This is a genomic window from Mucilaginibacter pineti (assembly GCF_900101875.1).
Lineage (GTDB): Bacteria > Bacteroidota > Bacteroidia > Sphingobacteriales > Sphingobacteriaceae > Mucilaginibacter > Mucilaginibacter pineti.
Genome location: NZ_FNAI01000017.1, coordinates 57,672 through 115,342 on the forward strand (window position 1 = coordinate 57,672; position 57,671 = coordinate 115,342).

A 57,671-nucleotide genomic window follows, 5' to 3' on the forward strand; every position below is an offset into this window, starting at 1 on the left:
GTACAATTATGCCGTTCTTGATGGCGTTGGCCTCAAACTGCGTTAAATATTCGCTAAGGTTAGAGAGTACGTTATTCTTGATCTGCGATGCTGTTTCGCGCAGCAATTCCCATTCGGGCAGCTTTTGCGCCGCGATATCCCGTTTGGCCCTAACCCACCAAAGCGTTTCGTCGTGCCAGTCAACCCGGGGTTCGTCCCGGTTAAATATTTCGGCTAATTCTGCGTGATCCTTTGTTACTGCGCTGCTCATTGGATGCTATGGTTTAAAATTTCGGCAACGTGTATCACCTTAACATTGCTGTTTTGCCTGCGTAAAATACCCTCCATGTGCATCAGACACGATAGATCGGCCGAGGTAATGTATTCGGCGCCATGCTCAATATGATCGTCCACCCGGTCTTTACCCATTTTTGATGATACCGCTTCTTCGGCCACGCAAAACGTACCCCCAAAGCCACAGCAATCATCCTGACGGCCTAATTGTACCAGCTGCAAACCTTGCACCATATCTAATAATTTGGCTGGTTTGCTAAAAGCCGGGGCCACCAGTTCGCTCATTTGGGCAATGTGCAATCCGCGTAAACCGTGGCAGCTTTGGTGCAAGCCCACTTTATGGGGGAAGCTGGCTTCCAGGTGTTCAACATGTAATATATCTACCAAAAACTCCGTAAGCTCGTAAACCCTTTTACGGATCTCGGTGGCTTTGTCCTCACTTTGGGGTGAGTGCAGGTGTTCTTTTATATGCAGGGTACAGCTGCCCGATGGGCATACGATGTAATCGTAACCGCTAAAATTATCAATGAACAGGTTATTACAGCCCGTGGTAAGGTGCTCATAGCCAGAGTTGGCCATAGGCTGCCCGCAGCAGGTTTGATTTTTAGGATAATGAACCTCAACCCCAAGTTTTTCCAGTAACTCCAGTGTGGCAATAGCAGCCTTTGGGTAAAACTGGTCAACGTAGCAAGGCACAAATAAAGCTACCTTCATTGTATTTGTTTACTTCAATTGGTTTAAAGCAATAATAGCGGTTATAATTTGCAAAACCGTCCTTATGTATCTTTAACGTTAAGGGGGAGTTTGCTTTTATTCGGCCTTATGCTTATTAACGAAAGTACAGCAATCGCATGCAATTGTTATCAGCTTTTTTTGCAAATGATTAATGTTTATTAGCGTAGATGATAATTTTTGATAATTGAATAATCCATTAAGGGGTGGGAATTGTGAAGGGTTCGTTGTTGGATTTGCTGTATATTGATCAGTGCGCGTGAGGGATGTAAGTGCTTTTTCCAAGCCAGTGGATGTCACGTTTTTCGTGATTATTGTTTTTTAAAGGAACTCAAGATGGCTTCGCCGTACTTTTTCCGCAAAAGAAATTAACCAAAGAAACTTAGCGTAGCGCCCTCATGAACACCTAAAAAATAAACAACCGTGAATAAACTCCCGGCTGCACCAGCTTCTGTGAAAGTTTCTGCTTAGGCTGGGCCTGTGCTTCCGAAGCTGCTGATGCCGGATTTTTAGGTTAACGGAGATACAGTGCTTTTGGATTAACGGATGTTTTATAGATGTACAGATAAAAATCCTGGCAATCCTTTAATCCTAAAAATCAAGGTTCAGACAATTTCGTCAGCAGATAAGCTCAAACTCCCGCGAGGTTAGCGTAGCGTAACTCGTGGGTAGCAAGGTTAAAGCCTCCGGCTTTATTCAGCTGAAAGCTGAACCCATGTTAACCACGAGCTGCAAGCTCGCGGTAGTGAAATAGTAGAAAAATAAAGTTGTATAGCGTCAATTCACAATATAACCCAGCTTCACATTTTTATAAGCGGGTTTTTGCAATTGAACTTTAAGCTTTTTAAAACTTTCGGTAGGGCCCTGGGTAATGAACATATTTAGCAGCCATGCGGGTACGCTGCCGCCTGCGTCAACGTGCAGGGTATATTCAACTTTAACTTGTCCGTTTTCCTGCGGATAAATGATCCATTTACCTACCGATTCCTGGATGCGTACAATGCCGTCCTTTTCGGGGATCATATCTGCAATACAGGGGGCATCTACGGTAACTATTTTTGTTGTGGGGTCTTGCGTTACTTTTATGTGGGCTATAAAGTCGCGGTTGTGAACGGGCCAGGGAACGGATACTTCGGAGTAATAATACAATTCTGACGGTGAAACTTTTTTGATCAGACTAACCGATTTTGTATGATAAACCCAATCAACACTACCATTGATATCTAAAAGCACCGATATCAGTTGCGAGGCGGTGGCATCTAAATAACATTCAACCTTAATGGCCTTAACTTTTGAATTGGCTACGTGGCGAGTGTAAACCTTAATGCCTTCTTTATTGGTATTTAAAGCCCAGGGGTCTTCGGCATGTGCAAAGGCAACGTTTAGCAGCAGCAGGAGTAATAAGGTGTATTTTTTGTACATGACCGTAACCGAAAAAAAATCGTGTAACAAATCTATATACAAAACAGGCCGGTTGATTAACCGGCCTGTCAAAAATTGGTCATTTCATATTAAGCAAATGTTAAAAATGAAAGTTCTATGTCAATTGAGCGTTGTGTTATTTCACTTCAAATACGTAACTGCCCGCTGTAGCTTTATAAGGTAACGTGGTGTTTAACGGTTTGCCACTCAGGTAAGCCTTGCCCGCAGGCAGGGTAATAGTGGCTGTTGAGTTGGCAGGTACGGTAACGCGGTAGGTAACACCGGTTGGTGTGCGCTGCCATGACGATATTATTTTGCCGTAAGGCCCATCATGCGTGGCGTTAAACTCGTTTAAACCCGGTACAAAGTGCGGCTGTAATATCACATTTTTAAAGCCGGGGTGATCCTGATCCGGGTGGATGCCCGCGATGCCTTTGTATAACCAAGCACCAATTTCGCCAAACATGATGTGGTTTAGGGAGATGTCGGATTTTGCATCTATCTGCCAGTTTTCATATAGCGTTGTGGCACCGTTCACCATCCACCAGCCCCATGAAGGGAAGGTTTCCTGCGATGCTACTTTGTAGGCTACATCCGGGTAACCGTTGTCGCTTAAAGCGCTTAGTATGGCTTTTGCGCCTAAAATTCCCACATCTAAATGGAAGTTATCGGCAGCAACGCGCTCGGCCAATTTGGCGGCTACTTTACTTTTCAAATTTTCCGGTACAACGCCCCAATATAGTGGTACGCTTAGTTCGGTTTGTAAGCCTTTACCGTATACGCCGGTTTGGGAATTAAGGTATTTGGCGTTTATGGCATTTTTAATTTTTGCAGCCAATGCTGAGTATTTTACAAAATCGGCCTGTTTGCCTAATATTTTGGCGGCTTTGGCCAGAATGCTGGCATCGGTATAATAATAAACGGATGAAGTAAGCTCCACCGGCGAAACCGATTTTACAGGCACCCAATCGCCCAGGCCCCAAGTGGTAAGGCCGGTAGGGTATAGGTTATCAATATGGGTTACATATTTTTCAATAGCGGTGTAGCTATCTGCCAGTAGTTTGCTATCGCCATAAAACATATAAATGTTCCATGGAATAATGGCGATGGTGCTGGTCCAGTCGGGTCCGTTACCCCATTCGTAACCCCAGCCGCCGGTTGGGATAATAGATGGTAAGGTACCGTTCGGCTGCTGCTCATCGCGGTGATCGGCCAGCCATTTTTCGTAGATGGTGATGCCGTCGAAGTTATATAAACCGGTTTCGCTGGCAATGTGGGCATCACCTGTCCAGCCGTTCTTTTCACGCTGCGGACAATCAGTAGGATAACCGAAAAGGTTACTCAAATACGAATGATTTGTAGCACTCCAGATTTGGTTAATGGTTTGGTTTGATGAATTTACCTCGCCTATCGGGGTAACGTCGCTGTGCATAAAGTAGGCCTTTAGGCTTTCCTTGGTAAGCTGAATGGGTTTGCTGCTGCTAACCTCTACATACTGAAAACCTTTGTAATTAAACTTAGGCATAAAGGTTTCTTCGCCTTTGCCGCTCAGGATAAAAATATCTGTTTGAAAAGGGTCTTTATCATCGGTAGGGCGGTAGTGCAGGTCGATATTTGATTGATCGGCATGACCATTCTTGTTCAGGCGCTCGGCATGTTTAAGGCGGATAACAGTACCAGAATCGCCCTTGACGGTTATTTTGCTCACACCCGAAATATTGCGGCCGATATCAAACACCCAAAGGTTATTATCTAACTTGGTAATGGTTTTTGTGTCGATCTCCTCTACATTACGAATAGGCTGCATACTTTGTGCAACTATATTTTGCGACGGTGCCGAACGTGGGATCACGTCGCCTTTCCAGGTGGTATCCACAAAATCGGGCATGTTCCATCCGGGTTGTTCTTTGCGGGCATCATAATGCTCGGCCGTGTAAATGCTGTTAAACACTACCGGACTAAGCGATGTTTTCCAGTTGGTGCCCGAGGTTACAGTTTCTACCGAACCATCGGTATAGGTAATGCGCAGGTCGAGGCAAAAAGTTGGCCTGTTGCGCCATGGTGCCTGGTGAAAATACCAAACAGCAGTGCTTTGGTGGTTATACCAGCCGTTACCCAGCAGTACGCCTATGGCGTTTTTGCCGCTTTGCAAATTGGCGGTAACGTCATAAGCTACGTATAAAGTGCGCCTGTCAAACCGGGTGTACATGGGATCTAACCGGTGGTTGCCTATCTTTTTGCCGTTAATGTACATTTCATACAAACCGCCTACGGCAATGTAGGCCCTTGCGGTTTTAATGGTTTTGCCAATTTTAAAAGTATGACGAAAGTAAGGTGCAGGGTTAACCGCTATGCCTTTGTTATCGCTTATAAAAGTGCCCTTCCAGTTGCGCATATCCATTAAGCCGGTTTCAAAGCTGGCAATGGCTGATGGCGCAAGTTTATTACCTGCCTGGTCCCAAAGTTGCACGCGCCAGTAGTATTTTGTGTAAGGCTTTAGATCCTTACCCTGGTAGCTTACCAGGTTTGCTGCCGATGCCACCTTTGCGGTTAACCAACTATCGCCCTTACCTGCGTTTACCGCAACCGAATCGGTGCCGATAATAAGCTGGTAGGCCGTTTGCGACGCGCCTTGTTTGGTATCATTCAAAAGCCAGGTTAAACGCGGGTGTTTGGCATCAATACCAATGGGGTTGATAAGGTACTCGCATTTTAAGCCATCGCCTTTACCGGGTACGGCGGCAATTGCGGGTTGGGCTGCAAAAAAACTAACAAATAAAATGGCGATGTAAAGCGCAGGCTTACACATAGATTTTTTCATATAACGGGACAATATATCGGTTTATAAATGTAAGCAGTGCTTTTGGCAAATAATTCATGCTGAACAACAATGTTAAACGGATATTTTTATTTGTGCAACCTTAACTGTCTTGCAGCCTCACGGCCTCACCCCAACCCTCTCCAAAGGAGAGGGAGTAAAAAACAGCAAGTTCAGGCGTCCACGCCTGAATTATAAAAAGGTAAGCGTCCACGCTTACTATGCTCTTGAGCGTAGACGCTCAATAAAGGAGAGTTCAGGCGTGGACGCCCGAACTTGCGGATTTGCATGGGACTTTAATTTTTACTCTCTCTCCTTTGGAGAGGGCCGGGGTGAGGCTTCCTATTCTCAAAGATAAATCCTATTTTGGTGCAATGCAGGCATATATTTTAGGCATTGATATAGGTACGGGTAGTACAAAGGCGGTGGCGGTGGCTTTAACGGGTGAGGCGCTTGGCGTGGTGCAGCAGCATTACCCTATCAGCAACCCGCAGCCGGGCTACAGCGAGCAGGACCCTTTGCTTATTTGGGATGCTTTTGTACAATGTTTGCGGGAGATCATCTTAAAAATAGGTTATGCGCCCGGGGCTGTTAGCTTTAGCAGTGCCATGCATAGTATTATTCCGGTTGATGAGGCGGGTTTGCCTTTGGCACCAATGATTACCTGGGCAGATGCGCGGAGCGAAAATATTGCCGAAAGTTTAAGGGCATCGGCGCAGGGCGAAGATATTTACAGAATTACGGGTACGCCGGTACATGCCATGTCGCCATTGTGTAAGCTGATGTGGCTGCGCGAGAACAAACCGCAGCTGTTTGCCCAAACGCATAAATTTATATCGATAAAGGAATTTATATGGTACAGGCTGTTTAATGAGTTTGAGGTGGACTATTCCATCGCTTCGGCAACGGGTTTGTTTGATATTTTAAAACTGGAGTGGAGTGTTGTGGCCTGCGCTTTGGCAGGAGTAAATACCGATAAGTTGTCAACCCCGGTAAATACTACTTATTATCGTAGTAATGCGGATGCGGCAACCGTTGCATTAACCGGCATCAGCACAAATACAAACTTTATAATTGGTGCAAGCGATGGTTGCTGTGCTAATTTGGGCAGTCATACCACCGGTCCCGGTATGGCTGCATTAACCATTGGCACCAGCGGCGCGGTACGGATAACCAGCACCACACCCGTTTACAACTACGCGGGTATGACCTTTAATTACCTGCTTAACCAAAATAGCTTTGTATGCGGCGGAGCAGTGAACAATGGCGGCATTGCCATTAACTGGCTGCTGAAAAGCTTTCTTCAGAAAGAAAACCTTACCAAGGCAGATTATGACGCTTTGTTTGATACCATACAAACGGTGCCTGCCGGTAGCGATGGTCTGTTGTTTTTGCCGTATTTATACGGTGAACGCGCACCCATTTGGGATACCAAAAGCACTGGTGCTTATATAAATATTAAACCCACCCATAGCAGATCATATTTTTTACGCGCCGCGTTGGAAGGTATTTGTTTTGCCTTATACGATGTGCTTAAAACGGTAGAAGATACATCCGAAACCATAACCCAGGTAAACATCAGCGGCGGTTTTGTAACCTCGCCGGTGTGGACGCAGGTACTGGCCGATATCACCGGAAAAAAACTTGTAGTGCTGCAGCCCGAAGATGCATCGGCAGTAGGGGCGGTTTACCTGGCCATGCAGGCTTTGCATCCCGAAAGTTATACCGCCGTAACCCAAATAAGCGGTGAAAAGGTTATTGAACCCAATATGGAAAACCATGCCCGGTACAGTAAGCTGTTCCCGGTGTTTAAAAAACTTTATCGTGATCTTAAAGATTCCATGCACCTGCTGCATGATCTGGATAAATGAGCAGTTAGTTACAGATACTCAGGTGTTAGAAAGACTAAAAATCTGTCATTTCGAAACGAGGTACGAGTGAGAAATCTTATGCTCAATAATTATCGGATAAGTATAGTCCGAATATAGAACCGTACAAGATTTCTCACTCGTACCCCGTTTCGAAATGACAACCTTTTATAAAAAATAGTTTTTCCGACAAGTGTCGGTTACAGATCAAGGTAAAGGGCAAGTTTGTAAAGGCAGTAAACAATTACCGGGGCAGCCAGCACATCCATGGTGTAATGGATATGCTGTATCAGCAATAAAAGCATTACGGTAAGGGCAGCTATAAAACCAATGATTCTATCCGTTCGTTTTTCGAGATTAAGAAAAATAAGCACCATGGTTGAGGTATGGCCCGAGAAGAAAAGATCTTTTGTTATAGCAGCATGCCCGTAAAAAAAGCCGGTAAGCGGGTCAACCAGCGGTATCAATCCAACCGGTGGATCGAGGTTTACCAGAGTTAACGAAATAAAACGGGCTATACATACAAATATCAGTGTCCAGATGTAGGTGGAGCAAATGGCCGGCTTGTAAAATGCCCGCACCATCAGCAAAATACCCATGCCCCAAATAATAGCGAAGATGGGGACAGATACATCATAGGCAGGCAGATGTGTTAAAATAAAATCATTTAACACTACGCCCGGTCGCTTTTCTATAGTTCTGAAAAAGCCGGGTAAAATATTGATAATAGCCACAATAAGCATAGTGCCAATGAGCAGCTTTATACGCTTCAGCGTTGTATCGTAGGCGTTTAGCCAGTTTTGTTTTAATTTATAGAGCGAAGCTGATGACACAATTTAAAATCAGGTAATAATTTGCAAATGTAATTATTGACGTTGGAATTAAGTGGATGTTACTTAATTGTTAAAATATGACAAAAATAATAATATAATTCAAATGCAATTATGTTGCATTTGAATTATATTTGCAGCATGGATCATCATAAAACATCTGCCCGGTTAGATAGTATTGGCATAACAGCGTCAACCTTATGCGCTATCCATTGCGCGGCGATGCCCTTGTTGTTTACCAGCCTGCCTTTACTGGGGCTTGGTTTTTTGGCCAACGCCTGGGTAGAGTGGGGCATGATCATATTTGCGTTGATTATCGGTACATATTCCATTGGTTTATCCTACCTGCGCGCACACCGCCGGCCTTTGCCGCTTATTTTACTCGTAGGCGGTTTCGCGATTATCATGCTGGGCCATGCTTTTATACACGGCTGGCCCGAAGCCATAGTAGTACCCGCAGGCGGTTTATTGATAGCAGTGGCACATTTCGTGAATTATAAATGTACTGGGGATTGCAGCCTCACGGCCTCACCCCAGCCCTCTCCAAAGGAGAGGGAGCGTAAAAGCATTTTTAAAACCATGTAAGTCAAAAGTCCTCTCCAAGGGAGAGGATTATTACATGAGGGCTTCGCCGTTTAGGTGAGGCTTTTTTCCTTTGGAGAGGGCGTGGGTGCCGCTAAAATATCTCCGATTTTAAACCGTTATTATTTCTTGTTAAGTTTGTAACCTTATAAAACTACACCCCAATTAAATTAAATGGCACAAACCCGCAATGATCTTCATTTTGAAGATCTGCTGAATAAGCATCATTTAAAAAAAACTGCTCCCCGGTTAAGGGTGCTGTCTATGATGTCGTCGCGCAATGCGGCTACCTCGCAGCCCGATCTGGAAAGCGTGATGAATGATATCGACAGGGTTACCCTATACCGGATCCTTAATGCTTTTGAAGAAAAAGGCATCATCCACAAAGTATTTGATCTGAACGGAACCGCAAACTACGCGCTCTGCAAATCCCATTGCGATGAAGGCCATCACCATGATGAGCACCTGCATTTTAACTGTACCAACTGTAAAAACGTATATTGTTTAAACGATTTGAATTTGCCTGCCATAAACCTGCCCGCTGGTTTTCAGCCCGACAGCTTTACCCTGTATGCAACCGGTCTTTGCCCTAAATGCAGTAAAAAGGGGGTAGTTAAGTGATCAGTAATAAAAAGGCATTTCTTATTGCCTTAAACATCGGACTGTTTTTTTTATTGACTGGTGTTCATTCGTTTGCGCAAACAAAAGATACAACGGCATCGGCAGTAACTTCTGGTTTTAAATTTAAAACCATTGCCATTGATGCCGGGCATGGCGGTAAAGACCCTGGCGCGCGCGGCTCTTACTCGGTCGAAAAAAATGTGACCCTTGCCATCGCCAAAAAGCTAAAAGCAGCTATTGATACGCAGCTTGTGGGGATAAATGCGTTCCTTACCCGTACCGACGATACTTTTATCCCGCTGAACCAACGCTGCATTATTGCTAACCAAAACCATGCTAACCTGTTTATTTCTATCCACTGCAATTCATCACCAGAGGGGACTGCTGCACGGGCGCACAAGCAAAAGGGCGTGCTGCTGCTGGTTTATGGTTTTAAAAGGTTAAAGGAACAGGAAGAGGCCGTACGCGAAAACTCATCTATATTTATTGAAAAGGATTACAAGCAAACGTATGAAAGCTATGATCAAACCGATCCGGCGAATGCCATTATCCTGAATGCCTATATTCAAAAATACCGCAAGCAAAGTATCCTCTTCGGCGATTTGCTGGATACCGAATTTACCCAAACCAACGGCCGCGAAAGCAATGGCGTAAAGGAGCAAAGCGTACTCGTACTGGCCCACAGCGCCGCCCCGGCCGTACTTATCGAAACCGGTTTTATCAACAACCCCGAGGAAGAGGAATACCTCAACTCTAACGAAGGCCAAAACGAAATTGTGCAATCTATTATTACTGCGATAAACAATTACCGGAAAGCTATTGGAGCGATATAGTTTGGATGTGCAAATTATAGATTACAGATGTGCAGATTGATTTTGTCTGAACCGGGATTTATAGGATTAAAGGATTCTCAGGATTTTTTCTTTGAAATCCTATAATCTGATGAATCTGTTTAATCATGGTTCAGACAATCTGCACATCTGAAATCTGCACATTTGAAATCTCCACATCTGTACTGCTTTTTTTTCCTATTTTTATACCAAACACTAATGCCTGCGTTATGTTGAAGTAAAAATGTTTTATTTTATGCTTATAAATAGCGCTGCAAGTATATCTCAATGAGCAAAGTATTTACAATAACCGAAGGTTTGGAGAATATGGGCGCTTTGCGAACGGGCGGTCAGGGCTCCGTTTACAAAGGCCGGCGTTACGGCCCCATTATTACCGCGGTAAAGTTGCTGCCAACACCTATCCATACCGAAAGCACCGACGATAAGAATTTTCGTAATTTCCAGAACGAGGTTGAAAAACTAAAAAAGGTAAACGAGGAACCCAACCCCAATGTGGTAAAGATCCTTAATTCGGGTATAACCGAAAGCGGGTCGTTCCCTTTTATCGAGATGGAATTTATTGACGGTCCCGATCTGGAGGACCTGCTGAAACCACCGCACGAAGCCATTTTCACCATAAAGGAGATCATTAAACTGGCCGATCAGCTGGCTAATGCCTTGTCGCATTGCCACAAAGTGTCAGTTAAGCATGGCGATATAAAAAGTAATAACGTAAAGTTCAATATCCACACGGGTAATTACGTGTTGCTGGATTTTGGTCTTTCGGCCATGTCTGATGATCAGCGCCGTACCAGCATCCGCCATGCGGGGGCCATTGAATTTATGGCGCCCGAGCAAAACGAAGGGCTGATGTATTTTCAAACGGATGTATATAGTTATGGCATTATCCTGTATGAGCTGATAGCCGGTCAGGTACCTTTCCCGCTGCGCGATAATGGCGAAACCGCCCGCAACGCCGTAATGCTGGCCCACATGGAAACCGCCGTGCCCGATGTGATGGAACTGCGCAAGAAAAATCTGCCTGCCGGTTGGACCGATCAGAAAAAAGAACACGAAATGCTGGTGCCCGCATGGCTGCTGCAAATCGTAGCCAAATGTTTGCAAAAGCATACCGAAGACCGTTTTGCCAGCGGTATCGAGCTGCAGGATGCGCTTGTACATAGCAGCATAGCCGCGGTAAACAGCAATAACCAGGCAGATGATTCCTGGAATGCATCGGTATTGTTAAAAGAAAATGAGCGCCTGCAAGGGCTGCTGCTGTATTACCAGGAGGCCGAAAGCGCACGCGCCACGGCAACGCCTGCACACGTAATACATACCGCCGCCGAAACGCCCGTTGTAATTGGCAGGCATGGCGTACGCATTGCCAAACCTATTTTTATTATATTAATTGCGGTGCTTGTTACCCTTACTGGTTTTACAACCTATATAGCTTACCAGCATAGGAGGGGCATTTACAACCGGTTTTTTAAGTCTACCCCGCCGCAGCGGGATACCTTAAGTCACGGTTCAAACACGTTAAAAAACGATAGCAGCAAACCAAACCCGGATACAGCGGTAAACCAGCAGCAACCTGATAATAACACCGAAAGTATCCCGCCCGAGGTTGATTCTATTGCCGACTCTATCCTGCGTGGGTATCAGCGGAAAAAAGAACAGGAAAAGCCGCAGTTTTATCGCGATAGCGCAAAGGCCAAGGATACCAGCAATTTGAATTTTTAAAATGATAGTTAAACGGTTTCCGTTAAACATATATACTTAACTAAATGGAATCAAAATCTACATTTTGGCAAAAGATAGGTTTGCAGGACTGGTTTCTGCCCAATGGCAAGGCCGCGGCTGTTGCAGCCATCAATAATAAATCGCTCACGCCCGATGATGTTTATATGTACATCATCGAAAAATTTAAGGAGTCCATCGGTCAGCTTTCTTTTGCCGATAGGGTAGTGTTTTACCACGAGTTCATCATCAGCTTTAACGAAGAAGATTACCAGGAGTTTATCAATAACCGCTCGGGTTTGTTCGGGATTATCGTGCATGAATCGGTAAAGAAATTTTATGAGCTGCTGCGCGATCACCAGGAAGTAGGTAAAAAGGTAGAGCCATCCAGCTCAAAATGGGTATTCAGACTCGTATCTCATCCTGATTATGCCAAAGGCGATAAGGGATTTATTGGCAAGCTGTTACCCGGCAGCAACAAAAAAGAAGAAAATTTAAGGGTTACATTTATCCCCCGTCATACTGGTGTTGCCCAAACCCTGGATATCAGCAACGATATTTTAAAGGGTTTTACCTATTACAGCGAGGGCTATTATGAACTGCCCTATGCCAACGATTTGCATTATGACGAGAAGGAAGTAGTAAAGGCTGGTCAGCAGGTTTTGGCCCGGCTTGATACCATTATGCCCGATAAACAATTTGTTGGCCGCAAGGTGGAGTTTTTAATGAAGGATGATGACATTGTGGTATCGGGCAATGAAGATACCCGCGATGATCAGGCCGTATTTAAAATTCCGAGCGATTGGGTAAATACCCCGCACCTCCGCATCCGTATGAATAAGGCCGATGGCAAGCTATACCTTACCTCGTTTGGCGAGCTTACCATGATAAACGAGCAGGAAGTTACCCGCAGCGATATAAACTCGCCGCAATGGGTAGAGCTACCTTTTAATTCAAAGATCCTGCTGAACGGTATCATAGGTATCAACATATTTAAACCCGAGGCCTGATGTCACAAATATTATCAATAGGCTTATTGGCAATATGCGTTTTATTATTGCTGGCCCATTTTATCGACATAAAAAATTCCAGTAAAAACCATGAGCAATAATTTTTTCGGAATAACAGATACCGGTAAGCAGCGGGATAACAATGAAGATACCTTTATTGCCCAAAAAGCCCTTGATGGTAATTTTATTATTGCCTGCGTTATTGATGGTGTAGGCGGCTACGTAGGCGGCGAGGTTGCTGCTGAAATTGCGCGCGAAAGTATTTTGCAGGAACTAAGCTATATAGCCGGCGATATTACCCCCCTGCTGGTAAATACCTTTAATAAGGCCAATCAAAAGATCTACAATAAAAAACTGGAAGATAAGGGACTGGAAAACATGGCCTGCGTGCTCACGCTGGCGGTGATAGATATAAAGAACAACCAGTTTTACTATGCCCATGTTGGCGATACCCGCCTGTATTTGCTGCGCGATCATTCGCTTATAAAAATTTCAAAAGATCATTCCTTTGTGGGTTTCCTGGAAGATTCGGGCAGGCTTACCGAGGAGGCGGCTATGGAGCATCCAAAGCGTAATGAAATTAACAAGGCCCTTGGCTTTAACCCCAATATTGGCAGCGATGCTGACTTTGTAGAAACCGGCCACTCGCCATTTTTACCCGGCGATATGCTGCTGGTTTGCAGCGACGGCCTTACCGACCTGGTTGATAAAACGCAGATAACCCGTATACTTACCGGCGATAGCACTATTCAAGATAAAGGACAAAAATTAATTGATGCCGCCAACCATAAAGGCGGTAAGGATAATGTAACGGTGGTTTTGGCGCAAAATGACAAAGCACCCCGTCAGCAAAGTGCTACCAAACCCATAGCCACCGTAAAACCAGCCGAACCGGCTGATGATTTTGTAAAACCAACAAAACTACCCGATGGACCTTTAACCGTACCCGTAAAACAAAAAAGCTATCGCGGAACGGTGGTGGTATTGTTTATAATCCTGGCATTGGTTTTAGCCGGTTTTGTATGGCAGCTTTGGCTTAATCGCCAGCTTACACAGCCACCGGTTGTTAAAACGGTTATACCACCCGCAAAAGTTAAAAATGCGCAGGAACTTAAACTGCAGGATACCATTAATAAGCTAAAAGGCAACACGCTGGTGCTAAACGAGGCCGACTATAAACAGCCGATCATCATTAGTGATACACTGCATATCCCCAAGGATAGCCTGTACATAAAGGCGAAGGGAAAAATAGTGTTCCAAAGGGATACGGCTTACAACGGCCCTGCTTTTACGCTGTCGCCAAAGGCCAAATATATAGTGCTGGACAGCCTTACTTTTGATGGCTTTCATGTAGCCATTGCTACCCATAACGATGCCCTGGTTTTAAAAAAAGTGATCTTCAGCAATTGCGATATCCCGGTGCAAACGTCCTACCTGTTCCCCGGTAATAAATATGTTTCGGGCAGGTTATTTGGCGGCATGTTTAAAATAGATACTTTACAAAAAGCTACGCACTAAATAATGGCGCAACCTATACCCCAAAAGCCCGGCAGAGGATTGGAGCGGCTGTTTTTACTGTTCACCGGTATTATACTGGCGGTGCTGTTCGGCAAGCTTTATATGGTGCTGCAACAAAAGTTTACCGATGTTGATAGTCGGCTAAAGGACGGTACCATTGTAAACCTCAACGCGCCCAATACCGCCAAAAACGTTGCCGCACTGCTAAAAAAAGGCTACTATTTTGATGATCCCAGGGATGTGGATTATATTGAAACCGTTATTGGCAGCCGCGTAAATACCGGGCAGGCTTTTGACAATGCAGGTGAGCTCAACAAACGTAAATACTACGTTAATGCCGACGAGGCCTTTGCCCAGGGGGGCGAATCATTTAAAAGCAGGGTGTTGGTTTCGCGCACTTTGCTTGGCTATAACGGTGCCGATTCGGTACGTTTTGCGCAGGAGCTTAAATCGCCCCCGCAAATCCCAACCCAAACAGATCTTAACCTGGGCGAATACAGCATACACGGTACCATCAGTTTTAAAAAGAAACCCGTAGCAGGTGTATTGGTGCGGCTAAACATGATACTGCCCCGCGATAGTATCTATTCCGACGAGGAAACCATCGCCAAAAACACCACTACAGAAAATTCCCCGGCGTTTAAAAAGGTATATGTTTTAAATGCCGATAAAAAGCGCCAGCTGCAATCGCTCACGGCCTTTGCCCGTACAGATGCCAGCGGCCAATATGAATTTAAAAACCTGCCCACCGGCAAGGCTTTTGAATTGCTGCCGCTGCAACCCGGCTATGAGTTTGGTATCTCCAAAGGTATTGTGGATCTGGACGCCAATAAAACGCTTGATTTTGTACAATCGCCGCATAGCATTAAGCTGCTCTCTACCCGCGATTTTAATATCCTGAAAAAAGAGGGCGCGTTCATTGTACGTACCATAGATGATTTTAATACCTGGTACTGGATAATTGCCGGTTGTTTTTTTGCAGGTTTTATCATCATCCATATCCTGTTAAGCACTCGTTTCCCGCAGGCCGATCAATTGCTCCTGCCGCTGGTGATGATGCTGACCGGTATCTCCTTTTTAACGTTGCTTAGTTTGCAAGATCCCCTGCGCGATAGGTTTTTAGCTAAAGACACGCTGGTTTATTTAGGCATCGGCATATTGGGCATCTGTATAATCCAGTTCATCAAACTCCGCCGCCTCACTGCCGATTCCACGCTTTACAGGTTATTGCTGTTTAAGCAAGTACGCAGCGCGGCCAATGGCTGGCCCTGGGCGGTTGCGGCAATGGGCATCCTGTTCAGTACTATTTTATTTGGTACCGGACCCGAAGGCAGCGGTGTAAAAGTGAACCTGCTCGGCTTTCAGCCCAGCGAAATAGTTAAATACCTTATGGTTATTTTCCTGGCGGGATTTTTTGCCGCCAATGAAAAGTTTATCAGCCAGTACGCCAGCTGGGGCAAACGATGGTCGTTTTTTTCATTTGCGCTGGTAGCCACCGTGGTTACCCTGCTGCTGTTTTTAGTACTGGGCGATCTTGGTCCGGCTATGGTGATCTGCTTTACGTTCATTATCCTGTTCTCCTTTTCGCGCGGCGATTTTTTGCCGATGGCCGGTTTCGTGGTATTATTTGTACTCGCTACCTGGTTTTTTGATAACGTTTGGCTTAGTGCCGGCATCACTTTTGGTATTTGGGGCCTGGTTGGATTTTTAAAGCCCCGGCTGCTCAGCGAATCGGCATTTATGGCCTTAATAGTTGTTACCGCCTTTTTAACCATCGATAAAATTCCAGGGCTTGATAAAATTATCCCCGGTCCGGTTCAGCGGCTGGTGGAGCGCAAGGCCATCTGGCAGGATGCCTGGAACAATGAAGTATACGGTGGCGACCAGGTAGCCAACGGTCTTTGGGCTATGGCCAGCGGCGGTTTAACCGGCACAGGCGTAGGGCAGGGTTTTGCCAAAACCATTCCCGAAGCACATACCGATATGATACTGCCATCCATTGGCGAAGAATTTGGCTGGGCAGGTATGGCAGCCGTGTTTATCCTGTTCCTGCTGTTTTTACACCGATCCATAATTATTGGGCGGCAAACGGGTACGCCCTTGCTGTTTTACCTCAGTGCGGGCATCGGTACCTGTACCTTTGTGCAGTTTTTGTTGATAGCGGGCGGGTCGATAGGGGCGTTGCCATTGTCGGGCGTGTCACTGCCATTTGAAAGTTATGGCGGTTCGTCGCTGGTGATCAATTTACTGGCAACAGGGTTCTTGCTGTCGGTATCAATGGTACGGGGTACGCAGGTACAAATGAGTTTTATTACCAAACAGCAGGATAAGAATTTAGTGCCCGCCCTTGCCGCAGCCCTTGCTGCAGTGGTTTTGCTTACCGTAAATGTATCGCGCTACAGCGCCGATAATAAAAAATGGGTGGTAAAACCAGCCTTGGTTGCCGATAAAAGCGGGCTGCGTATGTTTAGCTATAATCCGCGTATTGCCATATTAATGAATAAGCTGCAGGCCGGTTCATTGCTGGATAGGAACGGACTTATCCTGGCTACCAGCAAACCGCAGTTAATAGAAAAGCAAAGTAAAAAACTGGCCAAACTCGGCATCCTGCATTATGATCTGGATTCGGCCATGCACAAAAGGTTGGACAGGTTTTACCCCTTTGAAGAACAAATGTTTTTTTGGACGGGCGATGCCAACACCGGTGTATTTAACGGCAGCACCAACGGTTATTTTGGCGAGTATGAACACGCCGCCGAACTGCGCGGCTTTAAAATGCCGGTAAGCAGCTACAATGTAAAAGCATCCCGCTACCAGGAAGACAGGTTTTTGCCCCGTGGCGTAAAAGAAATGACGGTTAATAAGCGCGATTACAGCGCCCTTGCGCCGCTGTTACTTACCGACTTTAACGGCCCGGAAGTAGCAGCCTTTAAAAACCGCAACCGCGATGTAAAGCTTACGATGGATGCCCAGCTGCAAACCGAAATTCAGCAGTCAATAGCTACGGATACTTCGCTGTATGATAACCGGGTATCGGTAGTGATCATGGAGGCCCATACCGGCGATGTGCTGGTATCTGCCCAATACCCGTTGCCGCCGGTGCATAACTGGGATCAGCTTACGATGTCGCAGACCGATCAGAATAAGCTTTCCACCTGGATGACGACTACTGATCTTGGCTTTACCTATGCCTCACAACCGGGGTCAACGGCTAAGGTATTAACGGCCATGTCGGCATTTAATAAGCTGGGTATCGACGCGCAGAATGTTACCTATCATGTAAGTACCGAAGAACGTATCCGTACCAAAGGCATCGAACCGGATGAAACCGGGATGATAACTATGGAGCGGGCCATTGCCAAATCAAACAACGTATACTTTATAAAGCTGGCCAACCAGGAGCATCTGCAGGAATACATGGGCACCCTGTACCTTAAAACCGGGATGTTTTTGCATGGTGTGGGTGGCTACTACTATAATAAACCGGCAAATAACGATCAGCAGGAAGAAAAATGGCGGGAACTATGGCGCAAAACCGAATTTAATACCCGGCCGCGTTATGATCCTAACAACATCCATAAAACAAGGGCAAAGGGTATCTCGGGTATGGCCTGGGGACAAGGCGAGCTGATTGCCACCCCGGCGGCTGTAGCCAGGCTGGTATCGGGTGTAGCCAATGATGGCGTTTTGGTGGCCAACAGGTTTGTGCTAAAAGTAAATGATTCGGTAACTTCGGTAAAAAAAGGTATTAAACTGGCCGAAAAGCCCGAATATGCCGGTCTGCTTACGCAATACATGATAGCCCAAAGCGCGCCGAAAGTGCCTATATTAGGCATTGCCGTTGCAGGTAAAAGCGGTACGCCCGAGCGTATTGTTAAAAATAAAAGCGTAAACGATGGCTGGTACGTATTTTTTGCACCCGAGGCAAATGGCAAAAGCAATATGGTGGTTTGTATCAGGGTAGAATCAACCCGTGGATCATCAGATGCGGTACGTTTGGCCGGTAAACACGTAATACCGTTTTTATTGAAAAAAGGGTATATGAAAAGTATGAAGCCCGAAGTGGTGCAGGGTTTGGGATTTGAGAATTAGGAGTAAGCTTTCGAATTTGGGAATTGAAATTTCGGATTTTTAGAGTTTAGCTTTTTCTTATTAGGATTTAGTGTTTAGAATTTAGAGTTTCCTGTTTTTAGAATTTAGAATTTCATTTTTTAGAATTTCACAAAATGGCATTTAGTTTTTTCAGCAAAAATAGCGGTAATAAAGCATGGGACGTAAAAGGCTTGCGCGAAGCATTACTGCAATATATAAAGGAGGCCCTACAGAAAGTAGAAGGTGGAGAAGGTGCGCACATTAAAGAATTGCTGCTTTTTATAGCGGCTTCGCCGGAGGATAAGCACATTTATGAAGGCGCGGTGTCGGTACATGAAAAAGAAAAATTTCGCAACGAGATCCAAAAAATAGCCGACGATTACGCCCTCGATCTGCCCGCCGACTGGACTATTGAAGTGGCTTTTACCGATCAATTACCGTCAGATGCCCCCCGGATTCCCGAACTCGACGCGGCTTTTGCCATGCTTACCCGCAAACAGGTGGCGCACAATGCTTCATCAGCGGTAGCGTACATCAGGATATTAAGCGGCGAGGCCGAGCAGGAGGAATATATTATTAAGGCTACCGACGGCAAAATGAACATCGGCAGGGATAAAAAAGCGGTAACGGAAAATGGTTCATACCGGCTTAATAAAATGGTTTTCCCGGCTGTAAGCAACGACGAAAGCAATAAATTCATCAGCAGGCAGCACGCCCATATTGAATGGGACAAGGAGCATGAGTGTTTCATGATCTTCGCCGATGAGGGAGGTGTACCGCCCCGCAACAAAACCAAAATTCACATTGCCGCCGATGGCAAGATGATCAAACTCAACTCCACCCAAATTGGCCACCCCATGAATGAAGGCGACCAGGTAATCCTCGGTGAATCGGCCGTGTTTTTGTTTAGTACAAAGGCGGAGTAGTTTTCTCTGCAAACCGGTTCGACTCACCCCGACTCCGCTTCGCTGGCCGACCCTCTCTCCGGCTTCGCCGCAAAGAGGGTGAAGAAGGTTTTTTCCTTTTCTCTGATTTAAATAATCTCAAATTCTGCAATCCCCTCTTTCCAGCGAAGCTGAAGAGAGGGTGCCCGAGCGCAGCGATGGGCGGGTGAGTATTCTGCGATTAGTACAAAGGAAGAAGATTGTACACTTTGTCATTCCGAACGAGGTACGAGGAGGAATCTTATGCGGCTCTGCATAGCGTTTCGACTCACCCCGCCGGCACTTCGTGTGGCGACCCTCTCATACCTTTGCGCTCGTTTGTAACCACAGGTGTTGGGAAGAGTAAAATGTTGTCATTTCGATACGAGGAACGAGTGAGAAATCTTATGCGCTATGCTCTTGGAGCTTTGCATTCCGCAGAAGATTTCTCCTTCGCGCCACGCTTTTACCCGCCCGGGCTCTATCGAAATGACAAACTTTTTATAAAATTCAGTCTTCCCAACACCTGTGGTTTGTAACGAGTGGTTAAAGTGTTCTTGCGTCTGCGACGCTTCTTCGCGATGCAATCGCATAATTGTGTTAGGCACTCGTTATAAACGAGCGCAAGAGATGTAATATCAAATACCCCCCCCCACACACACTTTCCAGCGAAGCTGAAGAGAGGGGGCCCGGCCGCAACAATGGGCGGGTGAGTATTCTGCGGCAACAATTATCTTCCTTCCCTTTTTTCTTATCCTACATCAAGTGTCAACCTTGTTTTACGGGGTAAATTTGAATCATAAAATAACAGCAACAACTCAAATTTAAAAACAAGGAACACAATGGAAAATACAATAAACGGCATCCACCACATCACTGCAATTGCAGGCAACGCCAAAAAGAACTATGATTTTTATACCCGTGTTTTGGGCTTAAGAATGGTAAAGAAAACCGTGAACTTTGATGATCCGGGTACTTACCATTTATATTATGGCGATAAACAAGGCACCCCCGGTACTATTCTTACATTTTTTCCGTGGGAAGGTATCTCTGCCGGCAGGCGAGGTGCAAGGCAGGTGACCGAAATTGGTTATTCGGTACCAGAAGGCAGTTTGGATTTTTGGTTGAAAAGGTTTGATGCCAACAACGTTATCTATAACAAACCTTCAGAAAAGTTTGGTGAGCAATACCTTACCGTGCTTGATCCGGATGGCTTAAAGCTTGAACTGATAGTTCCAAAAACAGCCGATACACGTTTGCCCTGGGAAACAGCCGAAGTAACAGCCGAAAATGCTACACGCGGTTTTCATAACATCACCATAACATCAAACAAGATTGAGGCAACCGCCAAAATACTTACCGACGTATTTGGTTACAGGTTATTGGAGCAGCACGTTAACCGTTACAGGTTTATTACCGACGCCGTTGACAATGCCGCTATTGTTGACCTGGTTGAAGTAGCCGGAGAAGTGGCAGGGCATGTTGCAGGTGGTTCTGTTCACCATGTTGCTTTCAGGGTTAAAAACGAGGCCATATTGATGGAATACCGCGAAAAAATTGCAGCCTTAGGTTTGCACATAACTGATAAAATAGACAGGAATTACTTCTATTCATTGTATTTCCGTGAACCGGGCGGTGTATTGTTTGAACTGGCTACAGATAACCCGGGTTTCTCTGTTGATGAACCGGTTGAAGAACTGGGCCAAACCCTTAAATTGCCATATCAGCACGAGCATTTACGTGAAGAATTGGAACGTACTTTACCATCATTAATATAATTATGTACACCCATAGCAAACAAATAGTAACAGCGGGCACGCCCGTTGATAAAGCAAAAAAAGCCATCATTATGCTGCATGGGCGTGGGGCATCGGCAGCAAGTATTATATCCCTGAAAGATCATCTTGCGCTTGATGGCTACGCCATCTTCGCGCCGCAGGCTACCGAATATAGCTGGTACCCATATAGCTTTATGGCGCCGGTAAGTAATAACCAGCCCATGCTTGATTCGGCATTGCAGGTAATTGGCGAACTGGTTGCCGATATAAAGCAGCAGGGCATTGCGCAGGAGAACATTTATATCCTGGGATTTTCGCAGGGTGCATGTTTAACGCTGGAGTATGCAACCCGCAACGCGGGCAGGTACGGCGGCATTATAGCCTTTACCGGCGGATTGATTGGCGAAAAGCTGGTTACAGAAAACTACCAGGGCAATTTTAACCAAACCCCGGTACTCCAAACCACCGGCGATCCCGATCCGCATGTACCGGTAAGTCGGGTTAACGAAAGCGTGGCAATTATAGAAGGTTTAAATGCTCAGGTAACACTGAGGATATTTAAAGGTCGCCAGCATACTATTAGTGGAGAGGAACTGGCATTGGCCAATGAGCTATTGAAATAAGTTTTTTTTAAGTGATAATGATTGATGAAGGGCCGCCCGTGAGGGCGGCTTTTTTTGTGGGGTTTGCTAATAACTGTATGAGTAATCCGAAAACGTTGTCATTTCGACGAGGTACGAGGAGAAATCTTGTACGATATACATATCGAACAAGCATAGCACACTTACAAAGCCGCATAAGATTTCTCACTCGTACCTCGTATCGAAATGACAAAATTTATTTTACAATGATTTTGGAAGTCGTATTTATTCTCTCGTAACAAATCAAATACAAAACTGCAAATGCCAGCCCCGTTAGGTTACTTTATGCAACCAATAAACTAAATTTAGCTTACCAGCCCTGTTATTATCACAAGCCGTTAAACTGCTGTAAGTATTTGCAGTACAGGCATAAATAGTAAATGGATGTTTTTATATAAACATTCAGTTAATATTAATTAAATTTAACGTTATTGGATGTTAATCCCGTTTTAGTATGCCCAATAAGATAGTTTTAAGTGATATGGACCTTATCGACCGCTTAAAGGCGGATGATGAAACGGCTATATCGGCTATCTACAAGAAATACTGGCAACTGTTATATGTTTCGGCATATAATGTACTGAAGGATAGGCAAGCCTGCGAAGATATGATCCAGGAACTGTTCATCAAACTCTGGAAAAACCGGGCCGCCATCGAAATCAGCGTATCATTAAAGGCTTACCTGTACGCGTCTATCCGGTACGAGGTTTACCGGCAAATGCGAAGCGGGCCCGTCCGAAGCGACATTTTTGACGATCTGCCCCAACGCCTGCAAACCCCCGCTGATTACGAGAACATCGAATACAAGGAACTCATAGCCCAGGTAAGTTCGGTAGTGGGCACACTGCCCCAGAAATGCAGGGAGGTTTACCAATTAAGCAGGGATGAGTGTTTAACCCATAAACAAATTGCCCTGCGGCTCAATATCTCCACTAAAACTGTCGAAAATCATTTAACCAAAGCGTTAAGGCAATTACGTACCTCGCTGGGTAGCTTTTTTTTGCTGCAAATGGTTATGCTTTTGCTGAAAAGGTGAATTAATCATTATTAGTAATTTATCAGACACATTATTCAAAGATAATCTCCTCTTAAAGCAGGTATCAGTATTTTCTGTTTTTTTATAGTACTATGTATTACATATTACTATTTAATGTATACCTTTGTCTTGATTTAATTATGTTTTATGAAAAGTTGGTCATTCTTTATCTGTCTATGCGCAGCTATACCCGCGGGTATAGCACAAACACGCCTGCCGCTAATTCATTCAGGCAGCGAAAAAGCTATCATTATAGATGGTAAATACGTAAAAACCGATTGGCAATTTGATCCTAACGCCAATCAGGATACTTATTATGTCAACGTACCCCGTGCTGATAGCAGGGTTATTTTCCGTACCGATCAGGCTGAACTTAAATTTAAGACCCGCTTTGGCCGGGAATATAATTTCTTAGTTGTTTTAAACAATAAGGATACTTGTCATATCTGCATCAGCGCAAAGGATGGACCTGCGGTAAGACAGGCTGTAACTGGCCATTCCTATCCAGATACAATTCCTTTCATGCTGAAAGGGGCGCGCGTTTATCTTGCCGGCAAGTTGAATGGTGATCACGCGGTTACGATACAGTTAGACTTTGGGGCAGGCGGCGCTATTGTAAATAAAATGGTTTCGGAACAATTGGCGCTACAGTTCGACGGGAAGACCATGACCAGTAATACGCAGGGTTTGAACGAAGCGAGGGCCAGTACGCATAATAGGCTGGAGATTGGGCATCAGCAATGGACAAACCTGCCGTTTACCGAGGTTGGCAACATGCAGATGGGTGAAGATGTCATTATTGGTAATGGTCTGTTCCGGGACAAAGTGATCGAACTGGATTACGACAATAAAGTGCTGATCGTATATAATAACCTGCCGTCAAAGGCAAAAAAATATAGGGTCCAGCCAGTATACTATGAGCAAGACCGGCCTAAATTTGAAGCAACGATCATGCAAAATAACCAGCCTTTTAACTTTTGGTTTTTGTTTGATACCGGCAGAGATGGCACCATGCTCATAGGTAAGGATTTTACAGGGCAAAGCGATAACTGGAATAAACTGCAGGCTTTGATGGTGCTGCCTGATGGACGTAAAATCGTGAGGCTGGACGCAGTCATCAGCGGGCAGAAGATTAAGGACATTGTAACCAACGCCGCTGATCCGGTTAACGCAGCAAGCCGACCTACATTAATTGGTAACCAGGTGCTCAACCATTTCAACGTGATATTGGATAACCCCAGGGGCTTGCTATACCTTAAACCGAATGGCAGGTGGAAAGAACCTTACTCCAACTACGACGATTACTTAAAGACAATTAAAAAGTAGGTTGTTTCGCCAAGCATTAGTTATGATTAAAGTGTATGAATTTTTCTTAACGCTCTCACTAAATTTAATAATTACTGCATTTTTTTGATTAGCATTAGGGGATACCCCGGTTTTTATACTCTCCTTATAAAAACCAATTGTGCAAAAGCAGGAATTTCTTCAATTAGTTGATAAATACCTTAAAGGTCAGGCCTCTGACCGGGAGGAACAACTGTTGCTGAATTTTTTCGACAGTTTTCAATCCGATGAAGATTGGGACAAAGCCGTATCAGGCACAAAACAACAGCTGGAAGATAAAATGCTGCAGCGGCTTCAACACGCGGTACGGCAATCAAACAGTCAACAACACCGCGGCGTTTTTAATCTTTTTACGTTCAGGAACATTGCGGCGGCTGCCATTACGTTTGCCATTATTGGTACTGCTGCTTTTTATGGCCTTAAACAACGTGCAGTTAAACCCTTAACGGCTGCTAATAAGCCAGTGGTAAAGCACGATGTAAACCCCGGTAAAAACGCGGCCATCCTCACGCTTGATAATGGCGAACAGGTAGTGCTTGATTCGGCTAAAATTGGTACCCTGGCAAAAAAGGGGAAGATCAGCATAAAGAAAACTAAAGACGGGCAGGTGATTTACACTGCCGATAAAGGTGCCGCACCGGCAGGTGCACAGATCTCTTATAATACCATCAGTACGCCCCGCGGCGGCCAGTACCAGGTAATACTGCCCGATGGTACCCGGGTTTGGCTCAACGCGGCATCGTCATTAAAATTCCCTACCGCTTTTGTTGGTAACCAGCGTAATGTTGAGCTCAATGGCGAGGCATATTTTGAAGTGGCCAAAAACGCCGCCAAACCTTTCAATGTAAAAGTTAACGCCATGAACGTGAAGGTTTTGGGTACACACTTTAATATTATGGCCTATAATGATGAGGATGCCATGAAAACCACCTTGCTTGAAGGATCTGTCCAGTTAATAAACGGGGCTTTAAGTAATTATTTAAAACCGGGAGAACAGGGCGTTGTTAAGGGTAATAATGTGAAGGTGATGAGTGTAGATGCCGACAAGGCCATCGCCTGGAAAAACGGCTTCTTTGAGTTCGACCGTTCAAGCATTGAGGATATCATGAAACAGCTTTCGCGCTGGTACGATACCGAAGTTACCTATGAAGGTAAAATGCCCGATGACGAGTTTGTAGGAAAAATTGAACGGAGTGTAAAGCTATCGCAGGTACTGCATGTGCTGGAGTTAAATCACGTTCATTTTAAAATAGAGAATAAAAAGATAACTGTAACACCATAACCAAACTAAAAACCACCAGCAATACTTATGAAAAAAAACCGACGAAGCCAGTAATACCACTTTTCTTCCCGCTTATCCATAAAAAAACCGGAAGGGCTGCAACCCTCCCGGAGTAAAATATTTGGATCAGGCTATCAAGTTTCATTAACAGACACATTAACCCAAACACGACGAAGTTATGCAAATAAACTTTAGGGGTAAACTATTTTACGTCCCTGGTAAACCAACCTCAAAACTGTTTTTGACCATGAAATTAACGGTCCTACTCATTATTATCGGCTGTTTGCACCTGAGTGCCAAAAGTTTCTCGCAAACTATAACGCTTAGTACCAACGGTACCGCTATTGAAAAAGTATTTACCGCTATTGAAAAGCAAAGCGGCTATTACTTTTTTTACAAATACAAGGAAATAAAGGGTGCCAAGCCTATAACCCTTAACCTTAAAAATGCCACGCTTGACGAAGCCTTGCAGGCCTGTTTCAAAAACGAGCCTCTTACCTACACCATCGAAAACAAAACGATAATTGTAAATAAAAAGGAGGCCGTTGCGGCTAATGATAAGCCGGCTGATAAGATCACGGTAACAGGTACGGTGCTTGATGCCAGTAACCAGCCGCTGCCGGGTGTAAGCATCCACGTAAAAGGAGCAACCGACGGGGTTATTAGCGGTCCCGATGGCAAGTACAGCATAAAGGTTGATGATAATGCGGTTTTACAGTTCACTTTTCTGGGTTTTAAAATGAAGGAAGAGCCGGTAAACAAGCGTACATCAATTAACGTAATAATGCAGGAAGACAGCCGCGACTTAAAAGAAGTTGTAGTAATTGGCTACGGTAACCTGGAACGTAAGGATGTTACCGGTGCGGTAGGCTCTGTAAAAATGAGCAACATAAAGGAAATAAAGGCCGCCAGTCTTGACCTTAAACTTGCCGGTCAGTTGGCCGGTGTTACCGTAAACCAGGTAACAGGTACGCCGGGCGGTGGTGTATCCATCAATATCCGCGGTGCAGGTTCGGTAGGTGCGGGTGATGATCCCTTGTACGTGGTTGACGGCTTCCCTTTATCTCCGGGCTTCGATCAGTATTCAAACCCATTGAGTACCATTAACCCTGATGATATTGAAAGCATCAGCGTATTAAAGGATGCGGCTTCCACAGCTATCTACGGTTCGCGCGGATCAAATGGTGTTATATTAATAAACACCAAAAGGGCTAAAAAAGGAGAATCGAGCGTAACGGTAAATACTTCTACAGGTTTGCAATCTATACTTTCGGGCAGTAAGTTAAAAATGATGACGGCCGAGCAGTATGCACAATGGCGTACAGAAGCATTACAAGATCTTGATAAAGCCAACGGTGTACCATATAACATTGATCAATTACCGGTAGCATTCAGAAATCCTAAAAAGCTTGGTGCAGGAACCGACTGGTTTGATGCCGTAACCCGTACTGCACCACTGCAAAATTACGATGTTACCGTTGCCAACGGAACGGATAAAGTACGGTCGTTGTTTTCAATGGGCTTTTTTAACCAGGAAGGTACTTTATTAAATACAGGCTTTAAAAGGTACTCCATGAAAGCCAATATGGATGCCGATGTGGTAAAGAACGTAACAGTAGGCCTTAGTATAGCACCTACTTATAGTTTAAGGAATTTACAGGAAACGGATGGCCATTTTAACAGCGGGGTATTAAGCCAGGCCTATTTGGAAAGCCCCCTTACCCCGGTTAAACAGCCGGATGGCTCTTATACAAATGTTATAGGTTCGCCGGGTAATACTAATATTGCGGGTACTTCAGAAAATGCCAACCCTGTTAGCGAGCTGGTAAACACCCGGAATGATCGCAAGGAGTTTCGCGCCTTGGCCAATACTTATATTAACTGGCAAATAATTAAGGGATTGGATGTAAGATCAACCTTTGGTATTGATTACCAGACCAAATCGCAGGATTATTTCCGCCCATCATATCTCGGAGGGTTCCGCATACCAAATTCTGATGGAACACAGGTAAAAGCTATAGGTTCTTTCACCTCGGCCAATGTTTTAAACTGGCTTAATGAAAATACCATCAATTACAAAAAAACCTGGGGAAACCATACGTTAACCGTGTTAGGTGGTTATACCATTCAACAGGAAGAAGATCATAGCCGGTTAACATTCGGGTCTGGTTTTCCAGACGATGTTATACAATCTGTAAATGCAGCAACAATTGTTACTGCAAGCGCGGGTGACGAAAAATGGCGGTTATTGTCGTTTTTAAGCAGGGTAAATTACTCATTTAAAGATAAATATCTATTGAGCGCATCCATCCGTCGTGATGGTTCATCAAGGTTTGCAGTAGGCCACCAATGGGGAACCTTCCCATCAGTATCCGGCGGATGGCGCATCTCTGATGAATCATTTTTTCCTAAAACAGATCTGATAGACGAAATTAAATTTACCGGTAGTTACGGTTTGGCAGGTAACAACAATGTGGGTAACTATCAATCCATACCCGGTGTAGATCAAACCAATTATACTTTTGGTGGTGTACTTGCCCCCGGCGCTTCATTAACCCAACTGGGTAATACAGAACTGGGCTGGGAAACCACAAAGCAATTAGATATTGGTATGGATCTGTCATTATTTAAAGGCCGGGTTTATTTAATTGCCGAATACTATAATCGTTATACCGAAAGGATGCTGCAATACTTAGGGGTGCCGCCGGCATCCGGTTATGATGGCGCATTAACCAATGTGGGTAACGTACGCAACAGGGGCTGGGAGTTTACCTTAACAACAAAAAATATTATTGGCCAGGGCTTCAACTGGACTTCGGACTTTAACATATCATTTAACCGCAACAAGGTGATAAGCTTAGGCCAAACACCACAAATATACGATGCTCCTGCTGGTGATAACCCTGCCAGTATCACCAAGGTGGGTTACCCGCTGGGACAGTTTTATGGCTATATTTTTGAAGGGATCTATCAAAACCAAAAAGACCTGGATAGCAGCCCGCATTTTGCCGATGCACAGGTGGGCAACATAAAATACAAAGACGTAAGCGGTCCGGATGGAAAACCCGATGGGGTAATTGACACTTACGATCAAACTATTGTAGGTAACCCCTGGGCTAAATTTACATTTGGTTTCAACAATCACCTGTCATACAAAAACTTCGACATGAATATTGTTACCGCAGGTTCGGTAGGCGGTCATGTGTTTGATCTTTACAAACAATTTACCACCAACCTTGATGGTATATTTAATGTAGAGCAATCAGTTATACAGCGCTGGCGTTCTGAAAAACAGCCCGGTGCAGGCCTTATACCAACCACGGTTTCAAATACAGGCTATGCCCGTGATTTTTACCCTTCATATTGGGTTGAAAGTAATTCATACCTGATGTTTAAGGATATCTCTTTGGGGTATAATATCAAAACAAAGTTCAGCAGAAATTTCAGGGTATATTTTAGTGCGCAAAACGCAATTTTAATAACCGGTTATAAAGGAGGCAATCCCGAGGTTGGTATAGACGGACAGGATGGCAACCGTTCACTTTCGCCAAATGTAAATTTCACCGGGTATCCTGTTTCGGCTGTTTATACACTGGGTTGTAATGTTACATTTTAATTAAACCGAAAGTTTATTAAACGATTTGTTTTAAACAATAATAACTAAACAGATGAAAAAATATATATACCTTTTTATCCTTGCCGCGTTTGCTACTGCAGGCTGCAAAAAGGATTTTTTAAAACTGCAGCCTACCGATACACAAAACCAGGCCAACTTTTTTAAAACAGAAGGCCAGTTCAGGCAGGCAATTAATGGCGCTTATGCCCCGTTACAAAATTTATACAACGGTTACTTCTGGGCAATGGCCGAAATGCGTTCTGATAATACCTCATATGAATACAATGATGGCGACCGCTCTACCTCTGTTACTTTCAGGGAGGAGATAGACGAGTTCAGAGAGCTGAATAATAATGAAACAGTGGGCGAGTTTTTTGGCATTTGCTATACCGATATAAGCAGGTGTAACTTAATCCTGCTGAATTTACCGGCGGCTAAATTAGCCCCCGCCGTTGCAGATACCATAGGCGGGCAGGCCAGTTTTTTAAGGGCATTCAATTATTTTAACCTGGTGCGCATGTATGGCGATGTTCCGCTGGTACTTACCGAAATAAAATCAATAAGTGATGCATTTGATGTAGCCAAAAAAACTACCGCTGCAAACATTTATACCCAGGTAATTGCCGATGCTACAGATGCCATAGCTAAGCTCCCTGTTTCATATAACTCGCCAAAAGACAAAGGCAGGGTTACTAAAGGTACCGCCGAAACCATGCTTGCAGAAGTTTACATGACCCAGCATAAGTTTGACCTTGCAATACCCTTGTTACGTGCTGTTATAGCTTCTGGCCAGTACGGATTAAATAATGACTATGCCGATAATTTCCGCATCACCACAAAAAACAGTAAGGAATCGATATTTGAGATCCAGTACATGGAAGGGCCAAACGGACTGGGCAGCGACTTTGTAGATACCTTTATTCCCTGGGATTACTATGATAGCGACATAACAGGTCATGATATAGCCAACAGCCTGGTAAACGGCTGGAACATTCCTACCCAGGATCTTTTAAACGCATACGAAGACGGAGATACACGAAAGGACGCTTCTATAACCGATTTTACATCTGATGAGTATGGCATCGAACTGCCTTTTATTAAAAAATACCAAACCAAGAGTGCCGAACAAGGTATAACAGCACAGGATTTTCCGGTATACAGGTATGCCGATGTTTACCTGATGCTGGCCGAGTGTTTAAATGAGCAGGGTTTTACAGCAGGTGGCGATGCGTTTAAATACCTTAACCTGGTAAGGGAACGCGCCGGTTTAGGCGATAAAACAGCTAATAACGATGATGACGCCCTGAATGTACCCAACCAGGAAGCTTTTCGCGCGGCCATTGCCCATGAAAGGCAGGTTGAACTGGCCTTTGAAAACCACCGCTGGTTTGATCTGGTACGTACAGGTAAAGCAGTTGAAGTGATGACCGCCCACGCCGTTCGTGAAAGAGCTTATAAAACAGATTCATGGCCAATAGCTACATCGGCTTATAAAAATATCCGTTTAGTTTATCCATATCCATTAGCAGAGTCAAACCTCGAAAAATAACATCGTATTTGTGGCCCTGTAAAACTTTTATGGGGCCACAATACGTTTATAATATAGTATTGCAATAGTGGTATCATTTTTAATTAAATGTTATAACAACAATATCGCATATTAAAACAAAATCGTTCTTAAAGCTATATATAAGTGTAATGAATAGCACCCAGTTAACAAGCATGCTCAAAAAGGTGTGCTTGAGTATCGTCACCTTATCTTTTTTATATCAACCCGGTTTTTCACAGGTGCAGCACGCGCCTGTTCCGTTCAGGGTTGATAACTTAACCTGCGAGTATAAGACCAACCCAATAGCTGTTGATGCCGGTAACCCCCGCATGAGCTGGAAGCTTATTAGCCTGGAGCGGGGCATTCAGCAAACCTCGTATGAGCTGCGTGTGGGCAACAACGCGGTGTCATTAACCAAGGGTAAAGATCTGATCTGGACGTCGGGCCGTGTGTTTTCTGATCAGTCGGTACACATTTATTATGGCGGGCCCATGCTGTCATCGCGCCAAAAAGTATACTGGCAGGTGCGTGTATGGAACAATAAAAACCAGGCATCGCCCTGGAGCATGGTTAACTTCTGGAAAATGGGTTTACTAAAACCTACCGACTGGACAGCCAAATGGATCCAGGATAATTATACATCGGATACCACCGGCGGCCCAAGCCCCATGTTCCGCAAATCGTTTAAGTTAGATCGTAAGGTACGCGCGGCGCATTTATACATCAGCGCTCACGGTGTTTTCGAAGCAAAACTGAACGGCAAAAGGGTAGGCAATGATTACTTTGCACCCGGCTGGACGAGCTATAACAAACGCATTCAATACCAGGTTTATGATGTTACATCAAGCCTGCAAAAGGGCAACAATGCCGTTGGCGTAACCATTGGCGATGGCTGGTACCGTGGCTATACCTATAATCGTAAAAAAGATGTTTATGGTAAAAAGCTGGCGCTGCTGTTTCAGCTCGAAGTAGTGTATACCAACGGGCAAAAACAAATCATCACATCCGATAAAAGCTGGAAAGTGGCTTATGGTGCTATCCGTTCTTCCTCATTTTTTGATGGCGAGTTATATGATGCCCGTAAAGATAAACTCAACTGGACAAGCCCTTTATACAAAGATCAAAACTGGGATACCGTACGGGTTGATGAAACCATTAAGGATAATCTCATCGCTACATCGGGTCCAAGCGTTAAAAAGCACGAGAAATTTTTACCCCTTAAAGTATTTAACACCCCCGAGGGCGACCGCGTGGTTGATTTTGGGCAAAACCTGGTAGGCTGGGTACAGTTTAAACTAAAAGGCAAAGCCGGTGATACCATAAGGTTATTCCATGCCGAAGTGCTGGATCAGAAAGGGAATTTCTACACCAAAAACCTGCGCACCGCCAAACAGGAGATCACCTATGTTTTTAAAGGCGACAGTGCCGAAACTTACGAACCACATTTCACCTTCCAGGGGTTCAGGTATTTGAAAGTAGTGGGCTATAGTGGTCCGCTTGATTCAACTAACCTGGCGGCATACGCGTTATATTCAGATATGGCGCAAACGGGTAAATTCTCCACCTCAAACCCGCTCATTAACCAGTTGCAGCATAACATTCAATGGGGCCAGAAAGGTAATTTTATTGATGTACCAACTGATTGCCCGCAGCGCGATGAACGCATGGGCTGGACGGGCGACGCGCAGGCCTTTTGCCGCACCGCAACCTTTAATATGGATGTGGCAGGCTTTTTCACCAAGTGGCTAAAAGATCTTTCGGCCGATCAGCATAAGGATGGGGCGGTACCGTACGTAATACCCAATATGCTGGATAGCGCATCCTCGGCGGCATCGGGCTGGAGTGATGTATCAACCATTGTTCCCTGGAATATTTATTTGGCCTACGGCGATAAACAAGTGTTGCAGCAGCAGTACGAGAGCATGAAAAAATGGGTGGGTTATATCCAGTTCCATAGTCGTAATTACCTTTGGGATACCGGTAACCACTTTGGCGACTGGCTATTTTACGCAGGCACCAATTATGAAGACGGTGCGGCCCTTACCGATAAAAACCTCATAGCCCAGGCATTTTATGCACATTCTACTCAATTGCTTATCAATGCCGCCAAAGTATTGGGCAAAAATGATGATGTAGCTACATACACCCAACTACTGGGCAATATAGTAAAGGCATTTCAAAGCGAATACGTTACGCCAAACGGCCGTATGATTTCGGGTACGCAAACATCCTACGTGCTTGCCCTTAATTTCGATCTGCTGCCTGAGAACCTGCGCGAATCTGCGGCTAAGCGGTTGGTAGGCAATATTGAAGATTACGACGACCATATTACCACTGGCTTTTTGGGTACGCCCTACATTTGCCACGTATTGAGTCGCTTTGGCCATACCGATATGGCTTACGAGCTGCTCATGAAAGAATCATACCCATCATGGCTGTATCCGGTTAAAAACGGCGCCACTACCATTTGGGAACGCTGGGACGGCATAAAACCCGACGGTAGCTTTGAAGACCCCGAAATGAACTCCTTTAACCACTACGCCTACGGTGCTATTGGCGATTGGATGTACCGCGTTATAGCAGGTATCAATACCGATGAGGCTTCTCCGGGTTTTCATAAGATCCTTATAGCGCCGCATCCGGGTGGCAAGCTTACCAGTACCCAGGCCGAGCTGGAAACCATGTATGGCAAAGTAAAATCGGCATGGAGCATTGATAACAATATTTTCACCTTTGATGTAATTGTGCCGCCCAACACTACCGCTCAGGTTATACTACCGGCAGTAACCGACCAGATAACCGAAAACGGCCTCGACATAAACACCGAAAAAGAAATTACCGGCATAAGAAAAGTTGGCAACGACGAATACCTTGAAATAGGCTCGGGCACCTATCATTTTGTTTACACGATGAAGATTCCGGCTAAGAAAAAATAGTTTATTTAGAATAGGTGCGGGCGTTGAGGCTAAAGAAAAACAAAAAAAGGGCTGTCATGCTGAGCCTGTCGAAGCATAGTGGGCAAAGGCCTCTACGCGCGACCCTTCGACAAGCTCAGGGTGACAGGCCTAAAGGGCTCAAAAAAATTGCTGTAATACCGTCATTGCGAGGTACGAAGCAATCTCTACGGAAGAAGGTCAGGTCCAGACAAGGCCGGTCTGTATAGCTTTGGGATGGGTAGAAAGACTTACGAAGTTTTTAAAACTTCGTAAGTCTGGCATCTACGCTCTCGCAATGGAGTTAAAAAAGGGGCTGTCATGCTGAGCCTGTCGAAGCATAGTGGGCAAAGGCCTCTACGCGCGACCCTTCGACATGCCCAGGGTGACATGCCTAATGAGCTCAATAAAATGGCTTTAATATCTCACAATGGCGTGGTTTAGTAATACGAAATGTAAATAATAAGAAAAATACGATGGCAAATACCGTAGTTGGCGATAAAGCCACAAGTACCAGTCGCCCGCGGCTGCTTTCGCTGGATTTTTTTCGTGGCTTTACGGTGGCGGCCATGATCCTGGTTAACGATCCCGGCGATTGGGGCCACATTTACTGGCCGCTGGAACACTCCAAATGGAACGGCTGCACCCCTACAGACCTGGTGTTCCCCTTCTTCCTGTTTATGGTGGGCGTATCCATCGTATACGCCATGCAGGCAAAAAAAACCGGTGAAGCCGGGCATGGCAAGGTGATCCTATCCATTTTACGCCGTACGCTCATTATCTTTTTATTAGGCGTTTGTCTGCCGCTTATCGGCAATTTCGAATTTGCGCACCTGCGTATCCCCGGTGTTTTGCAGCGCATTGGTGTAGTGTTTGGCATTACCGCTATCCTGTATCTTAAAACAGGTGTCCGCACGCAAATTATTATTGCTGTTAGCTGTTTAATAGGCTATTATCTGCTCATGACGTTGGTGCCCGTGCCTGGTTTTGGTCAGCCTAATTTAGATCCCGAAACCAATTTAGGTGCCTGGGTAGATAGGCTGGTATTTACCTCCAATCACCTATGGGGCCAATCAAAAACCTGGGATCCCGAGGGTTTATTAGGCACTATTCCCGCCATCGGTACCTGCCTTTTAGGGGTATTCACCGGCACATGGCTCAAAAGCGACAAGCTTAAAACCGGCAGCCAGATCTTAGGACTCACCGGTACGGGCGCACTGCTGGTTATAGGCGGCCTAATCTGGAATACGTTTTTCCCCATCAACAAAGCCTTGTGGACAAGCTCATTTGTGCTGTTAACCGCCGGGCTGGCCATCATTATCCTTTCCATTTCTTACTGGCTTATTGATGTAAAGGGATACAAAAAACTTATCCCGCCTTTCCTGGCCTTTGGGCGCAATGCCATAGCTGCCTACGTTTTGGCTGATGTTATTCCAAGCCTGTTATCTGTTATCCCGGTAAGCTATCATGGCCAAAAAAGCAATGTATGGTCGTGGATGTATTTTACCTTTTTTACTCCGTATTTGTCGCCCATAAATGCGTCGCTTGCTTCGGCAATACTTACAGTTATCATTATATTTATACCGGTATGGATCCTCTATATCAAAAAGATAACCGTTAAAATTTAAATCCCCCTTAATAAATGAATAAGCTCATCAATCCCAAAATACTTTTTAAACGGCTGGCGTTTTCCTTAGTAGCTATTTGTTTGTCGCTTACACAAGTACAGGCGCAGTTTCACATTATTCCGCAGCCACTGCATTTATCGGCACAAAAGGGGTACTTTAGTTTAAGCAGCAAGAATATTATCGGGGTTGATAAGGAGAGCGAGGCAGTTGGGAATTACCTGCAAACCTATCTCGCCCAAAATTATAAGCTGCATTTAAAGGTAAAGGTTTATGCCAAAGTACCCGCAACAGCGGCTATAAAACTGGTTACCGGCAGCACTGCCGGTAAAGAGGGTGCTTACGCTTTAAAGGTTACGCCGGGTAAAATAGCCATAGCAGGTAACGGTGCAGGTGTCTTTTACGGTGTGCAATCATTAATACAATTATTGCACACCGTAAAACCTGCTGCAATACTGCAGGTAATGGCGTGTGATATTGCCGATGAACCGCGCTTTCAATGGCGGGGTTTGAGCCTCGATGTATGCCGTCATTTTTTTACGGTTGAAGAAGTTAAAAAATACATCGACGTAATGGCGCATTACAAACTCAATGTATTTCACTGGCACCTTACCGACGATGAAGGCTGGCGCATTCAGATTGATAAATATCCGAAACTTACCGAGGTTGGCGCAAAGATCAGTTACTACGAAAAACTGGGCAAGTTTCGCAAGCTGGATAATTTGATTGATGGCGGTCGTGATGGTTTTTATACCAAGGACGATATCCGCAGCGTGATAAAATATGCGCAGGACAGGTTTATCACCATCCTGCCCGAAATTGAAATGCCCGGCCATAGTGAAGCCGCTATATTCGCCTATCCCGAGCTGGGCTGCCAGGACTCTACCGGGGCCAAGCATCGCGTTCGGATGCTTGATCCAAGTGAGCATACCTTTACCTTTATGGAGGATGTGCTTACGGAAGTTATCGCCTTGTTTCCCAATCAATATATCCACATTGGTGGCGATGAAGCCGAGATGATCGACTGGCTGAAAAGCCCTACGGCGGTTGCTCTGATGAAAAAGGAGGGTTTAACAAATGAAAAAGAGATCCAAAGCTATTTTATAAAACGCATCGAAAAATTCCTCATCTCCAAAAATAAAAAACTGGTAGGCTGGGACGAGATCCTGCAGGGGGGACTGGCCGAATCTGCCACGGTAATGAGCTGGCAGGGCGAAGCCGGTGGTATTGCCGCCGCCAAAATGCACCACCACGTAATCATGACCCCGCTGCCATACATGTACTTTGATGCCCCACAGGCCAATGAAGATCTGGAACCAATAGGCTGGAACCCGCCGGTTACCTGGCAAATGGTGTACAATTACGAGCCGCAATCAAAAGAGCTTACACCCGAGGAAGCCGCTTATATTTTAGGGGTGCAGGGCAACATCTGGGTAGAGAAGATCCCTAACCTGCCACACCTCGAATACATGGTTTACCCCCGCGCCCTCGCCCTTGCCGAACTGGCCTGGAGTGCTAAGGAGGATAAAAATATAGATAGGTTTGAATACAAAATGAAACAGCAGTACGGTCTGTTTAAACTCTGGAACCTGAACGCCCGCCTGCCCGATATTGTAGGGGTTGATAACCTGGTTACCAATAAAGATCAATATAACCTCACCCTGAAATATCCTTTAGTAGGTGCCAAAGTGCGTTACACGCTTGATGGCAAAGCACCGGATAGTGCAAGCACTGCCGTTAACTTCCCGGTAAAAATTGCGCGGACGCTAAAGGATAGCCTTTTTCTAAAAACCTACACCACCTGGACGCTTAACAAACAGCACATCCGCCAGGTTGCGTATATAAAGCACATAACCGTTGATCCGGCCAAAGAAAGCGCTGCGAAGTTAACGCCGGGCCTTAGCTATAAGCTTATAAAAACAAAAGAAACCAATCCCGCTAAACTGGATACCGTGACGGTTGCAGTAACGGCCATAATAAATTCGGCGGTACCTATGGTGCAGCCCGTTACCGATGGTAATATCACCTGGGCAAAATTTAGTGGTTTTATTAAGATAGATACAGAAGGCGATTACGAGATAACCTCGGGATTTGAGATTAGTCCGGAATTGTTGCTGGATGGCGAGGTAATTATCTCACGGGGGAAAAACACTTATGTAGAACCGCAGAAGGCCTTGCTTCACCTTAAAAAGGGCATCTACACTTTAGCCGGCGAATATATTGCCGATGCCCTGAACACCAATCAAACGCTTATCCGCCTTAAAACGGCCGGTGGCAAGGAGCTTAATGCCGAAAGTTACCTGTTTCATTTATAGCTAACCAACAATGATGCAAAAAAAATGGAGCTTATTCATAATTGCTTTAAGTATGCTGGCAACGGCGCAGGCGCAGGTGTACAAAGATGCCAAAGCCCCGGTTGATGCAAGGGTGAAAGACCTGCTTGGTCGCATGACACTGGAAGAAAAAGTTGCACAATTGAGCATGGGGTCGCTTAAAGGTTCGTTGGATAATCCGCTGGCTTTGGGTGTTTGCGAAAGCCCTTTTGTCACCATAAATGAAATAGCATCCCTATCTTTAAAAGCAAAAAAATACGCGCGCGAGCAAACCCGCCTTGGCATTCCGCCTATCCAGATAGGGGAGTGTTTGCATGGGCAGCTGGCCTCGGGCGCAACCATATTTCCGCAGGCCATTGCGCAGGGCAGCAGTTGGAACCCGGCGCTTATTGAGCAAATGGGTTCGGTGATAGCCTATGAGGCATCGTCATCGGGTATGGATCAAGCCTTATCGCCACTGTTCGATCTCATCCGCGACCCACGCTTTGGCCGCGTAGAAGAATGTTTTGCCGAAGACCCTTATCTCGTGAGCCGTATGGGTACGTCATTTGTTATCGGGATGCAGGGGCAGCCGACGCAAAGTCGTTTGGGTATTGGCAAGGATAAGGTGATGTGCACCGCTAAACATTTTGCCGCTTACAGCATCCCCGTTGCAGGTATTAATTTAGGCCCGGCATCATTAGGCGAGCGCGAATTACGGTCGATGTTTTTGCCGCCTTTCCGGGCTGCGGTACAGGAGGCCAATATTTATTCGGTAATGCCATCCTACAATGAAATGGACGGCGTGCCCGCCCATGCCAATAGCTTTTTGTTAGATAAAGTGCTGCGTAAGGAGTGGGGTTTTAGAGGATATGTGTTTTCTGATTATGAGGGCCTGAAGATGCTGTACAGTTTTCAACAGATAGCCAAAAATGCCGAGGATGCCGCCCCCTTAGGCCTCAACGCCGGTGTCGACCTGGAAGCGCCAAGCCCCGATGTTTACAGCAAGCTCGTGGGGCTTGTAAAAAGCGGCAAGGTGAAAGAAGCGCAGATAGATACCGCCGTTGCCCGCATCCTCACGGCCAAATTTAAAGCCGGCCTGTTTGAAAAACCGTTGGTTGATACCACGCAGCTTAAAAAACGGGTACACACCCCGGCGCACATCGCCTTATCCCAGCAAATTGCCGAGGAATCCATCATCCTGTTAAAGAACGATAAAAACCTGTTGCCGCTGAATATCAATACACTAAAATCGCTGGCGGTTATAGGCCCTAACGCTAACCAGGTACAATACGGCGATTACAGTTCCACCCGTGACAGTCGCTCAGGTACAACTGTTTTGGATGGTATTAAGCAATTGGTAGGCAATAAAGTAAAGATCAATTATGCCAAGGGCAGCACCCTAAGCACCCAGGATAAAAGCGGCTTTGCCGAAGCCGTTACTGCCGCCAAAAACAGCGACGCGGTGGTAGTAGTATTGGGTACAACCAGCGTAGTATTCTCCGGCATCGGCTGGAACGGCCATGCCCCCGAAAGCGAACCCAAAGATCCTTTTACCTGCGGCGAAGGTTACGACGTTACCGATATTAACCCCGAAGGTGTACAGCGCGAGCTGCTGCAGGAAATTTATAAAACCGGTAAACCCGTAATACTGGTGCTGGTCCACGGCAGGCCCTGGAGCATTGCCTGGGAAAAGGAAAACATTCCCGCCATTTTAGAGGCCTGGTATCCCGGCGAAAAGGGTGGGGCGGCTATCGCCAATATCCTGTTTGGGAAGGTTAATCCATCGGGGAGGTTAAATGTGTCTATCCCGCAGTCGGTTGGGCATATTCCGGTGTTTTATAACCATACCAATACAGGTCGCGGATTTTATCACAATCCCGGCTCGCCGGATAAGCCGGGGCAGGATTACGTTTTTTCATCTCCCGATGTGCTGTTCCCGTTTGGTTATGGCCTAAGTTATACTACGTTCAAATACAGTAATATGCAGGTATCATCCACATCTTTCGATAAAAATGGCGAGGTGCAGGTTACCGTAGATGTAAGCAATACCGGCCATGCAGAAGGTAAAGAAGTGGTGCAAATGTATCTTGGCAATAAAGTAAATTCGGTAACTACGCCGGTAATAGCTCTTAAAGGTTTTGATAAGATAAACCTAAAACCCGGCGAAACCAAAACGGTAAGGTTTACCATCAAACCCAAAGACCTTTCCATATGGAACATTAATATGCAGCAGGTAACCGAGCCGGGTACTTTTGATGTAATGATTGGCCGTTCGGCCGAGGATGTGGTGCTTAAAAAAACTTTGGAGTATAAGGAATAAGGTATGCGCTGTAAAACACTGTTTAAAATATTGCTGCTCATGGGCGTGGTTTCGGGCTTAAATGCCGGGGCGCAAACCTATGGGCAATATGTAAATCCATTCATCGGCACATCGGCTACGGGGCATACTTTTCCGGGTGCTACAGTACCCTTTGGTATGGTGCAGCTTAGTCCCGAAACCGGCAATTTCGGGTGGAACTATTGCTCGGGCTATCGTTACGAGGATACCGTTATCACCGGCTTTGCGCATACCCACCTGAGCGGTACCGGCGGCGTAGATTTGGGCGATGTGCTGTTCTTTCCTTTCCAGGGGAAAGATCCTGCACACTTCACCAGCAAGTTCTCGCATAAAAACGAAAAAGCCTCGCCGGGTTATTATGAGGTTGTTTTAAGTGACCATAACATCAGGACCCAGCTTACCACGTCAGCGCATGCAGGTTTGCACCGTTACACGTTTAACAATGCTGGTACGTCGCATCTGCTTATTGATATGCAAAGCGGATTGGTGGAGGATGCGGAGCAGCTAAAAGAACATGTAGCTGAAGGTAGCATAACCGTAAACAGTACTACCAGCATCAGCGGTTCTGCTTACACAAGCCAGTGGGTGGAGAAAAAGGTGTTTTTTACCGTGCAGTTTAACAAACCCATTAAAGGTTATCACTTTATTGACGATAGCGCCCACCGCCGCCTGGTAGTTGATTTTGATCTGAAAAAAGGTGAATCTGTAGAAGCACGGGTGGGGATCTCGGGTGTAAGCATTGCAGGTGCCCGCAAAAACCTTGCTGCCGAAACCGCCGGGAAAACATTTGAACGGGTAAGGGCAGAAGCTGCCAAAGCCTGGGAAAACCAGTTCAGTAAACTTAAAGCCGAGGGTACGGATCAGAACAAGATAGCCTTTTATACCAGCGTTTATCACGCCCTCATTCAGCCAAATAATATTGCCGATGTGGATGGCAAATACCGCGGTGCGGATGGCCTCGTACATCAATCAGCGGATAAGGTGTTCTATTCTACTTTTTCATTGTGGGATACCTACAGGGCCGCGCATCCGCTGTACACACTCATCTGCCCGGACAAGGACGGACAAATGGTGGAGAGTATGGTGCAGCATTTTAAACTCACCAAGTTGCTGCCTGTGTGGACGCTTTTTGGAAAAGAAAGTTACGCCATGATAGGCAACCACGCCATCCCCGTTATGGTTGATGCCAGTTTGAAAGGTATTAAAGGTTTTGATAAGGACCAGGCTTTTGCTGCTATTAAAGCCACACTCACAACCAATAAAAACCCAAAGTACGATTGGTCGCTGTACATGAAATACGGCTACCTGCCATCTGATACCGTAACCCGCGAAGCTGTTTCACGCACGCTGGAAGCCGCTTATGACGATTGGTGTGCCGCTCAGCTGGCTAAAAATCTGCATAAAACCGCCGACTATAACTATTTTATTAAACGATCTAAATTCTACGTAAACCTGTTTGATAAGTCGACCGGGTTGATGCGGGGCAGGTTATTCAACGGTAATTGGGTACAGCCATTTGCCCACCTGGATAGCGGTCAGCTGGCCATAGGCGGCGATTATACCGAAGGAAACGCCTGGCAATATACGTGGCAGGTACAGCAGGATATCCCCGGATTGATCAAGCTGATGGGCGGCAGGAAAGCTTTCGTCGACAAGTTAGATTCGTTATTTACTATGGATTCAAAGGTGTTTGGCAAGGGCTCAACGCTGGATGTTACCGGGCTGATAGGCCAGTACGCGCACGGTAACGAGCCTAATCATCACGTGGCTTACCTCTACACCCTGGCCGGTGAACCAGCCAAAACACAAAACCTTGTGCGGCAAATAGCCGATCAGTTTTACCAGAATAAACCCGACGGCTTGTCGGGAAATGATGATTGCGGCCAGATGTCGGCATGGTATATATTTACTTCGATGGGCTTTTACCCCGTTAACCCCGCTGATGGCCATTACGTATTTGGTGCGCCGCAATTAAGTAAAGTTACGCTGGCACTGCCCGGTAATAAAAAGTTTGTAATAGTGGCCGAGGGCTTATCCGTAGCGAATAAATTTGTGCAAAGCATCAGCCTCAATGGCAAACCGTACCGTAAAAATTACATAAGTCATAAAGATATTTTAGCCGGCGGCAAGCTGGTTTTTGTAATGGGGAGTGTGCCTGTTTTGTAGAGATTCGCCCGCAGAACACACCCCTGCCATTGCGCAATTCCTCCGCACCCCCTCTCAAGAGGGGAATTGAAAAAAGCAAGTCAAAAGCATGGGGTAAGTGCGATTCCCCTCTTGAGAGGGGCGGAGGGGTGTGTTTTTTGCCGCAGCTTCCCCTACATCAACCGCGCAACCTCGAATTTATAATCCAGTACCTCATTTAAATAAACGCTTTCAATAATTTTCCATTCCTTTAATTCGGATATAAAAACGGGGACTTCCAAGCCCGATTTTATGGCGGCCTGGGTGTAAAATTCGGCGCGGGTAGGGTGGTGCGGGGCGCAGGCATTAAGCAGGTAGCCAAATGCCTGTTTATGAATTACGGCGCTGCCAATAGCCACGCAATCATCCAGGTGAATAAGGTTTACGGGCGCATCGCCATTAGGTATATCCTTTTTACCGGCGAAAAACTTACCCGGATCACGACCGGGGCCGATCAGTCCGGCAAATCGGATGATGGTAGTTTTAAATGATGGTTCGGCCCTGAAAAGGTTTTCGGCGGCGAGTAATATTTTACCGGCCTCGGTGTTGGGTTGGGGATCGGTGTTTTCGTTTACTTTTTTGTCCAAATCGGCATAAACCCCGGTTGAACTGATAAGCACTACATTTTTAATTTTATGCAGTTTTATGGCTTCAATAATGCGGGTTAATTTGGGCACATGATCGGGCCCGCCGCCACTTTTTGTTTTTGGGGGGATGGAGATGACCAGTACATCGCAATAAAAAAAACCGGGGTCGTAACTTTGTTCATCTTTGGTAAAGTTGACTAAATAAGGTTCGATACCTTCTGCCGATAACGCTGCTATTTTGCCGGGCGATGTGGTTGATCCCTTAACCGGCTGGTTGTTTTTCAATAGCTGTTTTGCCAGCGCCAGGCCGTACCAGCCACAACCCAAAATACTGATGATCTTTTTTTCGTCGAACGCGGATATCATACCCAATTTTAATGCTTTGGCGCAAAGGTAATTAATTGATGAGGTATGTTTGGCCTGCTTTTTATGTGCTTGTGGCTTAAACTTTTTGGGCAGGCCAATCGTTATGGTTGTATGAAGAAAGAAATTTTAGCAACTTCTGTTGTGCTGGGCCTGGCTGCTTTTGCACTGAGTGCCCATGAAAAACCGCTGAAAACCGTTAATTACGTCGACCTTAAAAAATACCTGGGTACCTGGTTTGAGATAGCCGCGTTTCCGCAAAGCTTTGAAAAAGGCTGCTCATGCACCTCGGCCACGTATGGTTTACATACCGATGGTAGTATTATCGTAAAAAATCGTTGTATCAAAGATGGTAAATTAAAGGTTGCCGAAGGCAGGGCAGTTGTTACTGATAAGGGCGTTAATTCCAAGCTGTCGGTTCAATTCTTTTGGCCGTTTAAAGGTAAATACTGGATCATTGATCTGGCGAAGGATTACAGCTATGCCGTTGTGGGGCATCCAAATCGTAAATACCTTTGGATATTGAGCCGCCGTCCAACGCTTGACGACCAAACCTATAACCAACTGGTAGTACGTGCCGCCAATAAAGGTTTCGATGTGCGGCATCTGGTGAAAACCGAGCAAATTGGCGATTTGACTGGATTGTGATCACAGATAACAAAAAGTTATATAATGCCTTCATGTAGAGGCGCATATTTGCGCCTCTCAGAGGGATGAGCGGATCTGGAAGTTGGACTTTCATGCGGAAGACGCAAATATGCGTCTCTACAATAAAAATCACTGCGCTTTATAATCAAAAGTATAGACTCCTGTAGTCTGAAGATTACCTACATATTCCTCCGAAGTCAAAGACTTCAAATAGCGGTTTATGCTTGAGAGGTTGTCATGCTGAGCCTGTCGAAGCATTGTGTGCAAAGGCCTCTGCGCTCAACCCTTCGACAGGCTCAGGGTGACAGCCCGCAATTCCATAAAAAAGGCCTCCCGATACTGGGAAGCCTTTTTTTATGGATATTATGTTAATTAAAAACGGTATCCAACTGTAAGGAAGGCGTTGTTGTTAGTCTTTTTTAGTGCGGCTGCCGGGCTAAGCGCGCCAATTTCGTATGGGTAAACGGTTTGTGTGTTGCTTAAGTGGGCGTATGTAGCATCTACATAATAATCGCCAAACCTGAAGCCTAAGCCGCCGCTAACGGTTTTAAGATCTTTACCATCTGTTTTCAGCGGGCTGCCCTGTTGGCTGTAACCGCCGCGCAAATAAACCATGCTGTTTAAACGGGCTTCGGCACCTACATGAATATTTACGGTTGAACGATATAATGATTTAATGTTGCCATTATCAAAATCGCCGCTGTAACTGTCATTGCTGCTAATGTGTGTAGTGGTATAATCAATATACTCCACATCGCCGCTTATGAAGCCTGCTTTGCCTATAAATACTGCCGCGCCGCCTGCCAGTTTAAGCGGAGTGCGCATGGTATAAGTTAAGTTATAATCGCCAGACTGATCTGTTAAAGAGCTGGCAGCTGTGTTGGTACCCAAGCCTTCGCTATAAGTATCATCAATACTGTAAAAGGTTGGCGATGTAAAGGTGAATCCTAAACGTACAATTTCTATAGGTTTGTAAATGATACCCAACTTAACATTAGCACCAGATCCGCGGGTATCCTGGGCCTGGGCATAGGTTGAGTTAAAGTCGGTAGGTATGCCGGTAGTGGGTTTAGTAGGGTCGGTAGTCATGGATGCATTACCAACCTCATTAAATGTGTTGAATGAATTATACCTGATATCGGTAATAGCTACGCCCAAACCAATGTAAAGCTTATTGCTGTAATTGGCGCCGAATGCAAAATTAAGTTCAGACTGGCCGCCGGTGCGCGAAGCGTTGCTCAGTTGATTTACCGGTGTTGAAACGGTGCTGCGGTAGTCAATATTGGGGTCGGTACCAAAATTATCTATAAGCTTTTGGCGGTATGCCCAGCCGTCAAGTCCGCTGGTATTAAGGTTGCCGTATTTCTGCGTTTCATCGTTAGCAACGCCGCCGAAATAATCGGATATGGAGCTTTTGTCGTTTTTGCCGCCGTAGGCTATGTTTTCGTAAAAATTATTGGTGCGGGCGTAAGATGCACCGTAGTTGATGCTTACCCAGCCTTTTGTTTTATCGCGGCCCCTTGCGGTGCTCAATTGCTGATAAAATACAACAGCCGCGTTATTTAAATTAACCTGGTTTTTACTGGCGTTGGTATTGGTGCCAAAATAGGTTCCCTGTACCTTTGAGCCATCATACTCGGGGGTTATACTCAATTCCGAGCGGGTGAAAAATCCCAGGCCGGCAGGGTTACCGCTAATGGAACTCAAATCGCCGCCGATGGCAGTACCGGCATTACCAATGGCTTTTATACGTGATGTAGACCCTGTTTGAAAGGTTGAAAAACGTATGGCATCCTGCGAATATTGAGCAAAGCCATCTTTAGTAATTGCTACTATAGCAATTACACTTAGTAAATATTTTATTTTCATAAAAATAGGTTGTGATAAAATTTAAGGTCTAACTGGTCGGCCGCCGCCTCCGCCACCACCACCGCCGCCACTGCTTCTTGAGCCGCCGCTGCTTGATGAAGGTGCAGGTGAACTACTGCTGCGATCAACAGAAACAGGCCTGGACTCCTGGGCCACAGGGCTATCTGAACGTGATGGAGCAGCATCTGTACGTGCAGGACGAGCGTAGCTGCTTGGCGCGGTACGTGTACCGTTGCTGTTAACAGTTGGCCTGGCATCCCTGCCACCAGGAATGTAGCCTATACCGTTGTTACGACTTGATGATGCTGTTGAACCATTACGTGAACTCATAGCATACGGGCTGCCGGTACCTCTTGATGGGCGTGGATTACCAGCTGTATAACGACCGCCGCCGCCATAATAGCCACCACCACCGTACCCACCACCACCGTACCCACCACCGCCGTAACCGTAGCCGCCGCCATAGTAACCACCATAGCCGCCACGGTAAAAGCCGTAACCGTAACCAAGGCCCCAGCCACCGAAGCCATAACCTAAGCCCCAGCCCCCGTAACCATAGCTATATGGCGAGTAGCCGTAACCAAACGGACCGTAATTAAAGCCTAAACTAAAGGTATCGCTATATAAATAGTTGCCGTAGCCGTAATAAAGATTATCGTAGTAGCCAAAAGGCGAAGCATAACTGAAACGGTTTATACGGGATGAATAATCATCGTAATAAAAATAATCGTCGTTATCCTCATCGTCATCCTGAACGGCGTTTTGGGCGTATTGCGGTTGTGCTGTATAAACGGGCTCATCTGCAGCCTTTGCTTTGGAGAAGTAAACATCATCGCTGCTTTGGGTAGAAGCGAGTTTTTGAGTGGAGCAGGAACTCAGCGCTATAGCGCCAATAAAAAGGATTCCTAATGCAATGTTCCGTTTCATTTCAGGTATGTAAAAAGTTCGAGTTCAAATAACTTTTAAATTTATAAATTTGGGCGCAATATACAATAATTGCAAAGTCAAATTCATTCCAACAAATATATGAGCAAAGGTGTTATTAGTAAAGACGAAGATTATTCGCAATGGTTTAACGACTTAGTAATTAAATCTGACATGGCCGAGTATTCGCCGGTTAGGGGCTGTATGATCATTAAACCGTACGGCTATTCTATATGGGAAAAGATACAGGCCGTGCTTGACGGTATGTTTAAAGATACAGGGCATAGCAATGCTTATTTTCCGCTGCTGATACCCAAATCGTTCTTTAGTAAAGAGGCCAGCCATGTTGATGGTTTTGCTAAGGAATGTGCTGTTGTAACCCACTATCGCCTAAAAAATGATGGCGAAGGAAATATTATTGTTGATGAAGATGCCAAGCTGGAAGAAGAGCTGATCATTCGCCCAACATCCGAAACCATTATCTGGAACACGTATAAAGGCTGGATTCAATCATACCGCGATCTGCCTATCCTGGTTAACCAATGGGCCAACGTAATGCGCTGGGAAATGCGCACCCGTTTGTTTTTACGCACCAGCGAGTTTTTATGGCAGGAAGGCCACACCGCCCACGCCACATCAGATGAAGCCATTGCCGAAACTGAGCAAATGCTTAACGTATATGCTGATTTTGCCGAAAACTGGATGGCGCTGCCGGTAGTAAAAGGCCGTAAAACGGCTAATGAACGTTTTGCAGGCGCTTTGGATACTTATTGTATTGAGGCTTTAATGCAGGATGGTAAAGCATTGCAGGCAGGTACCTCGCACTTTTTAGGACAGAACTTTGCCAAGGCTTTTGATGTTAAATTCACCAATAAAGAAAACGTTCAGGATTTTGTTTGGGCTACCTCATGGGGAGTTTCTACCCGGTTAATTGGTGCCCTTATTATGGCGCACAGCGATGATGCCGGTTTGGTATTGCCGCCAAAACTGGCCCCTATACAGGTTGTTGTTGTGCCGATATACAAACACCAGGAAGAACTGGATAACATTGCCACCTATGTTGCCGGCTTAACCAAAGAGCTGAAAGCTAAAGGTATCTCTGTTAAGTTTGATAAACGCGATACCCATCGCCCGGGCGCAAAATTTGCCGAATACGAATTGAAAGGTGTGCCGTTGCGCGTAGCTATCGGCAGTCGCGATATGACAAATGGTACTGTTGAACTTGCCCGTCGCGATACCAAAACAAAGGAAACTGTAAACCAGGACGGACTTGCCTTGCATATTGAAACATTGTTAGATGAAATTCAAAACAACATCTACAAAAAAGCCTTTGATTTCCGCGCCGAAAATACTACGGAGGTTGATACCTATGAGGAATTTAAACGCATGCTTGACGAAGAGCCAGGCTTCCTGAGTGCACATTGGGATGGCACACCAGAAACTGAGCAAAAGATAAAAGAGGAAACTAAAGCGACAATCCGTTGCATACCTTTGGATAACAAACAGGAAGAAGGCAAGTGCATTTTAACGGGAGCTCCTTCTAAACAGAGGGTGCTTTTCGCGAGAGCATATTAGTGCAAGCCTATAGTTCATGGTTAATAGTTCATAGTCGAACCTATTAAACCATGAACTATGATCCATTAACCATGAACTACCAATCCCATGAAATTCGCAACTAAAGCAATACACGCAGGGCAGGAGCCCGATCCAACAACGGGCGCTATCATGACGCCGATATACCAGACATCTACCTACTGGCAAAAATCGCCGGGAGATAATAAGGGCTATGAGTACTCACGCGGTACAAACCCTACCCGCAAGGCGCTGGAAGATTGTTTGGCCGCGCTGGAAAATGCAAAGTTCGGACTGGCGTTTTCAAGCGGCATGGGTGCTACCGATGCAGTAATGAAACTGCTGGCACCCGGCGACGAGGTAATTACCGGGAATGACCTTTACGGTGGCTCATACCGGATATTTACCAAGATCTACGCTAACTACGGTATCAAGTTTCATTTTCTTGATCTGTCGAACCCCGAGATCATCCGAGCGTATACCAACGATAAAACAAAACTTATCTGGATAGAAACGCCTACCAACCCCACCATGCAAATTGTGGATATTGCGGCTATAGGTAAAATATCCAAAGAAAAGAATTTGCTGTTTGTTGTAGATAATACCTTCGCCTCGCCATACCTGCAAAACCCTATCGACCTTGGTGCCGATGTGGTGATGCACTCGGTAACCAAATACATTGGCGGCCACAGCGATGTGGTTATGGGTGCCCTGATGCTTAACGACGAGGAACTGTACAAAAAGCTATGGTTCATTTATAATGCCTGCGGTGCTACACCTGGCCCGATGGATAGCTTCCTGGTGCTGCGCGGTATAAAAACCCTGCACCTGCGTATGAAGGCCCATTGCGAAAACGGGAGGCAAATTGCTCAGTTCCTGAAAACGCACCCCAAGGTTGAAAAGATTTATTGGCCGGGCTTTACCGATCATCCAAACCATGAGGTTGCCAAAAAGCAAATGCTTGATTTTGGGGGAATGATCAGCATCGTGTTAAAAGGGGCTGACTTGCAGGAAACTTTCCGCATCGCGTCGTCATTTAAGGTATTTGCCCTGGCTGAATCATTGGGCGGTGTGGAATCATTGATCAACCACCCAGTAAGCATGACCCACGGTTCTATACCGAAAGCCGAGCGCGAAAAAGCCGGCGTGGTAGACAACCTGCTGCGCCTAAGCGTAGGTGTTGAAGATATAGAAGATTTACTGGAAGATTTGAAACAAGCGTTAGCTTAATTTAGTATCAAGTAGTCAGTATCAAGTATCAGGATATTTAGAGAATAATCAAATAACCTGTCATTCTGAGCGGAGCGAAGAATCTTCTTCAATAGCTAAGTCTGCTACCTGTATAGGGTAGAAGATCCTTCGTTCCTCAGGATGACAAAAGTGGTGAAATATTAAAAATATGTCACTCATTTACTCGCGCGGGTTTAGCGCAGCGTAACCCGTGTGAAAGCATGATTTAAGCTTCCATCTTAATCATGCGTCGGCTGAAAGCCGACACTATGCCAAGTCACGGGCTGGAAGCCCGCGCCAGTAACCGTCCGCGCCAGTAAAGTCTTGATACCTGATACTATCTACTTGATACTCTTTCCTGCCATCCACCGGTTCAGTGAGAAGAACAACAGATCGAAAACTACAAACGCCATCATCATCAATAACGAGTTGATGATAACCCTTTGATAGCCCAGCTTATCAACATTTAAAAAAGGGTAGGGGTAAAAATGATAGATAGCCCCGCGGATGAGGATATAAACGAGGTATAAAAACGGGAACCAAAGCCATTTTGCCGCCTTTGCCCAGCCAAGTTTTTCTTTCGGTGCAAAAAACAGCCAGAATATAATGAAGGCCAGCGGGTTAAACGCGTGTGTTAATTCATTGGTAATCGTGAATAAACCTTCTAAATGTACCAGGCCCCTTAATACCGTATTGTAAACAAGGCCAACAATGGTAATGTATAAGGCGGTTGCTGTTACTACGCTATTGCTGGCGAAAAAACTTTTAAAACCCGATGCCGGTTTTAACACTATAGCTACCAGGCAAAGGCCAACCAATATATTGCTCAGTACGGTAAAAAAACTGATGATCTGTATAAGGGAACCTCCAAAAGTGCGCCCGGTTTGTACATAAGCCTGGGTAGATATCATAAACTGCAATATCACGGAAAACCATACCGTAAGGCCTAAAACTACAGCGTAAATTAAAGTTGCTTTACTTTGTTTTTGATGGTTTACCTGTTGCGGCATAATGTTAAAATTAACGTTTATTTAAACCGCTCAGCATAAATTGTAATGACTGACCGTTGTTTTTAATTGTGTCGATAACAACAATGTTGTTTTTTACAAACGTTATCAATTCGGTGGTTGCATCGCCTGCTTTTATCTTTTTCGCGGTTTTAATATTGCGTACCAATGCCTGTGGTGTACGTATCAATCCCCAGGGAAATCCCCACCAGCCCAGTAGCGCGGTTTTTACAGTAGCATCCTGGTTGGCGGTGTGCAGGCAGGTTGGGCAGGCAATTAAAAGCTTCTTTTTGTATTGGGTAAGCAATATAAAACTCATAACTGTGCCGCTTAATGCTGCATTTAAAGGCTGCGCCTTGCTGGTGCAAACCGGGCATGCCTGGCTGCGAATTAAGGAAAGGTAGCTTTCAAAACGACTATCGCTTACATCTATCGATTGAACGTCCATAGCTTTGGTAATTTCGGTATCCAACCCCCGACTTTTAATTTCAGCTTTAACCAGTTCAAGTGCTTCGGGGCGCAGGCTGGCTGCTTCATTCACCGCTAAACGGGTAAGCTTATCGTCGGGCAGGTTTTTGTAGGTTGCCTTTAGTTGTTCAAGATCTGGTAGCATATGTATTTTTATTACCATAAATGTAATAAAAGAATGTTTGCCAGCCTATTATATTTAAAAAGGGGAGTAACGTAAATATTAAATGAATAAAATGCACGCATCAAAATTATTTTTTATGTGTTAAATTAACAATAACAGTAACCACAGTGCATTTTTTAACGTATAAGCAATTAATATGAGGGGCTATGTGAACATACCTAAAACGATATATTGCAAGTTTTGTAAGATATGCGGGGGGCGACCGGTGATTGAACCGGCCGAAGGAGGAGTATATGTGGTTAAATGCCCCAATGATAACGGGCACTATCAAACCCGCCCGGGATTGATAGATATTGACGATTGGAACCTCAACAATACCGTTAATTATGTATCCAGTCAGGATGTTAATCAGCAGGTATCATGCTGAGTAATATTTTTGTGAATTAATTGGTACGACGCTTTAAAGCTTATCTTTAGGTTTTAAACCAAATTAATTATGAGTTTATCTTTTAATACTGCACATGCCGCGCCGGGCAAGTTTAAACTGATGCTTTTCACTTTAATATGTTTGCTGCCGGCTTTTAGCTACGCGCAATCCGCATCAGATGCATCGCCGGTTGTTGATCATATTTCCATTTGCGTTCGCGATTTAAAAAAGAGTGTGGCCTTTTATACCGAGGTAATGCATCTCCAAAAAGTAAAAAATCCCTTTAACGATACCGTAAGCCACCAGTGGTACAACCTGGGCAACCATATAAAACTACATGCCATACAGGGCGATTGCAATAGCAGTCATCCTAAAAATGAGCACTTGTGCTTCGCAGTAGGCTCGGTAACAACGTTTGCCAAAACGCTCGATAAAATGAACATCCCCTATGGCAATTGGAATGGCGACAGCAAAACACCAACCCACCGGGCCGACGGTGTGCTGCAGCTCTACTTCCAGGACCCGGATGGGTATTGGATAGAGATCAATAGCCCGGATAAAAAATAGCGATGATTATTCGCAAAAAGCGGGAGGGTAAGTGCGATTCCCCTATCGAGAGGGTAATAGCCCATGAGTAGACAGAGATATCATAAATAAGTTTGATAGGCTACATGCCGGCCCCTTCGGGGCTACGTGTTTATAGTTTAATATAATATAGGCTTGGCTCCGTAGGTGCCTCCTTATTTAACAGGAAGCTCCTATGGAGCTATTGATACCCATAAAATACCTATAAACACGATACTCCTACGGAGTTAGAAAATCTGATTACGTTTTTATGTCTATTGATGGGCTATTACTCTCTTGAGAGGGGTGGAGGGGTGTGTTTCATACCGCAGAAAACACCCCTGCCACCACACAATTCCTTCGCGCCCCCTCTCAAGAGGGGAACCGCTAACAAATATTAAGTTGACGAATCAAATAACGGATAGTCATTAAAATAACTGCCTGAAACTGATATGCTAAACCCTCCCGAAACCGCACACTTATTGTAACGTTTCCGAACGGGTGTTATTGGTTGATTTGTTTTAATTAATTGATTTATAGTTTTTTATGTTATTGGCACGGGTTTTAAATACCATAATAGGATCAAGTTTGTAGTTTAAACAATCACCGTTCATTTAAAACCGACATAACCATGTTCAAAACATATTTTAAACTCGCCTACAGAAATATAATTAAAGATAAAGCCTATTCCTTTATTAATATAACAGGCCTGGCAATAGGCCTTGCATCAAGTATACTGATATTGCTTTGGGTACAAAATGAATTAAGTTATGACAAGTTTCACAAAAATGCTGATCAGATCTATCGTATAGCCGTCGATTTTAATGATACAAAAAGCGCAGACAATTCAGCAGGTATGCCGGGCGGCTTAAAAGCCGAACTGCCGGTAATAAAAAATACAGTTCGTATAGGTAAAGGCACGCCTGTTTTATTAGCAACAGGGAGTAAAAAGTTTGATGAAAAGCGGGTGTTTTATGCAGATGCAAGCTTTTTAGATGTGTTTTCGTTTCCATTGGTAAAGGGTGACCGTACCACCGCGTTAAATGGGGTGGATGGTATTTTAATAACAGAGGAAATGGCAACTAAATACTTTGGCAACCAGGACCCTATTGGTAAAATTATCCGCATAGATAACAAGGATAACGCAATCGTGACAGGTGTTTTAGCAAATATCCCAGCTAATTCCGACCTGCAATTTGACGTCGTTTTGCCAATGGCAGCGCTGGCCAAATCCTTTGCCGATCTGAAAACCAATACCTGGACCAACTTTAATCTTTTTGATTATGTTCAACTCGATAAAAGTTTTAACCCTTCAGTATCCAATTTATTAGGATTAGAGAAACAAATAAATCAGATTTTTCAAAGACATAGCCCCGGCACTAAAGCATTTTTTAAATTGCAGCCTTTAACCCAGATACACCTTGCACCAGAAAGATTGGGAGATTTACCAGGGCACGGCAATGCGCAGTACGTAAGCATTTTTTTAATTGTCGCTATTTTAATTCTTGTTGTAGCGTGTATCAATTTTATGAACCTTGCCACTGCACGTTCGGCCCGCAGGGCTAAGGAAATTGGCTTACGTAAAGTAGCCGGCGCTGTACGCGGACAGTTGATCATCCAGTTTTTAAGCGAGTCGGTATTTATTTCTTTCCTGGCCCTATTTCTTGCATTCGGGATCGTTATTTTATTTCTGCCGGTATTTAATGAATTGGCCAACAGAAAACTCAGCATCAATGTAGCTGATGCGAAACTGTGGTTAAGCCTTGCGGGCATTGCCTTGTTCACCGGGCTTATTTCCGGCAGCTATCCGGCCTTATTTCTTTCGGGCTTTAACCCGGTTAAGGTGCTTAAGGGAAATGTAAAATCAATGGGTGGCAACTTGCTGTTCCGCAATGCTTTGGTTGTAATTCAGTTTACGGTTTCTATTGTATTGCTGGTAGGCACAGTGGTTATCTACAATCAGCTTAAATTTATCAGGGAACGGAACCCCGGCTTCGAGAAAGCCAATCTTTTGTATATGCCGATGACAGGCGATACCTGGCACAAGCTGGATGCCTTAAAAAATGAGTTAAAAGCCGACCCGCTTACCAGCGATTTTGCCCTCATTACCGATTTACCTACTAATTTAGGCGGCTGGACGTTTGATGTAAAATGGGATGGTAAAGATCCCCGTTCACAAACATCTATCCCGGTGATGGCCGTTAATGAAGATTTTACCCATGTATTCAGGATGAAGGTATTAGCAGGTCGTAGTTTTTCAAAGGCATTTAAAACCGATTCAAGTAGTTACATGATCAACGAAAAAATGGCGAAAGTTATGGGTTTAAGTGCCAGTACGGCAATAGGAAAACCATTAACGCTTTGGGGCAGCAAAGGCACTATTGTTGGCGTTGTAAAGGATTTTAATTTTAAACCTATTCAACAGGCTATTGAACCATTGATTTTGCCCTTTAATAATTTGGGCGGTTTTGTAGTGGTAAGAACATTACCCGGCAAAACCAGCGCAACCATACAAGCTTTATCCAAAATAAGCCAGGAGCTTAATCCCGCTTATCCCTTCAAGTTTGATTTTCTTGATCAGGACCTGGCTAACCTTTATAAAGGCGAACAGCAGATGGGTAACATTTTTAACCTGTTTGCCGTTTTGGGCATCTTTATATCCTGTCTGGGTTTATATGGCTTATCCGCCTTTATGGCCGAACAGCGTACCAAAGAGATTGGTGTGCGCAAAGTGTTAGGCGCATCGGTGTTAGATCTGGTATATATATTATCATCGGGAATTACCAAGCTTATCCTGGTTGCTATATGTATCGCTATACCGCTTTCCTGGTATGCGGTGAACAACTGGCTGGCTGGTTTTGCCTATCACATCAACGTTGGCTGGCTGGTATTCTTCATAGCAGCAGTATCAGCGCTGGGTATTGCCTGGCTTACGGTTAGCTATGAATCTGTAAAGGCAGCAATTGTTAATCCTATAAAAAGTTTGCGAACTGAGTAACGTATAAGATCATTTTATAGTTAAAGATTGTACAATTCATTAAACCGGAACAATCATGTTCAAAACATATTTTAAACTCGCCTACAGAAATATAATAAAGGATAAGGCTTATTCCATTATCAATATAACAGGCTTGGCAATAGGCCTGGCATCAAGTATCCTGATACTGCTTTGGGTACAAAATGAATTAAGCTACGATAAGTTCCATAAAAATGCGGCACTGATCTATCGTATAACCTGCAATATAAGTGATGTTAAAGCAGCCGTAAACACGGCCGGGATGCCCGGTGGATTGAAAGCAGAGATGCCGGAAATTAAAAACACCGTCCGTTTAAGCGCGAATCCTCCTGCTATCCTATTTGAAGCGGGGGGCAAGAAATTTGAAGAAAAACGGGTATTTTATGCCGATCCCAGTTTCATGGATATGCTTTCTTTTCCACTGGTTCAGGGCGATCGTAACACAGCATTAAAACAAGTGGATGGTGTTTTAATAACACAGAAAATAGCTACAAAATATTTCGGGAGCGAAAATCCTATCGGTAAAGTCTTAAAAAAAGATAATAGTGAAAATGTGGTCGTAACTGGTGTGTTGGCCAATATCCCGGCTAATTCACAACTACAATTTGACTTTATTCTTCCAATGGCCTCCTTCGCCAGAACAAATAATGATTTGAAAAATAATAGATGGGACAACTTCAGTTTTTACACATATGTGCAATTAGATAAAAGTTTTGATCCTTCTGCTGCTAATCTATTACGGCTGGAAAAGCACATAGACCAGATATTTCAGAAACGTGTACACAATATGAAGGCCACATTCCAATTGCAGCCCTTAGCTAAAATTCATCTGGGGCCGGAATTGCTGGGGGAGATGCCGGGTCATGGGAATGCTCAATATGTAAACATCTTTTTTATTATCGCCATTTTGATACTGGTAGTAGCCTGTATCAATTTTATGAATCTAGCTACTGCACGTTCAGCCCGGAGGGCCAAAGAAATTGGCCTACGCAAGGTGGCAGGTGCTGTACGCGGGCAGCTGATTATGCAGTTTTTAAGCGAATCTGTTTTTATCTCATTCCTGTCCTTATTGCTTGCGCTTGGGATAGTTTGGTTATTCATCCCGGTATTTAATGAGCTGGCCGACAGGCAATTGGTTGTTCCTATTGCAAATGCCTGGTTTTGGTTAAGCCTTTTGGGGATTGCTTTAATAACGGGATTAATCTCCGGGTGCTATCCGGCTTTGTTTCTTTCCGGCTTTAACCCGGTTAAAGTGCTCAAGGGGAATGTAAAATCAATGGGCGGCAACTTGCTGTTCCGCAACGCTTTGGTCGTAACCCAATTTATGGTGTCTATCATATTGCTGGTTAGCACAGTGGTTATTTACAATCAGCTTAAATTTATCAAAGACAGGGACCCCGGCTTTAAGAAGGCCAATCTTTTGTACATACCGATGACAGGAGATATCTGGAACAAGCAGCAGGCTTTAAAAAATGAATTAAAGCAAAACCCGCTTACCAGCGATTTTACAATTACTTCTGACCTGCCAACCAACCTGCTGGCTGGGACGGTTGATATAAACTGGGATGGCAAAGATCCCCGTTCGCAAGTACTCATTCCGAGTATAGCTATCAATGAAGATTTTACTCATACATTCAGGATGGAATTAGTGACCGGACGAAGTTTTTCAGCGGCATTTAAAACTGATTCCAATAACTACATGGTTAACGAAAAAATGGTGAAAACTATGGGTTTAAATGTCAATACAGTAATTGGTAAACCATTAACGCTTTGGGGTAATAAGGGAACTGTAATTGGTGTTGTCAAGGACTTTAACTTTAAACCAGTTCAGCAGGCTATAGAGCCATTAATTATGCGCTTTAATAATTCGGGCGGCTTTGTAGTGATAAGAGCATTGTCAGGCAAAACCACCGCAACCATACAAGCCTTATCAAAAATAAGCCATGAACTCAATCCTGGCTATCCCTTTAAATTTGATTTTATTGATCAGGATATGGCCAATCTTTATAGAGGCGAACAACAGATGGGCAATATCTTTAATCTTTTTGCTATTCTCGGCATTTTTATATCCTGCCTTGGCTTATATGGCTTATCCGCCTTTATGGCCGAGCAGCGTACCAAAGAGATTGGGGTACGTAAAGTATTAGGTGCATCCGTGTTAAACCTCGTATACATATTGTCGTCAGGAATTACTAAGCTGATCCTGGTTGCGATAGTTATAGCCATCCCGCTTTCCTGGTATGCGGTGAATAGTTGGCTGGCCGGTTTTGCCTATCATATAAATGTTAGCTGGCTGTTGTTTTTCATGGCTTCCTTAGCGGCATTAAGCATTGCCTGGCTTACGGTTAGCTATGAATCTGTAAAGGCAGCAATTGTTAATCCTATAAAGAGTTTACGTACGGAATAGCCCATGAATTAATATTGGAGAAAGAAAACAATACTAATACTCCAGCTCGCGGCAGGTAATACCGGCCTTTTGCAGCAACGATTCAATGAACCGCGGCGACAGTCCATTAGCCTCAATGCGCAGTATATTATCGCAATCTTCAAGGTCAAAGTTCCATTGCGCTATCGTGGGGATTTTGGTGAGTAAAGTTTTTACCCTGCTTACCTGCCGTGGTTCCTTAACGCTTGTTGAAAATACCAGTACTTCCATTTTCTTGTATGATTAATTGGTATCAAGTAGTTAGTATCAAGTAATTCTTATTGGAGGTGTCAACTTAAAATAAGTCTTGATACTAACTACTTGATACGCTAATTCTATTTATTGATCTTGTTTTTCTTTGTTTTCCTGTTCGCTGGTAAAATCATCCCAGCGGCGGCGGCCAAACCTGCCACGTTCATGATCGCCCCAGTCGCAAAACCTATCTTTCATTTTGGCTTTAAATTTTTCTTTTTCTTCGGAGCTCATGTTTTTAAACCGTTCTTCCATTTTTCTGCGCATCCAGGGGTTGCCGCCAGGGCCACCGCCC

General features: G+C 44.9%; 40 protein-coding genes (2 of these 40 cut by a window edge). 28 read left to right on the plus strand and 12 right to left on the minus strand.

Features of this window, described 5'->3' with window-relative positions:
• The 4 genes from BLS59_RS26345 to BLS59_RS26360 all read right to left on the minus strand — a co-directional run.
• Positions 1–250: the beginning of a lactate utilization protein B gene (locus BLS59_RS26345; RefSeq protein WP_091155060.1), read on the minus strand. 1,136 nt of this gene lie to the left of the window's left edge; 250 of the gene's 1,386 nt are visible here — the first part of the coding sequence; the start codon lies at positions 248–250; its stop codon lies beyond the left edge, outside the window.
• Complete coding sequence (locus BLS59_RS26350; protein ID WP_091155063.1) at positions 247–987, minus strand: (Fe-S)-binding protein; 741 nt, start codon at positions 985–987, stop codon at positions 247–249. Before BLS59_RS26350 ends, BLS59_RS26345 begins: the two co-directional genes overlap by 4 nt.
• Positions 988–1,782: 795 nt before the next feature.
• Entirely contained in the window at positions 1,783–2,427 is a 645-nt protein-coding gene (locus BLS59_RS26355) for an START domain-containing protein (RefSeq protein WP_091155294.1), read from the minus strand.
• Positions 2,428–2,563: 136 nt separating this feature from the next.
• Positions 2,564–5,248 (minus strand): alpha-L-rhamnosidase, encoded by a 2,685-nt coding sequence (locus BLS59_RS26360; protein ID WP_205411354.1) that lies wholly within the window; start codon positions 5,246–5,248, stop codon positions 2,564–2,566.
• A gap of 371 nt (positions 5,249–5,619) precedes the next feature.
• Between BLS59_RS26360 and BLS59_RS26365 the strand changes: the two genes are divergently transcribed.
• Positions 5,620–7,116, plus strand: a complete 1,497-nt coding sequence (locus BLS59_RS26365) for a gluconokinase (protein ID WP_091155066.1) — start codon at positions 5,620–5,622, stop codon at positions 7,114–7,116.
• 197 nt (positions 7,117–7,313) lie between these two features.
• On the opposite strand, the gene BLS59_RS26370 is transcribed toward BLS59_RS26365, so the two are convergent.
• Complete coding sequence (locus BLS59_RS26370; protein ID WP_240315347.1) at positions 7,314–7,946, minus strand: phosphatase PAP2-related protein; 633 nt, start codon at positions 7,944–7,946, stop codon at positions 7,314–7,316.
• Between the two features lie 138 nt (positions 7,947–8,084).
• Between BLS59_RS26370 and BLS59_RS26375 the strand changes: the two genes are divergently transcribed.
• The 20 genes from BLS59_RS26375 (at position 8,085) to BLS59_RS26475 (ending at position 41,882) form a co-directional block, all read left to right on the plus strand.
• The gene (locus BLS59_RS26375) at positions 8,085–8,528 is read left to right on the plus strand and encodes a MerC domain-containing protein (RefSeq protein WP_091155069.1); all 444 of its coding nucleotides are present in this window, start codon (positions 8,085–8,087) and stop codon (positions 8,526–8,528) included.
• Between the two features lie 171 nt (positions 8,529–8,699).
• A complete protein-coding gene (locus tag BLS59_RS26380) occupies positions 8,700–9,146 on the plus strand; it encodes a Fur family transcriptional regulator (RefSeq protein WP_091155071.1) in 447 nt (148 codons plus the stop codon).
• Positions 9,143–9,979: an N-acetylmuramoyl-L-alanine amidase family protein gene (locus BLS59_RS26385; protein WP_091155074.1), complete on the plus strand. Its 837-nt coding sequence runs from the start codon at positions 9,143–9,145 to the stop codon at positions 9,977–9,979. Before BLS59_RS26380 ends, BLS59_RS26385 begins: the two co-directional genes overlap by 4 nt.
• A 285-nt stretch (positions 9,980–10,264) precedes the next feature.
• Positions 10,265–11,719 (plus strand): serine/threonine protein kinase, encoded by a 1,455-nt coding sequence (locus tag BLS59_RS26390; protein ID WP_091155077.1) that lies wholly within the window; start codon positions 10,265–10,267, stop codon positions 11,717–11,719.
• Positions 11,720–11,763: 44 nt separating this feature from the next.
• Positions 11,764–12,726 carry a hypothetical protein gene (locus BLS59_RS26395; protein WP_091155079.1) on the plus strand — a complete coding sequence of 321 codons (963 nt, stop codon included), beginning with the start codon at positions 11,764–11,766 and terminating at the stop codon, positions 12,724–12,726.
• A gap of 90 nt (positions 12,727–12,816) precedes the next feature.
• Positions 12,817–14,244, plus strand: coding sequence for a PP2C family protein-serine/threonine phosphatase (locus BLS59_RS26400; RefSeq protein ID WP_091155082.1), 1,428 nt, complete (start codon positions 12,817–12,819; stop codon positions 14,242–14,244).
• Between the two features lie 3 nt (positions 14,245–14,247).
• A complete protein-coding gene (locus BLS59_RS26405) occupies positions 14,248–18,336 on the plus strand; it encodes an FtsW/RodA/SpoVE family cell cycle protein (RefSeq protein WP_091155085.1) in 4,089 nt (1,362 codons plus the stop codon).
• Positions 18,337–18,470: 134 nt separating this feature from the next.
• On the plus strand, positions 18,471–19,262 hold the full coding sequence (locus tag BLS59_RS26410) for an FHA domain-containing protein (protein WP_091155088.1): 792 nt from the start codon (positions 18,471–18,473) through the stop codon (positions 19,260–19,262).
• A gap of 839 nt (positions 19,263–20,101) precedes the next feature.
• Positions 20,102–21,037 (plus strand): ring-cleaving dioxygenase, encoded by a 936-nt coding sequence (locus BLS59_RS26420; protein ID WP_091155093.1) that lies wholly within the window; start codon positions 20,102–20,104, stop codon positions 21,035–21,037.
• Between the two features lie 2 nt (positions 21,038–21,039).
• Entirely contained in the window at positions 21,040–21,660 is a 621-nt protein-coding gene (locus BLS59_RS26425) for an alpha/beta hydrolase (RefSeq protein ID WP_091155096.1), read from the plus strand.
• Positions 21,661–22,132: 472 nt separating this feature from the next.
• Entirely contained in the window at positions 22,133–22,714 is a 582-nt protein-coding gene (locus BLS59_RS26430; protein WP_091155099.1) for an RNA polymerase sigma-70 factor, read from the plus strand.
• Positions 22,715–22,861: 147 nt separating this feature from the next.
• Entirely contained in the window at positions 22,862–24,040 is a 1,179-nt protein-coding gene (locus tag BLS59_RS26435; RefSeq protein ID WP_091155118.1) for a retropepsin-like aspartic protease, read from the plus strand.
• Positions 24,041–24,179: 139 nt separating this feature from the next.
• On the plus strand, positions 24,180–25,340 hold the full coding sequence (locus tag BLS59_RS26440; RefSeq protein WP_091155121.1) for a FecR family protein: 1,161 nt from the start codon (positions 24,180–24,182) through the stop codon (positions 25,338–25,340).
• Positions 25,341–25,587: 247 nt separating this feature from the next.
• Positions 25,588–28,956 carry a TonB-dependent receptor gene (locus BLS59_RS26445; protein ID WP_162842780.1) on the plus strand — a complete coding sequence of 1,123 codons (3,369 nt, stop codon included), beginning with the start codon at positions 25,588–25,590 and terminating at the stop codon, positions 28,954–28,956.
• Between the two features lie 52 nt (positions 28,957–29,008).
• Positions 29,009–30,505, plus strand: a complete 1,497-nt coding sequence (locus BLS59_RS26450) for a RagB/SusD family nutrient uptake outer membrane protein (RefSeq protein WP_091155126.1) — start codon at positions 29,009–29,011, stop codon at positions 30,503–30,505.
• A gap of 149 nt (positions 30,506–30,654) precedes the next feature.
• Positions 30,655–33,441 carry an alpha-L-rhamnosidase gene (locus BLS59_RS26455; RefSeq protein WP_240315348.1) on the plus strand — a complete coding sequence of 929 codons (2,787 nt, stop codon included), beginning with the start codon at positions 30,655–30,657 and terminating at the stop codon, positions 33,439–33,441.
• 473 nt (positions 33,442–33,914) lie between these two features.
• Positions 33,915–35,066, plus strand: a complete 1,152-nt coding sequence (locus tag BLS59_RS26460) for an acyltransferase family protein (protein ID WP_091155131.1) — start codon at positions 33,915–33,917, stop codon at positions 35,064–35,066.
• A gap of 14 nt (positions 35,067–35,080) precedes the next feature.
• Entirely contained in the window at positions 35,081–37,378 is a 2,298-nt protein-coding gene (locus tag BLS59_RS26465) for a beta-N-acetylhexosaminidase (protein ID WP_091155135.1), read from the plus strand.
• Between the two features lie 10 nt (positions 37,379–37,388).
• Positions 37,389–39,698 carry a glycoside hydrolase family 3 N-terminal domain-containing protein gene (locus tag BLS59_RS26470; RefSeq protein WP_091155139.1) on the plus strand — a complete coding sequence of 770 codons (2,310 nt, stop codon included), beginning with the start codon at positions 37,389–37,391 and terminating at the stop codon, positions 39,696–39,698.
• A 3-nt stretch (positions 39,699–39,701) separates the two neighbouring features.
• The gene (locus BLS59_RS26475) at positions 39,702–41,882 is read left to right on the plus strand and encodes a GH92 family glycosyl hydrolase (RefSeq protein WP_091155142.1); all 2,181 of its coding nucleotides are present in this window, start codon (positions 39,702–39,704) and stop codon (positions 41,880–41,882) included.
• A gap of 152 nt (positions 41,883–42,034) precedes the next feature.
• Here BLS59_RS26475 and BLS59_RS26480 read toward each other — a convergent pair whose 3' ends face one another.
• Positions 42,035–42,853: an SDR family oxidoreductase gene (locus BLS59_RS26480; protein ID WP_091155146.1), complete on the minus strand. Its 819-nt coding sequence runs from the start codon at positions 42,851–42,853 to the stop codon at positions 42,035–42,037.
• A gap of 111 nt (positions 42,854–42,964) precedes the next feature.
• Here BLS59_RS26480 and BLS59_RS26485 point away from each other — a divergent pair, with 111 nt between their 5' ends.
• Positions 42,965–43,498: a lipocalin family protein gene (locus tag BLS59_RS26485; RefSeq protein WP_091155308.1), complete on the plus strand. Its 534-nt coding sequence runs from the start codon at positions 42,965–42,967 to the stop codon at positions 43,496–43,498.
• A gap of 372 nt (positions 43,499–43,870) precedes the next feature.
• Here the strand turns inward: BLS59_RS26485 and BLS59_RS26490 are convergent, their stop codons facing one another.
• Both BLS59_RS26490 and BLS59_RS31855 read right to left on the minus strand, forming a co-directional pair.
• The gene (locus BLS59_RS26490) at positions 43,871–45,367 is read right to left on the minus strand and encodes an OmpP1/FadL family transporter (protein WP_091155150.1); all 1,497 of its coding nucleotides are present in this window, start codon (positions 45,365–45,367) and stop codon (positions 43,871–43,873) included.
• A gap of 21 nt (positions 45,368–45,388) precedes the next feature.
• Entirely contained in the window at positions 45,389–46,294 is a 906-nt protein-coding gene (locus BLS59_RS31855; protein ID WP_091155153.1) for a hypothetical protein, read from the minus strand.
• 99 nt (positions 46,295–46,393) lie between these two features.
• Here BLS59_RS31855 and proS point away from each other — a divergent pair, with 99 nt between their 5' ends.
• Both proS and BLS59_RS26505 read left to right on the plus strand, forming a co-directional pair.
• Positions 46,394–47,866 (plus strand): proline--tRNA ligase, encoded by a 1,473-nt coding sequence (gene proS, locus BLS59_RS26500; protein WP_091155157.1) that lies wholly within the window; start codon positions 46,394–46,396, stop codon positions 47,864–47,866.
• 87 nt (positions 47,867–47,953) lie between these two features.
• Positions 47,954–49,093 (plus strand): cystathionine gamma-synthase, encoded by a 1,140-nt coding sequence (locus tag BLS59_RS26505; RefSeq protein ID WP_091155159.1) that lies wholly within the window; start codon positions 47,954–47,956, stop codon positions 49,091–49,093.
• Between the two features lie 341 nt (positions 49,094–49,434).
• On the opposite strand, the gene BLS59_RS26510 is transcribed toward BLS59_RS26505, so the two are convergent.
• Both BLS59_RS26510 and BLS59_RS26515 read right to left on the minus strand, forming a co-directional pair.
• Positions 49,435–50,103: a Pr6Pr family membrane protein gene (locus BLS59_RS26510; RefSeq protein WP_091155161.1), complete on the minus strand. Its 669-nt coding sequence runs from the start codon at positions 50,101–50,103 to the stop codon at positions 49,435–49,437.
• A 10-nt stretch (positions 50,104–50,113) separates the two neighbouring features.
• A complete protein-coding gene (locus BLS59_RS26515) occupies positions 50,114–50,713 on the minus strand; it encodes a hypothetical protein (protein WP_143014248.1) in 600 nt (199 codons plus the stop codon).
• Between the two features lie 187 nt (positions 50,714–50,900).
• Between BLS59_RS26515 and BLS59_RS31385 the strand changes: the two genes are divergently transcribed.
• The 4 genes from BLS59_RS31385 to BLS59_RS26530 all read left to right on the plus strand — a co-directional run bounded on the left by BLS59_RS31385 (position 50,901) and on the right by BLS59_RS26530 (position 57,106).
• Positions 50,901–51,119 (plus strand): hypothetical protein, encoded by a 219-nt coding sequence (locus BLS59_RS31385; RefSeq protein ID WP_143014249.1) that lies wholly within the window; start codon positions 50,901–50,903, stop codon positions 51,117–51,119.
• A 69-nt stretch (positions 51,120–51,188) separates the two neighbouring features.
• Positions 51,189–51,686, plus strand: a complete 498-nt coding sequence (locus BLS59_RS26520) for a VOC family protein (RefSeq protein ID WP_091155168.1) — start codon at positions 51,189–51,191, stop codon at positions 51,684–51,686.
• Positions 51,687–52,314: 628 nt separating this feature from the next.
• A complete protein-coding gene (locus BLS59_RS26525; protein ID WP_091155171.1) occupies positions 52,315–54,681 on the plus strand; it encodes an ABC transporter permease in 2,367 nt (788 codons plus the stop codon).
• Between the two features lie 55 nt (positions 54,682–54,736).
• The gene (locus BLS59_RS26530) at positions 54,737–57,106 is read left to right on the plus strand and encodes an ABC transporter permease (protein ID WP_091155174.1); all 2,370 of its coding nucleotides are present in this window, start codon (positions 54,737–54,739) and stop codon (positions 57,104–57,106) included.
• A gap of 33 nt (positions 57,107–57,139) precedes the next feature.
• Here BLS59_RS26530 and BLS59_RS26535 read toward each other — a convergent pair whose 3' ends face one another.
• Together BLS59_RS26535 and BLS59_RS32095 are read right to left on the minus strand one after the other, a co-directional pair.
• Positions 57,140–57,355, minus strand: coding sequence for a hypothetical protein (locus tag BLS59_RS26535; RefSeq protein WP_091155177.1), 216 nt, complete (start codon positions 57,353–57,355; stop codon positions 57,140–57,142).
• 108 nt (positions 57,356–57,463) lie between these two features.
• Positions 57,464–57,671, minus strand: partial view of a hypothetical protein gene (locus BLS59_RS32095; RefSeq protein ID WP_205411355.1) — the final stretch only. Its footprint extends 212 nt past the window's final position; only the last 208 of its 420 coding nucleotides appear in the window; the start codon falls outside the window, past its right edge; its stop codon occupies positions 57,464–57,466.

What these genes read in the sequence shown, in the direction of transcription:
- BLS59_RS26350 (WP_091155063.1), bottom strand. Translation starts at nt 987, where the DNA reads ATGAAGGTAGCTTTATTTGTGCCTTGCTACGTTGACCAGTTTTACCCA.
- BLS59_RS26355 (WP_091155294.1), bottom strand. Translation starts at nt 2,427, where the DNA reads ATGTACAAAAAATACACCTTATTACTCCTGCTGCTGCTAAACGTTGCC.
- BLS59_RS26360 (WP_205411354.1), bottom strand. Translation starts at nt 5,248, where the DNA reads ATGAAAAAATCTATGTGTAAGCCTGCGCTTTACATCGCCATTTTATTT.
- BLS59_RS26365 (WP_091155066.1), top strand. Translation starts at nt 5,620, where the DNA reads ATGCAGGCATATATTTTAGGCATTGATATAGGTACGGGTAGTACAAAG.
- BLS59_RS26375 (WP_091155069.1), top strand. Translation starts at nt 8,085, where the DNA reads ATGGATCATCATAAAACATCTGCCCGGTTAGATAGTATTGGCATAACA.
- BLS59_RS26380 (WP_091155071.1), top strand. Translation starts at nt 8,700, where the DNA reads ATGGCACAAACCCGCAATGATCTTCATTTTGAAGATCTGCTGAATAAG.
- BLS59_RS26390 (WP_091155077.1), top strand. Translation starts at nt 10,265, where the DNA reads ATGAGCAAAGTATTTACAATAACCGAAGGTTTGGAGAATATGGGCGCT.
- BLS59_RS26395 (WP_091155079.1), top strand. Translation starts at nt 11,764, where the DNA reads ATGGAATCAAAATCTACATTTTGGCAAAAGATAGGTTTGCAGGACTGG.
- BLS59_RS26400 (WP_091155082.1), top strand. Translation starts at nt 12,817, where the DNA reads ATGAGCAATAATTTTTTCGGAATAACAGATACCGGTAAGCAGCGGGAT.
- BLS59_RS26405 (WP_091155085.1), top strand. Translation starts at nt 14,248, where the DNA reads ATGGCGCAACCTATACCCCAAAAGCCCGGCAGAGGATTGGAGCGGCTG.
- BLS59_RS26410 (WP_091155088.1), top strand. Translation starts at nt 18,471, where the DNA reads ATGGCATTTAGTTTTTTCAGCAAAAATAGCGGTAATAAAGCATGGGAC.
- BLS59_RS26420 (WP_091155093.1), top strand. Translation starts at nt 20,102, where the DNA reads ATGGAAAATACAATAAACGGCATCCACCACATCACTGCAATTGCAGGC.
- BLS59_RS26425 (WP_091155096.1), top strand. Translation starts at nt 21,040, where the DNA reads ATGTACACCCATAGCAAACAAATAGTAACAGCGGGCACGCCCGTTGAT.
- BLS59_RS26430 (WP_091155099.1), top strand. Translation starts at nt 22,133, where the DNA reads ATGCCCAATAAGATAGTTTTAAGTGATATGGACCTTATCGACCGCTTA.
- BLS59_RS26435 (WP_091155118.1), top strand. Translation starts at nt 22,862, where the DNA reads ATGAAAAGTTGGTCATTCTTTATCTGTCTATGCGCAGCTATACCCGCG.
- BLS59_RS26445 (WP_162842780.1), top strand. Translation starts at nt 25,588, where the DNA reads ATGAAATTAACGGTCCTACTCATTATTATCGGCTGTTTGCACCTGAGT.
- BLS59_RS26450 (WP_091155126.1), top strand. Translation starts at nt 29,009, where the DNA reads ATGAAAAAATATATATACCTTTTTATCCTTGCCGCGTTTGCTACTGCA.
- BLS59_RS26455 (WP_240315348.1), top strand. Translation starts at nt 30,655, where the DNA reads ATGAATAGCACCCAGTTAACAAGCATGCTCAAAAAGGTGTGCTTGAGT.
- BLS59_RS26460 (WP_091155131.1), top strand. Translation starts at nt 33,915, where the DNA reads ATGGCAAATACCGTAGTTGGCGATAAAGCCACAAGTACCAGTCGCCCG.
- BLS59_RS26465 (WP_091155135.1), top strand. Translation starts at nt 35,081, where the DNA reads ATGAATAAGCTCATCAATCCCAAAATACTTTTTAAACGGCTGGCGTTT.
- BLS59_RS26470 (WP_091155139.1), top strand. Translation starts at nt 37,389, where the DNA reads ATGATGCAAAAAAAATGGAGCTTATTCATAATTGCTTTAAGTATGCTG.
- BLS59_RS26475 (WP_091155142.1), top strand. Translation starts at nt 39,702, where the DNA reads ATGCGCTGTAAAACACTGTTTAAAATATTGCTGCTCATGGGCGTGGTT.
- BLS59_RS26480 (WP_091155146.1), bottom strand. Translation starts at nt 42,853, where the DNA reads ATGATATCCGCGTTCGACGAAAAAAAGATCATCAGTATTTTGGGTTGT.
- BLS59_RS26485 (WP_091155308.1), top strand. Translation starts at nt 42,965, where the DNA reads ATGAAGAAAGAAATTTTAGCAACTTCTGTTGTGCTGGGCCTGGCTGCT.
- BLS59_RS26490 (WP_091155150.1), bottom strand. Translation starts at nt 45,367, where the DNA reads ATGAAAATAAAATATTTACTAAGTGTAATTGCTATAGTAGCAATTACT.
- BLS59_RS31855 (WP_091155153.1), bottom strand. Translation starts at nt 46,294, where the DNA reads ATGAAACGGAACATTGCATTAGGAATCCTTTTTATTGGCGCTATAGCG.
- proS (WP_091155157.1), top strand. Translation starts at nt 46,394, where the DNA reads ATGAGCAAAGGTGTTATTAGTAAAGACGAAGATTATTCGCAATGGTTT.
- BLS59_RS26505 (WP_091155159.1), top strand. Translation starts at nt 47,954, where the DNA reads ATGAAATTCGCAACTAAAGCAATACACGCAGGGCAGGAGCCCGATCCA.
- BLS59_RS26510 (WP_091155161.1), bottom strand. Translation starts at nt 50,103, where the DNA reads ATGCCGCAACAGGTAAACCATCAAAAACAAAGTAAAGCAACTTTAATT.
- BLS59_RS26515 (WP_143014248.1), bottom strand. Translation starts at nt 50,713, where the DNA reads ATGCTACCAGATCTTGAACAACTAAAGGCAACCTACAAAAACCTGCCC.
- BLS59_RS26520 (WP_091155168.1), top strand. Translation starts at nt 51,189, where the DNA reads ATGAGTTTATCTTTTAATACTGCACATGCCGCGCCGGGCAAGTTTAAA.
- BLS59_RS26525 (WP_091155171.1), top strand. Translation starts at nt 52,315, where the DNA reads ATGTTCAAAACATATTTTAAACTCGCCTACAGAAATATAATTAAAGAT.
- BLS59_RS26530 (WP_091155174.1), top strand. Translation starts at nt 54,737, where the DNA reads ATGTTCAAAACATATTTTAAACTCGCCTACAGAAATATAATAAAGGAT.
- BLS59_RS26535 (WP_091155177.1), bottom strand. Translation starts at nt 57,355, where the DNA reads ATGGAAGTACTGGTATTTTCAACAAGCGTTAAGGAACCACGGCAGGTA.